Source organism: Weissella sagaensis, assembly GCF_010306265.1.
Taxonomy (GTDB): Bacteria; Bacillota; Bacilli; order Lactobacillales; family Lactobacillaceae; genus Weissella; species Weissella sagaensis.
This window is the reverse complement of sequence record NZ_BLKA01000003.1, coordinates 230,686-280,643: the sequence shown is the minus strand read 5'-3', so window position 1 is coordinate 280,643 and position 49,958 is coordinate 230,686. Positions and strand designations below refer to the sequence as shown.

Genomic DNA, 49,958 nt, shown 5'->3' with positions numbered 1-49,958 from the left:
GAGGGAACTACGTTCACTCAATCATAAACGTGTCGTGATGATGACACTGAGGTCACACCTGTTCCCATACCGAACACAGAAGTTAAGCTCAGTAGTGCCAAAAGTAGTTGGAGGATCGCCTCCTGCGAGGATAGGACGTCGCGATGCATATCATTCCGAATTAGCTCAGTTGGTAGAGCACACGACTGTTAATCGTGCTGTCGTCGGTTCGAGCCCGACATTCGGAGTAATTGCCGACTTAGCTCAGTTGGTAGAGCAACGGTATCGTAAACCGTAGGTCGAGGGTTCGAATCCCCCAGTCGGCATGCGATGACTCTTACAACCCTTGATATCAAGGGATTTGTAAGAGTATTTTTTTGTTTTGTAGCACTTTTGTAGCACTAAAGATTATTTAGTAGTGCCATTGACTTGTTTGTTTGGTCATTTCTTTGAGTTTGTAGCAAATGAGTGTAAACTGAAAGTGTAATATCTATGCTCGAATGACCAAGTCTTTCAGAAACATATTTTACATCAACACCTTGAGATAATAACCAACTAGCGTGTGTGTGACGAAGTCCATGAAATGTAATCATTTTATCAGAGTTAATTTCTTTTAGATTACGTGTCAGCTGTTTATTAGCTGCTTCATTTGTAGGAGGATAATTGTTAGATCCAGTAAATACGAATGTAGTATTTTGATGTAAGTTATACCATTCAGTTAAATCTTTAATTAACACGTCAGGAACATCAACTTTTCTAGTTGATGTTTTAGTTTTAGTTGGCTTAAATAATTTACGTGGACTATCCCATGTCTTATTAATTGAAATAATACTGTTATTAAAGTTAATATCGGACCATTCTAGCGCCGCAATTTCAGAGTAACGACATCCTGTGTGAAGGCCTGTTAAAATCATCATATCCGTAACTGGACGTTCTCCGACGGGACGAGAGACTATATTAGTAACCAATGACTTCATTGTATCTGCTTCTAGAAATTTTAAATTTCTGTCTTTTCCATCAAGCCCGGTTGTATTAGTACCTTTAGTACAATCTTTTATAATAACATCCTCTGCAATAGCTGAATTAACCATCTGATGAACATGCATTTTTATTTTTTTAGTTGTCTCTATTGCATATTTTTCTCCCATTTCATTTAAAAATTTTTGAAAACGAGCTCTAGTCATATTTTCAATTGTGACATTTTCAAATGCATTGTGTAGATGTTTGCTAGTTAATTTATACCACTTGACTGTAGAATATGTTACGAATGGTTTTTTATATATTTCAAACCATTTATCAAAATAAACGGGAAATGGTGTTTTTGTATTAAATGTAAGTGCATGTTTTTGTTTTGCTACCTCCATTTCGTTGGCCCATCCCTGTGCTGCTGATTTTGTTTTGAAACCGGATTTTGTTTTTCTACGGCGCTCACCATCTTTCAATACGAAAACGTTGGCAGTCCAACTTTTACCACGCTTATAAATACTTGCCATTAGTTTAAACCTAACCTTTCTTGTTTAAAATTAGACAGTTTATTGACTTGTCTGGGTCACAACACAATATTAATAGACTTTTTTATAAGAAATTTTCATTCGTTTATATGCTGCTCTAATTGAATTTTCAGAACCGTTATTGATGATAGCCACAATTTCTTTCATTGTATGATTTTCCCCTAAATTAACTAATTCATCATAAGTTTTTCCAAAATAAGAATGTGACTTGGCATGAATTTGTCCTTTTCTAACTCCTGTCGCTTTTTTTTGCGGGAATATGTAATTTTCCTAAAATAGCACGTATTGAGGTTATTTTGAGACCAGTAATATCAGACAATTCATAAACAGTATGTTGTGCAGCCATCTCTTGCCACCATTTAGAAGTCCGATTTGTTTTTGCACCAGTTCCTCGAGAAATAGGTATATTATTTTTTCCAATTAATTCAATCAAAAATGCTTTTGATACATGGTGTTTATCTGCAACTTTTTGTACTCCAAAGGAATTTATATCATCTATTAGTAATTCTTTTTTATCTAAAAGGGCTTGCTTTTTTCGATCAGAACTGTTTTTTATCAGAGCATGTTGATTTCTAATTTGTTGAACGCGTTGCCTACTAATATTTAATGTTTGTGAAATTTCTAAATCAGTAAATCCTAGAGAATATAGATATTTTGTCATATCAGTATTATTTTCAAAATTTTTTGAATTTATTTTAGTTAGTGATTTAAAAAACTTTTTGTTATTTTTTTTTGCAATTATATTGTTTTCTCGAAGAATAGCTTGAACTTGTTTTTGTGATACGTTAAACATTTTAGAAATTTCATATGTAGTGTGAGTAGGTGCTAATTTAATAGCTTCTTTATGCCAAGGGGTATCTCTTGTTTTCTTAGTAAGGCACTTGATATTATTTGTTTTGAAAAAATAACGTAAGTTAGCTATAGGAATATCTAGTATTTTTGCAATTTCTGTAGCAGTATGATCGGATGCTAGTGTTCGTGCCCTAGATTGCCACTTTAACTTCTCTGATTTATCAATAACAGGTTTTGGCTTTATATCATATCTAAAAAGATAAGATTGTATATTATTTTCTGACTGATCAACAATTTTTGATAATTCTGCTAATGTGTGTGTAGTAGCTAATTTCTTAACTGTTTCATGCCATTCTTTATGGACACCAGACTTAACATTTATGTTATTTTTTTTAACCCATTTAGCAACAGAACTATAAGTAATTCCTACTTCATTTGCAATTTCTGTCATGGTTAGTCCTTTATCGGCCAATAATTTGGCCTTATCTTTCCATGTATTAGTCATTTAAGTGTCTCCTTTCAAAATTTGAATTTTTTTGATTATTCTTATGTATGCCACCAGTAGGGTGGCTTTTTTATTAATCACTATTTTTTACGAACATATTATCTGTAAAATAAACATTTAAATATATACCAGATAACAGTATTATTTGTGGTAAGAATTGAATTAAATATCTACTTCTGCCACCTTCAAAGAGTAGAAGATACATTAATGAACCAATAATTGATAATTTTAATATCATTATGATAGATTCTAATTTTTGGGGTGATTTATATCCCAAGGTTAAAATTACGAGCAAGATGATCCATACAATCTGTGAAATAAAAAAATAATCAAGTAAATGTGAACCATTTGGGTAAACAAGCTGTTGTAACCTGTTAGTTGCAGGAGCAAGTATAAAATTACCTTCTTGTAACCAACCGAAAGCACCATTTGAAGTATTATTTGTATTTTTCTTAAGCAAAAATTGTAGGTAACCAAAAATACCATAACGGTGTAGGGTATCTTTGATTTGTTTTACTGCAAATGTCTTCTTCTCATGTTGTGTTTTCAATGAATTTACCGTGTTTGTTAGCATTGTGTTATAACCACCGTTACCAACCATACCCATAGCAAGAAATAATTCTGGTGGTTTTTTCATACTAGGATTGACTTTAATATATTGTTGGTCATGCAAGTAAGAATTATATATTTGTTTAACACCAAAAGCGGAACCAAAGCTAACTAACAAAATTGAAATAATATAGAACACTTTTACTTTTTTACTTTTGAATAATAAATAAAATATTTCAACCAAGATAATAGCGATAATGAAAATTACAGATGATGGCTTGAGTAAAAATGAAAGTGTTCCAAAAATTCCAATTAATAAGGAACCTAATGATTTTATATATAGATTATTGTTTTTCTTAGCAATTAAGTATCCTAAAAATGCCAGACTTACTAACGGCAAAACTAATACATCGGTATATGGGACGATTATGTAAGGAAAACAACCTAAAAGCAGTAAAGATAGTAACCAGGTTGTGTACATACTATTTTTGTTAATATATCTAGCTGTTAATATAGTGATTATAAATCCTAAATCAGTACTTAATAACGACATGATATTAAATGAAACCCAATTCGCCCCAAAGTGATTGCCCCAAAAATTTTCTAAGAATAAAAGTGGTAAATTGTTGGGATTATAACTAAAATAGTTAGGCATTGAAGTACCATAAATTACTTGACCAACTACACCACCAACGTCAAAGCCAATTGTAGTGGTTGTTTGGGCTATGAAAATTATTTGTCCAATTATTAATAAAAGTGACCAAATAGATAGCAAAGTTAACTTGTAACCCAACACTAGGGGTGTTACTTTATTTTTGATAAATGACTTAATGTTGTTTGATGCAAAATATATAACTATGCATATTGCAAATAGTGAAATAAGTGTAAACAGTTCTGGAGACACTTCGGCTATGTTTAAATGAGTGGATCTAATTGAACCGATAAAGATTAATATCATCCAAACTAGAAATACAATGTTAATTGCTTTTTTTAAAAAGTTGAATGTAGATACTTTTATTTTATTTTTTTCCATAATGATTATTCGATAATTCCTAATATTTATTTTTTATAAGCGCCCGTTTTTATTTCTTCTATAGTCTCATCAAATATTTTTTTCCACTGCTTCATCTTTTGATGTTCTTCATCAGTAAAATCACCATTATGAGGCTTTTCACTTAGTTCACGTAATATCTGCATGTTCGATTTACTATTGGACATTTTTAAATCCTCCGTAGCCATCTTCACGAGTGGTTTCTTTGTTTACTCATAAATCAAATCTTTAACCAGTGGCTCAAACCAACTAGGTAGGTTAAATTCGGTCATAAAATCTGACCAGTTGCGATATTCATTAGGTGTATCTATGTATACTAGCCTTGCAATTATGCGGATAGCTCGTTCATTAGTTTCTCGTTCCTCCTTATTCTTGATGTGAGGGGAGAACCTGTATAGGAATGACGGGTTAGAGAATTCAATGTGACTAATCTCATGAGCTAACCTAAATGCAACGCTAATACGTGAATTATAGTTACGATTTATGTTAATAATTCTATCGTTGCAAAAAGCAACGTCTGGGTCATTTGGCCCGCCTAAAATATCAGTTATTACAATGCCTGACTTTTCAGCCATAGCTAATAACTGCCTTAAAAGTTCTTCGTGCATAAGCTTACTTACCGTTATCTTTCATGGTATTAAGCATAGCAAGAAGGGCTCTTTTATATTCTTCTGATAATGGTTGGCCATCAAACATAGCCATGCCTTCTTCTGACAATGCTTTATCTAGATCTACTGGCTCATCGCTGGTAGATTTTTTATTTGTTTCTGTTTTATCTTCTACTAAGTCACTTTTAGTAATTCCGAAGTAGCCTGCTAGAAGTTCTATTTTGTCAATTCGGGGGAAAGTTTGTCCATTTAGCCAAGAATAGACAGTGGCTTTTTTAATATCTAAATCATCGATTAAATCCGTTGGAACTTTTCCATGAATATTCAATTGATTTTTTAAATTTAATGCAAAAATTTGTTTATTTTTTATATCAGCCATAGCATTCTCCTTTCTTATATATCAACTATTATACGTTCAAACATGAGTAAAATCTATTAAAAACAAACAAAAGTGTTGAAAGTCTATTAATAATAGACTATAATGAATATATCGAAACAAAGGAGGAGATATTCATGAGTGGTAAGTACACGCTGGCGCAACTAAGAGTAGGAATGCAATGGTCACAACAAGAAACTGCAAATGCGTTAAATGTTAGTACAAGCTCTTGGTATAAGTGGGAAAATGGTAAATCATTTCCGACCCAACCAAATGTTGATAAGATTTTGCAGGTATTCAACGTCAGATATGATGACGTTATTTTTTAACATTCAAGTCTATTTTTAATAGACTTGAAAATAGACAACAATTAACTGACGTAGGAAAGGAACATAAAAATGGGACAGGAATTAATTAAAGTTCATGAGAATGAACAAGGTGAGCAATTAGTTAGTGCTCGTGATTTGTATAAAGGTTTAGGGATTAAAGAAAGATTTAGTCTATGGTTTGCTCGATATAAAGATATGTATGTTGAAGACATTGATTTTACAAGTGTAGGTTTACCTACGGTTGTTAATAACGGAGCAGTAAGGACACTTCAAGACTATAAATTGATGGTCGACATGGCTAAACATATTGCAATGATGACTAAAACTGATAAAGGTAATCAAATTCGTGATTATTTCATTGCGGTTGAAAAAGAACATAAAGCGTTGATGGCTGACCCTAGAATGCAAATGGCAATGGGGTTGAAATCAGCTCAAATGATGTTGGACCACAAGGACAAGATTATTGAAGAGATGAAACCAAAAGCACTGTTTGCTGATGCAGTAAACACTAGCAAGCAATCAATTCTAGTTGGTGACTTAGCCAAGTTGATTTCACAAAACGGTGTGAAAGTCGGTCAGAACAGATTGTTCGCTTATCTACGTGAAAATGGTTATTTGCATAAGACAGGTAGTCAGTACAATCGGCCAACGCAACGATACATTGATCAAGGCTTGTTTGAAGTAAAAGAAAGCTCTCATACAAATCCTGATGGCTCAATTCGTTTGACGTTTACTACAAAGGTAACTGGTAAGGGACAACAATACTTTGTTAATAAGTTCCTCGGTGAATCACAAATAGCTTTGGGGGTATAGATAATGGCAGAAGGAGCAACAATACAATTGCCAATAGAAATGCTGACACATTTGAGTGAGTCAGTTATTGAACAAGCAGTGGCATTAGCTGAACAAAATATTCTACATCATGATGAATTTGTTCAATTAAATCGAACAAATAAAACACCAAAAGGCAAGCGAACTTTAGAAGATTACTTGGGTGGTATGAGTTTGAACGATTTCAATCTTTACTGGCGTAGGCGAGTTGAAGCAGAACCAGGATTAACTATCCCAAAAGGGGAGAGACAACTCTTATATCACGGTAGAAAGGTTCAACAATACATTGCAGAACATGCTGCGGAAGTTACTAATAAAAGAAGATAGGTAACTGGCAAGGTAATTTAGGAGGCAACAATAATATGTCAACAGGAACGAAAGATTTTTTATTAGCTTTACAAATCACATTTAATAATTTCATTGCTCCAATGATAGCAGTTCTTATGTTACTTGGATTGATTTACTTTTTCTGGGATGAATTGGCACTGGTTTTAAAAGTTATCAGTCGCATTATCAGCTTAGGATTTTTGATGGTAGCCTGGTTTATTTTTGTTTTAACTGATGGTAAAAAAGTTGCAAATAAGCGGATAAAAGGAATTATTGATGATGGAAATTCAAAATAAAATGATGTCTCGTATAGATTTTATAAGAGTCGTTGCAATAGCTGGAATTCTTGGCATGACTGATGAAGAGCTTGCATTAGAGTTTGGAACAGAAACGGATGCTATTCGAATGTTTCGGACATTGAGGACAGATATTTTGGTAGCTCCATGGCTGGCAAATAATATCGCACATTTTTTATACAAAAATAGCCATCTACTCATTGGAGTGAGTGATGGCTTGGGTAATTAGATTTCGACTTCAAATTACCCTTCAAGATTAACATAGGGAGGCACTGTATGCCAAATGACTGGATAGATCCACCAGATGATGAAGCACCTTGGGGCTATGACTTCGAGGGTGACGAAATCTATTTAGGGGACAGAATTGTGGAAATAGATGGTGAGTACATTCCACTAGAAAAGTCTGAAACATGGATAAAAAACAACGGTTACAAAGTTAATACGGAGGAAAGACAATGACAGAGACATTCAATATTTCAAAAACTGCATCACAACAATTAGTTGCCAACTCAGTAACTAAAGATTTTCAGGATCTAGTTGAAGCACAAGACTTTAAAGTACCTGACGGGTACCATGTCGCAAATGCACTACAAGAGGCGGTGGCAACATTGCCAACGGTAAAGGGTATTACCAGCGTATCGGCAGATTCAATCAAAAAGACATTGTTTGACATGGTTGTACAGGGGCTAAGCCCGGCAAAGACTCAAGTTTATTTCATTGCATACGGTAATCAACTACAAATGCAACGATCATATTTTGGAACACAACAAGTTCTAAAACGTTTGAAAGATATCAAGGATATTCAAGCATATGTTGTACGCAAAGATGAAGAATTTGATGTTGATTACGATGAGAATGGCGGCTTGATTGTCAAAGCACATCACACTGATTTCATGAAGCTAGACAACGAAATTGTCGGAGCCTATGCAGTAATTACTAAGGCTGATGGGGAAAAGCAATACGAGGTCATGACTAAGAAACAAATTGATACATCATGGGGACAAGCCCGTACTACAAACGTTCATAAAAAATTCCCTGAGGAAATGGCAAAGCGTACGGTTATTAATCGAGCAGCTAAGAATATTATCAACACATCCGGTGATGACGATAACTTGATTGCAGCGATTAATAGCACCACGGCCAATGAAAATAAGTATGACGACGAACCTAAAGATGTAACGCCAGCACCAAAGCAAAATGCCTTATCTCGAATGGCTAAGGTTGCTACAAAGGAACCAGAAAAGGTTGAACCAGAACCTACTGAGAAAGTTAGTGAACCTGAGCCAGAACCAGCACCAAAGCAAGACGTCATAAGCGACGCAGAATTGCCGTTTAACGACGAGACAGAATTACCCGAAGAACCAGTTAAAAGCGCACCTGACCAAGTAGATAGCGAAAATACGGTAGCAGAAATAAAATACTGGTTAGATCAACATCATATGTTGTATCAACAGAGCGCAACTAAAGCCCAATTGCTAGAACGAGTAGCAGATTACTTGAATGAGCAAGAGACGAACCCTGATGAAGAGATTGACATGGGTGACACGCCTTATCAACCAGATGAGTTTTGGGGATAAATCATGGCAGAAGAATTAGATTATTACGACCCAAGAGAAGCATATATTCACATGCACGCATCTACTTTCAAGAACTTCTTGTTCAACGGGGAAGTAGAAGCATTAGCAAATATGGCAGGCACTTATAACATCTTTGATGACGATAAAGCCTTGCTAGTAGGTAATTTCTTACATTCGTATTTTGAAAGCCCACAGGCTCATCAAGCGTTTATTTATGAACATCCTGAAATCATTTCACAACGTGGCAAAACAAAGGGTGATTTAAAAACTGAATTCAAGGTTGCACAGAAGATGATTAAGCGTATTGAAGCTGATCCAGTGATTATGGCATTAGTAAACGGTGCGCCTGATAAAGAGTATGTCATTGACGGTTCAATAAATGGTGTTGATTGGCGTGGCAAGTTAGATGCGGTGAACTTAGAAGAACAGTATTTTATCGATTTCAAAACAGTTAGATCACTGAAAGAATTTCACGGTTTGATTGGTGGTGAATGGTCTGACTACTACAACGAATACGAGAATTTTTTCATCAGTAGGGGCTACCACATTCAAATGGCAGCTTATCAAGAAATGTTACGCCAAATGACTGGCAAAGAATTTGAAGTCTACATTGTGGCAGTCAGTAAAGAAGATGAGCCATTAGCCGATATTTACAAGATTGAGCAGGAAACATTGGATCGTGGCATGCGTGAAATTTTAGCAAATCAAGACCATATTGTCAGGCTAATCAATGGCGAAGATAAACCGCTTCAAGCAAAAACATACAGTAGATTGTATCGGTCAACATATCGTGTTGATCCAGAAAATGTAGGAGTTTTGTAATGGATTTATGGGGGAAAATTACAGCGATAAAGGGTAATCAAGTAGTTATCACGCTTGAAAATCGTGAAGAGTTGGCTAATTTATCCCTATTCACAACTGCAGAGCAACCACAAGTAATTGTGGACGTACAAGATGAACGGCATTTAAGTAAACTGCAGCGCAAAAAAGCGTATGCAATCATTGCAGAAATTGCTAAATGGTCGGGAATGTTTCCCGAAGAGTGTAAAGAGTGGATGAAGTATTACTTCACTGCTGAAACAGGTAATCCATACTTTAGCTTTTCCGACACGGATATGACCACGGCTAGACGATTTATCACATTTCTATTGGACTTTGCGATTAGAAACAAAGTGCCGATGAAGCATAGCGGTATGACCTATCAAGACGATTTGGATATGTACATGTATATGTCACTGAAACATCGGTCATGCGTAATTTGTGGCAAAGATGCGCAGATACATCATATCGACACTGTTGGAATGGGTAATGACCGTAAATTGGTTGATCATCGATGCAGACATTTAATTGCTTTGTGTGAAGAACACCATGAAGAGACACATCGAATTGGCTGGCCAACGTTCAAATCTAAATATCATGTCAAAGGCATTTTATTAGATTCGCAAACGCTAAATCAGCTCGGAATTATGACCTATAAACGAATGAAGGAGATTGATGATGATAAGGCGCGAAAGATGGAAAAATAATTTTAGCCAGATTCCTAATGAAACATTACGAAATCACGAATTATCGAACAGTTCGTTCAGATTATTGATGTACATGCTGTCGATGTCAGATGGCTGGATATTTAGGAATAGCAAGATTGCAAAAGATTTAGGCAAGAGTGAACGGTGGGTTCGAGCTGGTCTTACAGAACTCGAAAAAGCCGGTTATATCAGGCGTAAAGCAATCAGAAACAAGCGGGGACAAATTACCGAATGGGAGCGTGTAATTTATGATTTACCAGTGGCAGAAAACACGTCAGTGGTAAATACCGATATATAGGCATTAGCCAGTGGCAGAAAAACCAGGGGGTGGTTTTTGTTCCCCCTAAGAATATCAATATTATAAGAATATCAATTATTAAGAATATCAAGGCGCTGGTGTTGGAGTAGCCGCTATCAAAGTATGAGAATAAAGTTAGCAATTAACACCAGCACCAACACACATAAAATGAGATATAAATTATGGATAAACAAGCAGATTCACAGGTAGAAAATGAGTGGAAGTTAGCAGACATTGAATACAATGGTTATTCAAACAATGACATTATTAAATTTTTATCTCAACTACAAAATCAAACTCATGACTATCTTGAAGCAAAAAAGATGTTAATTTCAGCTATTAGGCTAGTTAAGAAAAAAGGACTGACAACTAATAAAAAAATGACCGGTGGTTATGTTAAAGATTATGTTGATACATGGATTGCAAATGGATTAACTAGTGTTGATGAAATGGTCAAATTTGAAAATAACAGAAATGAAAGATCAACTGATAATCAACGAGAATCAAACGTTCTTATACCTACATCTGATCAAATTCAAAAGCAAAATGAGAAATTAGCTCAACAGCTAGGCTATAACACTGTTGAAGAAATGGGCAAGGCTTCATGGAACTTGTTAGTTGAGTTACGAAATACACGGCCTGAACGAATGGCTAATAAAGCTAAAACGGGATTAACAGCAACAGGCCACCAAGTTTTGAAGAGGTTTTAAATGGCAAAACTAGTAATACCACTGAATGTATTTATTTTGCCAATGAAAAAGCAAGGCAAGATGCGCTTAGTGAAGATGACATTGAATAATTGGATATTGATCCATGGTATGAAGGCTGGACGGATTGTTGCTAATAAACGCAAACATCAAATTCAAGCAAAAATCATGCCACTTGTTGACCAAGCTATGGTTGATGGCTTGCAACCGATTGAGAAGAACACTAAATTTAAATTTAGTTGGTATTTTCCTGACCACAGGACGGACTTAGATAACTGGACGTTCACACATAAGTTCATTTTTGATGCTTTTCAGGCCAGTTCAGTTCGTGGCCAAGTATTTATGCCAAACGACAATTTAAACTTCGTAGTGGCAACATATGACGATTTCAGGGGCATTGATAAAGACAACCCTCGAGTTGAAATAGATTGGAACGACTAAGAACAAACAGCCAAGGGTGAAACGACTGGAAGCCCGTCAAAAAATGTATGGCGTATATGACAAAGAAGGGTTGCCTTTCTTAGTTGATGACAAGCAAGAAGAAATGACATTTACAAATTTAACTGCTGGATCGTTTGCCAGTACGATTAGCCGTATGAAAAAAGGCAAGCGCAAACATACAAATAGTGGTTATTCAATTGTTGAATTAAAGGGTATGGGTTGATAAATGAGTGAAGGACTACTTGAAGCACAACTTGTGCTAGGCAAAGAAGCATTAGAAACAGCAATTGAGATGGATGGTGATAAGTGGTTACGCAAATGCACTATTCCATTCACATTACAAGATAACGGCACAAAATTCAAAATGACGATTGAAAAGGTTGACGATAATGAAAAATTTTAAATTTAGAGTTTGGAATGAAATGTATCACTGCTATTTCAGTAGTGACTATGGCGGTGAGTACGCCTTGGAAGAAGCAGGAACTTTGATTGAAAGTGATGATTACCATTACTTTGATGATGTTCCAGATAACCAGGGATGTGTTGTTGAACAGTGGACTGGCCTAAAGGATATGAACGACACTGCTATTTATGAGGGCGACATTGTCAAAATATTGCGTACAGGAACAAGGCGCAGCATTGGATTTGATGAAATTACATTCTTAGAAGCTCGCTTCTGTTTCAAGCATGAAAATGTACGAGATAATCTTCTGCCTTTCTTATCACATTCTGATATTTATAATTTAAAAGTCATAGGTAACAGACATGAAAATATGGAACTAGTCGAAGAAACAAGGGGAGCTGAGTTATGAAAAATATTAAGCCCGTCAAATTAGCAATGCTTCTAATAGCCTTAGTAACAATTGTTGGCGTGATATGCGAAACGGTGATTGAGGTGATGAATTAGAAAAATGGAAAAATTTATTACGTTTATATTCTTCTTAATGCTGTTGGCAATAGCTATATTAGGATATTTTGGAACACTGTAGCAGATGTAAAACCGTTTTATGCAAGAAATTGTGTAAGCCGGTTTTGTTTGGGTTAATGGATGCCAATAAATGAAATAAGATAAAAGTTTACGTGGAGGTTGTTCTAATGGGGTTGTTAGGATTATTAGGTGATTTTGAGTTAGATGAAAAAGCAACAATTGAGAATGTCCGTCGTTTCTTTGAACACGATTGGCCAATTATTCAGAATAGGGCGCATATCAGCTTTGTTGATGTAAAGTCCCCTGTTATTAGTGGCATGCCAAGTAGCGGGATGACAGGGAATGCAAATGATGATAAGTATTCTATCCATGCACAAGCATCAAAATGGGTAGATGATGTTATTCAAGCCTGTCAAGGGATGAAGCAGCCACATAGATCGTTCTTAGAATTACGTTATTTTAAAGGGTTAAAATGGCTAGAAGTTGAAGAACGTACAGGGTACTCATCAAAGCGTGGACAAGAAATTATTAATGAAGCATTCTTAGGATTTGCAGAAGCATTCGCAGATACATATGATTATCGAGGGTATAAATAATGAAAAAGTTCGCTATTAGTTCGCATAAAGCACGCATTTATCGCGCATTTGTCAGCCACATAGCGCGCACTAAACGTTGTATTATGATATTGTCGAATAATTGATAAAGCAGACAGCAATAGGCTGTGATTACCTGGAGGAATTGAATAGTGAAATTAATCAATGGTGAAACGTTGGCAGAAATGTCTAAGTTACCTGATGAATCAGTTGATATGATTTTGGCAGATTTGCCTTATGGCACAACAGCTAATGAATGGGATGTGTTAATTCCGTTTGATAAGTTGTGGGAACAATACAATCGGATCATCAAAGAACATGGTGCGATTGTGTTGTTTGGTCAAGGATTATTTGCTAATCATTTAATATCATCAAATGAAAAGATGTATCGCTACAAATGAATTTGGAAGAAAGCGCGAGCTGTTGGCTTTTTAAATGCCAAACGGATACCGTTACGAACTGTAGAAGAAATTCTTGTTTTCTATAAAAAGTTGCCTACCTACAACCCACAAATGCGACAAGGTAAACCGTATAAATCGGTTACTAAGCCACGTTTGGCTCGTAATTACCGGACAACTAAGAAAACTGTCGTAACGGAGAACAAAGGTGAGCGCTATCCAATCGATATATTGGAGTATGGTCAACCATCGGTGCATGGTAAAGGCGTACATCCAACCGAGAAGCCAGTTAATCTGTTGAGCTACTTGATTAAAACCTATACAAAACCAGGTGATTTGGTATTAGACAATACCATGGGTAGTGGTTCAACTGGTGTTGCTGCTAAGTTAACGGATCGTGACTTTATTGGTATTGAGCTGAACAAAGAATTCTATGATATTGCAGTTGAAAGAATTGAAACAATTAACGTCCTGTGATGAAACAACTGCGCACACGCCATCACGCAAACGACATGCATAAGCCTCTGATAGGGCGCATTTGTAAAGATGTTGAGTTAGGTTAGATACATCAAAAGTCGTACACGGGGCGCATTTTAGAATTGAAGCGAAGTTGGTTAGCAGACTGCTTTGAATACAGTTGCCGGTAAAACGGTTGCAGGTTCGAACCCTGTCAATTCTGTTATAATCTATCTAGGAATGAGGTGGGTTATGATTAATTTAAAAAAAAACATAAATATATAGTTTACATTATTATGATGATATTGGTTTTTATTGGTATTCCAGTTTTGATTCAACTTCATGTAGAAATTGTATACGATTTAGCCAAGAAGATGACACCAGGTAATCACAGTGATTGGATTCAATTTTGGGGTAGCTATTTAGGAATTATTCCTTCTGGACTAGTTGCATGGTTCGTAGCTAATAAACAAATTGAAAGTTCTAAAGAAAACGATAAGAAGAACTATTTGGAAAACATGTATCTTGATGATTTGAAAAAACTTAAAGATATAATGTTATTACATAAATTTTCTGGTCAATGGAATTTCCCGTATAATAATGGATTAATAGGGTGTTTAACTAGCGATGAAATAGATATGTTTAGAAAATATTTTTTAAATATAGTTAGTAAAGATGGAAAAGAGGAGGTAAGGACTGACCAATTATTTGAAGCCAAGAAAATTGTTCATGGTCTACCCATTTCTAAAAGAGAGTGTATTCGAGAAGACATTGATAAGCTTTGCGACGAAATATTAGAGTTAGCTATATATAAGCCATCTGAATTTAAGGAAATGGAAGACAATTACTATATTACGGGGAAAAATAAAAATAAAAGTCCAGTAGATATGCAAAAATTCGAAGATGCTGAAAATAATTGGTACGATCAAAGCGCTTTGTTTTGGAAACATATAGAAATTATTACTAATGAATTTAATATATTTGAAGAATTTGTAAATCACGAATTAGGAATATATTACACGCTATAGAAATTAAATAAAATAAAAAGACGGCAATTACCAAATCGCTGTCTTTTTATTTTGCACAAATTTAAGAGGAAACATGAAATGGAACCATGGTATCGAAACGTAGAAGCCTCCATTATTGGCAAATTGGATGCACAAGAACGAAAAGAATTAAAAAAACAAGATCAAATTAAACAACGTAGGTCAGTTAATAAGGAACGAGGTGGTGATATGTAATGGATCTAAAAGAACAGGCTAAGCAAGATTACTTAGCTGGTATGAAGATTAAGGATATTGCACAAAATATTGGTAAATCTGCCTCAACGATTCGTTCGTGGAAATCACGTTATAAATGGGATGATGTTTCAGATAGAGTTGCTAAAGCTGCAACAAAAAGTGTTGCAACAAAACGCAACAAAAATGCAACGCAACACAAAAACGTTGCAACGTCTCAAAAGGCGGACCAAGTGATTGATGAGTTAGCTAATAGCGACTTAACTGATAAGCAAAAAGCCTTTGTTATCGAGTATGTAAGACTTTTCAACGCAACGCAGGCATATATAAATGTGTATGATGTGGATTACACAACGGCTAAAACCGCTGGCCCAAGGATGTTGGAAAATGTTGGAGTAAAATCTGCTGTTGAACAACTTAGAAAAGCACGTCTACATGACCTAGGCGCCAATAAAGAAGATGTGTTAGCTGACCTAATGAAGCAATCATTTTCAGACATTGGAAGTTACTTAGATTTTGGTGAACATGACGAATTTGCGCAAGATGCTATGGGTGAACCAATAATCGATACTGATGGTAATCGAGTGATTAAACATATGTCGTGGGTGCAACTCAAAGACAAGTCGAAAGTTGATACAAGTCTAATCAAAAAGGTATCAATTGGTCGTGATGGCGTTGTCCTTGATTTATACGATAAACAAGCTGCACAAGCACGATTGTTGGCTGAATTGAATAAGCAACAACCAAATGCATTAAGTGATGCCCAAGTTCGACGGGCTAAAGCTGAAGCAATATTGGCAGAAGCGAAGGCAGCTCGTGTTGATGATGATCAATCGAGTGAAGAAGTGATGTTGGCCAAGATTATGGATGCACTACAAGCAGGTGAACAAAATGATGAAGCAGAAACTAACACTTAAAAAGGCGTACACACGTAAGCAACGTCAGGTATTGAACATTGCCATGTCAGACGACTTCAGAACGTTAATATTAGACGGTGCTGTTCGTACTGGTAAGACGGTGGTTAATAATGATATATTTCTGCATGACGTGTTACGGGTCAGTCGTATTGCTAAAAGTAATGGCGATTACAGCCCACAATACATCTTGGCTGGTTACTCAAGTAAAACGTTAGATAACAACGTCATTAATGAGTTGACTAAGAAATATGGTTGGGAACCTAAATACGATAAGCACGGTAGCTTTAAGTTATTTGGAGTGAAAATTGTCGTTGCATTTACCAATTCTGAACGTGGTGTTGGTGCTGTTCGTGGTATGACTGCGTATGGTGCTTATATCAATGAGGCATCCCTTGCTAATCGTGCCGTTTTTGATGAAATACTATCTCGTGCATCAATGCCTCATTCACACATTTTGTTAGATACCAACCCTGATTCGCCAACACATTGGCTGAAAAAGGAGTATATCGACAACAAGAACCCTGAAGCAGGTATTAAGCGAGTGCATTTTGTCCTTGACGACAATACTTTCCTATCTCCTGATTACGTAAAGCATTTAAAGGCTGAAACACCAACGGGGATGTACTATGACCGTAAGATATTAGGTTTATGGGTAAATGGAGAAGGTGCCGTTTATCGAGACTTTGACGAGAAAAAGCATTTCATTACCAAAGATGAAGTGCCACCATTAACCAATTACTTCGCTGGTGTTGACTGGGGATATGAACATTCAGGCGTTATCCAAGTATGGGGTGAAACCGATGATCATAAATATTACTTAGTTGAAGAACATGCAGCACAACATGAAGAGATTGATTATTGGGTCGATATTGCCTTAGATGTTAAGAAACGCTACGGTGACATCCCCTTTTGGTGTGATTCAGCGAGACCCGAACATGTCGCTAGATTCATTAACGAGGACTTAGATGCACGCAATGCTGACAAAAAAATCATGAAGGGTGTGGAAGATGTCGCTAAGATGATTAAAGCCAATCGTTTATTCGTGGTTCGAACAGCAGCTAAAGAGTTTGAAAATGAAATCTTTGACTATGTTTGGGATGAGAAAAAGGGCGTGCCTGTTAAGGAAAATGACCACGCAATGGATACCACACGTTACGCAATACATAACCATATCAGCGAAGATAATGAAGTTGAAATTTTTGGAGGAATTTTCTAATGACGATAAATTTTAATAGTGATCGGTTGTCGTCTGACGAAAACCATGTCTTTTATTCTGAAAGCATTGGGGATGACTTGCCAGTTGAAACCGATGTGAATGAGCTGATTAGTATTCATACTAATCGACTGAACAACCGATACAACCGATTAATGAATTATTATTTAGGTAAGCACAGTATCATCCGTAAACTAGCCAAGGCAAAGGGCAAACCAGATAACCGATTGGTCATTAACTTTGCAAAAGAGTTAGTCGACAATGAAGTTGGGTTCTTTGCTGGAACACCAGTGAAGTTTGATTATGACGACAACGGCAATGAAAATAACGAACTTGATCAGCGAATTGCTGATTTTGTGGCGATTAATGATTTAACCGACACGATTGCAGAGTTGGCCAAGCAAGTTGATATTTTTGGTCGGTCATATACGTTGCTTTATCAGGATGAAGATAGCAACACCAGAGTGGCACCAATCGACCCACGCAATGCTTTTGCGGTTTATGGTACACAAATTGGTGCACCCATTGAATATGCCGTGTATTACACGCAACGACAACACAATGGCACAATCAGTGGTACGCTGTACACAAAACATTCAGTAGTAACGTTCCATGGTAGTGCATCAGCTGGTATACAGTACGACGAAGTAACTGATAACCTATTCACTAACGTACCGTTGGTTGAATTCTTTGCCTCGATTGAGCGACAAGGACTATTCGAGCAAGTAATTAGCTTGATTGATGCCGTTGATATGGCAATGAGCAACAAAGGCAACGACATTGACTACTTTAGCAACACGATTATGAAAGTAGTCAATGCTAAAATCAAAAAAGAAACGGTTGATGAGATGATTGATAAACGATTAATCAATGTGCCGTCTGTTGATGCAGATAGACCAGTTGATATTGATTTTCTCAACAAACCCGATGCTGATTTAATTCAGGAACATTTTTTAGACCGTGCTATTGATGCCATTTATACCAAGTCAAACGTTGCTAATTTCAATGATGATGTGTTTGGTAATGCATCCGGTACAGCATTAGAGTTTAAGCTGCAGTCGATGAGCAATGCAGCAAATATGAAAGAGCGGAAGTTCAAACTATCAATCAGGCAGCTATTTAAGTTAGCCTTTGCGATTGGTGCCACGTTGCCGCTTGATATGACTGGTGAGTTAGCTAAAAACGTCAAAGCAACGTTCAAACGGACAGTTCCCCATAACGTCCAAGATGAAGCAACAACTGCTAAGACATTGCTTGATGTGGTTGACCGTAAGACAGCTATTTCTGCTATTTCAACAGTTGATGATCCTGATGCCGTTATTAAGGCACGGGATGAGGAGCAACGCAACAATGCTAACAATGCCTTAGCAAGTCTAGAGAATGTCAGCGAGAATGATTTCAAAGGTGGTGACAAGTAATGCGAGACATTGACGAAAAGCACCACATGCTAGAAACCATGAAGCAAGATTATGACATCAACGTTGGTCTTGAACGGGCAGCAGACAAGTATATCAAACGAATTAGCGCTGAATTAAGCGCTTTTTTTGTTGCTCATGAAAAAGACGATCATATCGACACGTCTATCTTACGTAAATCGCCCACAATTCACGATTTAACGCAGTTAAAAACGTTGGCTAAGGAATTATCCAAGATTAACGAAATCAACGTTAAAAAGCGAAAAATGATGTATTTAAGCATGGGTACAACAGACATGGAAATGTACCTGCAATCATTAATGGGTTTGATGATGCTGCCAATGGCTAATAATGCTTTTCAGCTCATGGAAAAGACGTTGTTAAATGAGTTTCGTGACGAATATCAACGTCAATCAGACGATTTGGGTATTGATAAGCCATTAACTACCGCAAAAATGCAGAAATTATCACACCAAGCGTTTGATAATAAAAAGCCTGTGAATGCGTTCTGGCAGTCGTTTGATAAGATACTGGCTAACTTATCGGTTGAGTTAATTAAAGCCGTTCAGCAAGGTGTCAATGCGAAAGACTGGACAGAGATTGTCGGGGGTAGGTAGTAATGAGTAAAGATAAATACGATAATTACACTGATGATGATTTTCTAGCTGATCTAAATGCTTATGCGGACAAACGAGATGCTGAACAAGCAGAAGATAATGCTGAATTAAAGCAACATTTGGGTGAAATGGTCGGTGGTTTCCTTGGCGTTTGGTGGTATTTACGAGCATTTAGCGCTGCTTCATCTCGTAATATTCGAACTTATGCTGCAGTTGCTGATAAAAAGGCTAAACTAACAGCTTGGGAAACGGCTGATGACCAGATTAACCAGGAGCATCCCCATTTTCAGAGCAAAGTCACGATCATGAATGAATTTGGCGCTTGTAGTAAGTGCCTGCCATATCTCGGTAATGAATATACTCTGGCAGAGGCTAAGAGTTTAGTGCCATTTCATTATAATTGTCGTTGCACTATTGTTAGGGTTAAAGATACATTAAGTGATGATTTACCCATTGCAACAGGAATTGCGGTTGCCAGCAAGAATCGCAAAGATGAGGATGAAGATGGTATAATTGATTTAACAGATTATGTGCCAGAAGATGAACCAACAACGTATTCCGAACACAAACCAATGCTTAAATCAAAGCCAGGAACGGCTATAAAGACTTATGCTACAAAGTCAGGACTGTTACAACGAATTAGAATATATGGGCCTGATGGTAATGTGTTAAAAGATATTGATTTTACTAATCATGGTATTAGCGAACCAGAGGTACACGACTGGATAATTAATCCGGATACAGGAAAACGTAAGCGGACCAACGGACGTAAAATGACAAGTAAGGAGGCAAACTACATTGAAGGAATTGAATGATGGATATTTTTCACTGACCAAAGATGAGATTGCCGAGTCTTTAGGCTATCATGGTGAAGCAACTTTCTATATAAACGGTCAGTTAGCGACATACAATAACCCTAATCGTCCTGAATTAATGGATAATGTCAATGGTGAAAGGTCATTGTGGCAATTCAATGATGGTCAAAACACGGTTGTTTTTGACACAGTTCAAGACGTATTTAAATTCAAATTACAGAATGGTCAAACTATTGGGGATGCGATTGAAACATTTAAATTTGAAGATTTCGTTTAAGTAATAACTATTAATAAACGCTTAGTCAAAAATGGCTAGGCGTTTTTATTATGCCCAAAACGTGCTTATGGCTTAAAACTGTGCAAGGAAATATAGGCGACGGCCTTAAAACGGAGGTGAAAACATGGCTGAAGAACAAGGACAAGCACAAGGACAACAAGGTTCTGCTGCAGATGGCAATGACGTAACTTTTACAGAGGAGCAACAGGCACATGTTAATTCAATGATTGCTGATCGTCTATCTCGTGCTGACAAGGCAAATGAATCAAAGCTGCAAAAAGCGCTTACTGATGCTCGTGTTAAGTGGGATGAAGAACAACAAGAGGCAGCTAACATTGCATCAATGTCTGATAAGCAACGTCAAGAACATGAGCAAGAAAAGGCTAATGAAGCATTGACTCAAGCACAAGCTGTGGCGGATAAATTACGTGCTGAATTAAATCATACCAATATGGTGAATGAGGCAAGTAAGATGTTGGCTGATAAGGGCTTTACGGCTGATGAAGAAACATTAAACTTTGTTGTTCGTGACACAGCAGAGGATACGACTCAAGCAGTGACGGCATTTGCAAAACTTATTGATGACAAAGTGGAAGCTAAGCGACAAGAAGCTTTGCACGGCCAAACACCCAACAATGCGAGTGCCAGTCAAGGACAGGGTAAGTCCTTTGGTGCACAAATGGCTGAAAAGTCTAACAGTCGTTCTCTCAGCGGTGTTGCTGATGATTTCTTTGGCACAAAAGCCAAGTAAAAGGAGGATATACGCATGAAGTATACGAAAACTACTGCTGATCAAATTAATTGGTTAGCATCGACACATTTGCAATCATTTAATGAATCAGCTGATGCTGAATACGTAAGTGGTGCGGTGTTTAAGAAAGAAAACGTGGCGATCGGATTGGTTCTAAACGATGTTAAGGGCTCAACTGATGATCCAATGCCTGCTGCAGTAATGGTTGAAGGTTGGGTACTAGAAGATCGTTTGCCTGCTGCATTGTCTGCTGACGACAAAACAGCCTTGAAAGCTGTCGGAATTAAATTCCGTGGGGATGTTCCTGCAGCTGCAACAGCACCATCGGAAGGATAAGGTAATTTAAATTATGGCAAGTATTTTTGATTTATTTCCACACCAAGATATCTTGGACTATACCAAGGCGGTGGCAACACCTAATTTGCTAGGAGCGGAGCTATTTCCAGCACGTAAGGTGCAATCAAATGATATTAAGATTTTAACATCGGGAACTAAGACACCAGTCATTGCTCATGTTCATGCATTCGATACTGAGGCAGAGCTTGGTGATCGTACAGCGCAAGTATCAGAAACTGAACCATTCTTCCTAAAGAAGAAGTTTGCGCTTAAAGAAGATGATTTGGTTAAGTTACGCAAACCACGTACACCTGAAGAACAAGCTTATATTCAAGGCACTGTTTATGACGACATGGGCAACTTGATTAAGTCACTGGATGCCGCTACTGAATTAATGCGTATGCAAGCTTTGATGTCAGGTAAGATTACTGTTAAAGATGCTCAAGGTGGTTCATATAAGGTTGATTATGGTATCGGTTCCAATCAAAAAGGTTCTACTAACTTTGCTGATGAATCAGTGGACCCAATCGAAACAATCTTGGCATGGGCTGACAAGGTTGATATCACACCAACTCGTGCAATTATGTCTACTAAGGCATTAATGTCATTGCGTAAGAACCCACATGTTGTGGCTAATATCTTTGGTTCAAACAATGGTCGTACAGTGTTGCAATCTGACTTGGATGCATTTATGCAAGCGAATGGGTTGCCAGTATTACGTGCTTATCGTGGTAAGTATGCTGATACTGATGCAAAGGGTAAGCGTACAGTTTCAAATTATGTGGCTGATAATCAATTTGCCATGTTTGCTGACGGGACTGTTGGTGAAACTGTTTACGGTATTACTCCTGAAGAGTCTCGTGCCATTGCTGATGGTGCTGTTCAAGCTTCACAAGTAGGGAATATCTTTACTGAAATGTTTGACGAAACTAATGACCCAATTCGTACGATCATTAAGGCATCAACTATGGTTGTGCCAACGCTTGCGCAAGCTGATAATATTTTCCAAGCCACTGTTTTATAAGGAGGTGGGCTAAATGGATACAGTAACTGATCAAAATACAGTTGCAGAAATTAAGGCGTATCTAGATGCACACAATATCGCTTACTCTTCTAGCGCAACTAAAGCTGATTTGTTGGCATTAGTACCTGCACAAGAAGATGGCGCAGAACCAACTGATACAACTAGCGAAGCGCCAAGTGATGATACAGATTCTGGGGATGAACCAACTGAACCAGAGCAACCAGCAGAACCAATTAAGGTATCATCGTTTGACCTCGATAAAACGTCATTATCTGGCGAAGCTGGTAGTACTGAAGTCGTGACTTTGTCAAATATCCAACCAACCAATGCTACCGATAAGACGGTTGAGGCAATTTTGGATGACGGTTCAATTGTTAGCGTGCAGGACAACGGTGATAGCACATATACTGTTAGTTTCTTAGCTGCTGGATCAACAACCATTCATTGGAACTCTCGTGACGATGGCACCACTCTGGCAGTCCCAGTAACTGTCACTGAACCAGTGCCAACTGCCCCTGAGTTGCAACCATGGGAGATTATGCTAATCAATCATGAGAGTGCACCTTATCCAGTACCTACAACTGATACCTACACGGTTCAAGCTGGTGAAACGTTAGCAGATATTGCAACAGCACATATGATGAGTTTGGCACGATTGAAAAAGTTAAATGGCTTAACTGTTAATGTATTGCCAGCTGGTCGTGTGATTCGTCTATCTTAGAAAGCGTGGTCATATGGTCGATGTTCAAAATGTGATTAAGCGTATTAAACGCAATACAAAGCTTGATGATGAAGAATTGCTTGCTGAAATTGCACAAGATGCCATTGATAATGCAACGGCTGATGGTTTTACTGGACCAAAGTTAGAAATAGCTGCAGGTTGGTTGGGTTCTCATTTTGCTTCACTGATTAGTGGAGCAAATAGCAATATTAAAAAGCAAACATTGGCTGTTATGTCTATCGAATATCAAAGCTCTGACGGTTCCTCAACTTATTTAGTTGAATATGAACGTATGCGGGACTTGTTAAATGGTGGATCTAATCAAGTGGAATTCATTTAGGATGTGAGCTTATGGATATTAGTTTTAGTACAGAGGTTGAATCGAATGTTGATGAGCTAGATGAGGCAATCGCCCGTTTAGAGCAACTTGACGGCAAGACAGCTGAGGCAGGACTATTTGGTGGCTTTGCTGCTAAAAAAGCAACATGGCAAGAATATGGGACGAGTAGGGGCATACCTGCACGTCCTTTTTTGCGCAACACACAATACGAGAATGAAAATCAGTGGGGTCAGAAAATTGGCCAAGATATTATTCAAGTATTTGAAGGTGGGTTATCAAGCAGTGCTGTCTTATCAAAACTTGGGTTACTCATGGTTCAGGATATTCGTAAAACAATTGATGCTGGTAATTTTGCACCGCTTAGTCCAGTCACAATTGCTAAAAAGGGCAGCAGTAAGCCGTTGGTTGATACTGGAGACATGTACGGTGCAATCACGCATAGGGAGATTTAAATATGGCTTTTTATTTAGATATGAGTGCGCTAATCGATATGTTTGGCACCAAATTAACAGTATTGGCCAATAGTGATGATGGTGAATGGATAGAAGGTATTTGGCATCAAACAGAAAGCAAGGAAATTGATTTGTATGAGCCATTCTTAACGTTCAACATCAACTCAACACTATTGTCCGGTCAATTGATGCCTGCTGAGACGGGTGAATTTGATACAGATAAGGCTTATTGGTTTTCTGAAAATGATTATGTCATCGGGACCAGGGTAAAACACAAGGATGAGTTTTATCGGGTTACCGGCAAGCAAAATTATAGTGATTATTCAAACGTCCTGGAATATGAGTTAAAGAAAGAGAGTCCAAACAATGAGCAAACTTGATGAAATCAATAGTTTTGATTATTCAAAATTAAATAAAGTTTTTTCGTCAATTGCCATGGATCACTTAGGTTTAGTTTTAACTGAAGTCAATGGTGGAGGTAAGCAACCAGAAGGAACGTTTATCTCATTTGACATAATCAGTCCGTATATTCCCATTGATGAATTCTTTGATGTGACACAGGAAGAAGCATTTGAAACTGTTGTTAGTTTTACGCTGTTTGATATTAGTAAAACTAACGCTTTGTTTGCTGCACAAGCATTGCGTAAAACACTAACTCAGTTTGATGTGGATATTCAGTTGCGACAACAAGGCATCATCATTGCGGAAATAATGCCTACTAATATCCGTTCTATTCCAGAACAAGTTTTTGACAAACACATGGTTGGCTTTGACGTTCGGCTACGCTTACAAGAAACATATACAGATGGCACCATTGATTCAATCAGTGATGTAGAAATTGAAAAGAGAGGTAACCTAAATGGTTAATGAAAACTTAGACGTTCAAGTTATTTTGGACGTTGTTAATCCTGCATCCCCAGTTAATTTGGGGAACTTGGCAGTTTACGTCGTCTCAGATGAGTCAAATTCTGAAGAAACCTTACCAGACGTACAACTACATGCAGCTGCTGATATTGCTAATTTAGGATTGGCAGTTAATACAGCAACTGAAGAAATTGTGAAGTCATTTTTTGCGCAACCTAATCATGGTGACACGATTTATCTATACGGTATTGAATCTTCTGTTGATCAATCAACTACCAAGGAAAAGGTTGAATCTACTCTAACGGATGGTTGGGAATTTGCAACGATGATTTCAGCAACATCATTAGACACAGTAGTGTTAACTAATGCTATCGAGCAATATGGACGTAAGTTAGCCGTATTGGGGATGGATGTTAATTTATCAACGGCAAAGGTAAGTGATATTGAATCAATTACTGATGCACCATTTTACGGCAATGAACGCACTGTTGTATTCCTTGGCAATCGTGAAGCAGGTGCTAATGAAAAGTTTAAGGGTGTTGGTGCATTAGTTGGTGCGCTAGGAAACCTACAACCTGGCTCAATTACTTGGAAGTTTAAGAAGTTAAAGGGCATTACCGCTACCCAAGTAAATGGTACTGTCGTTTCTAAAGCAACAGAACTTGGTGCAGTGATGTATGTTTACAAGGCTGGTATGCCTCAAACATCAGAAGGCTTAACAACAGGGCTTGAGTACATTGATAATTTGCATTCAGATGACTGGGTACGCGCTGAAATTGAATCGTCAATCCAAAATCTATTGCAAACAACTGATAAGTTACCGTATGGTGCACAAGGTATCGCCCAATTAGAAGCGGCTGTCACAACTGTCTTGCGTACAGCAACTGAAAACGGCGTCATCTTAATTGACCCTGAAACAAATTCGGGAAAGTTTACGGTAACTGCTGGTTCACGAGAGGAACAAGCAGCTACTGATATTGCTGGTCGTTCTTACAAGGGCTTGTCATTTGATTACACACGAGCTGGTGCAATTCATGATGTCACTGTTCATGGAACTATTTCAAACGTTTAATAAGTGAGGTGATAAATAATGGCAGATATTCCAGTTTATAATGCAAAAGACGTTGTTCTAACAATTAACAGTGTTGTTGTCCAAGGTTTCCAAGATGGTGATATGATTTCATATACGATTAAGGAAGATCGTGTGCAAACAGAAGTTGATGCGCAAGGTGTGCCATCAATTGCCGTTAATAACAATCGATTAGGTCAAATTACGATTAACTTATCGGGAAATTCAGCATCACATAAGTATCTTAATGGTTTGGCAAACTCTAACAAGGTAGTACCAATTGTCATTAAGACACCTAGTGAAAAAATATCAGGTAATCAAGCAATTATTGCTAAGCCTGCTGATGGACAATTTGGTAAGCAAACACCAAAGCGTACTTACACCATTGAAGTTTTGGATATGGATGTTCAAGTAACTGCATAATTTTTCAGGCGTTTAAGGTTCGATTCCTTAAGCGCTTTTAGTTTGCAATCGCAAACATTAACTTACACAGGGCTGGTGCCCATTTTTGGAGGAATTAAATCATGGCAGAAGAATTACAAGCACAACAAGCAGTTTCAGCACAAGCACAACAACCGGTACAAATTCCAGAGGTTGCTAAGCCAGTTTCAAAGTTTGGTCAACAAAAAAAGATTGAAATCAAGCGTGCAGATGGTGGAATGGATGAGTATTTGTTGCAATATCCTGGCATTCGTAAGTCTATGGAAATTATTGATAATTCAACTATGCCAAATGGTCAAATGGCACGTTCAATTTTTGCGGATCAATTACTAGAGCATGTTGTTGTTCAACCAGCTAACTTAACGCTTGATGACTTTGATGAGCGTGAGGGAATCAATCAATTGATTGATGAAGCTGATGAATTTCTTGGCGAATTCTGGCAGTAAAAAATATTTAAATGATCAATTATTAGAATCTGACTTAGATGAAGAATGGGCTTTTGTATGGCCTGTTTATCAGGGCGTTGCTACTGCTGAAGAAGTTGATCAAGCAACGCTTAAAAAATTACAGTTTTTAAACGGATTAGCAGATAGGAAGCAAGAATCATTAGCTAATGCAATTGCAAACGCAATGGCTAACGTTATGTTTCCTAAAGATTAAACACATATTGGAAAGGGTGGTGGAATTAATGGGATATACCACGACAATTAAAGCACAAGCTGAAGTAAGTGGATTAGGAGAACTGAAGAAAGCTAGTTCTGCTATTAAAGAACTTAACGAAGCCACCCGTGCACTGAGCTCAGTTCGTGCTTCAAACATGGCATCAGGCTTTACTAAGGTAATAGCAGAAGCCAACAAGACAGCCGAAGCGTACAAAAGAGTATCAAGTGCAGCAAAAACAGCAACAGAAGCGCAAAGAAAAGCTTCTGTTGCTGATACATACGGTAAGCAAGTTAATAATATTAACAAGGTTACTGAAGCATATAAAAGACAATCTAATGCTACTAAACAAAGTGATTCAGCTTCAGCGAAAAACGCAATAAATGCTGAAAAATTAGCACAAGCACAATCAAAAACAGCAGAAATGGCCGCTAAAGCTACAACTGCTCAATCACGCCAAGCAGAAATGGCGGCAAAAGCTGCATCTGCCCAATCACGCCAAGCTGAAGGACTTGCTAAAGTGGCATCTGCTCAATCAAAGGCTAAAGAATATGCAATTAGAGCTGCGTCTGCCCAAGAAAAGGAAACAGCAGCTATTGCTAAGTCGGTTGCTCAAGCTGACAAATTGGCATCAGCAAGACAAAAAGATTTAGCTTTAACTCAAAAATATGCTGCTCAAACTGATCAGATTAATAAACAAGCTGCTATGTATGGTGCTGGTGGCTCAAATGGTGCAATGATTGCTGGCCGAGCAGGTGCTAAGAAACCTGGTCGCATTCGAGAAGCATTAGGCACTGGATTATCAATGTTTGCACCTTCAATGTTGTTGGCTGGTGGAATCATGTCAGCCGCAGGTGGTGTAAAACAATTAGTTACCGGTAGTTTTGACATGCTGAAAGAGCGCCAAAACGGTCAAGCAATGTGGGCAACATCAATTCAAGATGCGCATAGTAGTATTTCTGGTAAGCGATTAACTCAACAGTCAGTATCAGCAAATAATGCGATTATGAAAACCAGTTTAAAAGCTGGTAATAGTTTTGAAGAGGGTAATGCAATTGCCAAGCAAATCTATTCATCAGATGCTGGCGAATATTCTGGTAACACTAAGAAAACTAACTCAATGTTGAGAGGAATGTTCAACATTCAAGATGCAAATGCCTTAACTGAAGGAGAAATGCAACGTTTCCGTACAGCAGTTGGAAATATTGGTGATACTGGTAAGATGTCTGGTATGCAGGCCAAGTCTTTGCGTTTATTGGATGGTAAAATACTACGAAAAATTCGTAAGCAGTATAAGAAAGAAACTGGGCATGAATTAGGTAAAAACAGAACAGGAAGTGACTATGATTGGGGTGCTGTTAAAGCGCAAACAGCCTTCCGTGGTATTGATAACTACGGTAATTCTGGTGGTGTTGGTAAAGCATCCGAAAGGTATAACGCTACTTTACCTGGTATGTTACGCTCTGGTAAGTTTGCAGCACAATTTGCTGGTTCAGAGATTATGGATCAGTTTGGTAAAAAAGTCGGTAAGAGTGGTGGCTTTAGTAACTTAATTGGTAATCTATCTAAAGAGTTTACGGATTTTAATAAGATAAAAGGTTTTTCAGATAAAGCATCTTCTGTATTAAGTTCTGCTGCTAATGAATTAGGTACTGGCATTTCTGCGATTACAAAAGTTGTCCAATCAGCATGGAAAGGTTCAAGTTCATTTAGAAAAGGCTTTGGGAAAGGCTTTACTGATGAAGTTGGCAAAATTAAAGATACGTTAAGTAGTGTTGGTTCTTTTGCTAGCGATACGATATCTAAAATTAAAGGCGTGCTACCTGAAGGCAGCGGCACAATGATGGGTGAAATCGGTCAAGGAACAGGTAAAGTATCTGCCTTGTTACTAGCTCTAAAAGGTGCTTCTAAATTACCCGTGGTCGGTAACTTATTCAAGGGTGTCGTTGGTCAAGCGGGTAAATTGTTAGGTAAAGTACCTGTAATTGGTGGCCTATTATCTAAGATATTTGGAAATGGTACAAAAAGTACTGCAGCTGGAACAATGATGACTGCAGCAGATACGATGATGGCAGCTGCTAACAAAATGAATGGCACTGGTACTGGTTCAGGCGCTGGTGGCGATTATGTCACTAGATCCGCAGTATCAGGAAAAGGTAAGTTTACACTTGGCCAGAAGTTAGCTAATTCAAAGTTTGGTTCAATTATTGATAAGACTTTCTTAAAAGGTGCATCACTTGCAGGTAAAGGTGGTTTTAAAGGCGGTCTCGGGAAATTACTAATGGGTGGTGCTTCAGGATTAGGTAAGTTATCACTTGGTGGCGCTGGGTTACTTTCAAAATTTGGTAAGACAGGATTTGGTAAATTTTTGGGTGGTTCAGGGAAATTACTTGGCGCTATCGGTAAACGTGGTGCTGGTGGTTTAAATGCCCTATTTGCCGGTTTTGATGTTTTCAGTGCTCTAAAGAATAACAAAGCAGGTACTACAGGACGATACAAAGGTGTTGGTTCAGGTATTGGTGGCGGTGTTGGTGGAACATTGGGTGCTGCATTAGGTTCTTTCTTGGGACCAGTTGGAACTATAGCTGGTGGTGCTTTAGGATCATGGGCAGGCGGTAAGGCTGGCTCTTGGGTTGGCAGTAAGTGGACAGGTATTAAAGAGGGCACTGGTCGTTTATGGGATAAAACCAAGATGGGTGCCTCTGATTTATTTGGAAAGGCAAGCATCAAGTTTTGGAATATTAAAGACCAGCTAAGTGGTGCATTAAAAGGGTTAAAGCTAAGTAATCCATTTAAAGATTTTAAGATGCCGGATATAACTAAGGGACTAAAGATGCCAGCCTTTGGCAAGCTGCTCAAAGGCTTCAAAATGCCAAATCTTGGCAAACTGTTCAAAGATTTCAAGATTCCGGATATTTCGAAGAGCTTAAAGAGTTTAACAATCAAAAATCCATTTAAGGGTTGGAAGATGCCGGATATTACCAAGGGACTAAAACTTCCTAATCTAAGTAAGATGTTTAAGAATTTCAAATTACCAAACTTAGCTAAAGGCTTGAAAGGTCTGAACATTAAGAACCCATTCAAGGGTTGGAAGATGCCAAATATAAGCAAAAGTTTGAAGAGTTTAAAATTAAAGATTAAAAATCCATTTAAGAACTTTAAATTACCAAAATTTATGAAGAGCAACCCGTTTAAGAAGTTTAAAATGCCTAAAATTAAGTTTCCGAAAGCGCCAAATTGGTTAAAGAAAATCACTGGCTGGTCTAAAGGTGCTAATAAAGCGAAGAAGGAAACTGATGGTGCTAACAAGTCGACCAAGGCATCTTCTAAGCATCTAAAAAATGCAGGTAAAAATGGTAAAAATTCTGGTAAATCAATTGGTAGTTCATTTAAAAAGGCATTTGATAAGGCTGGCAAATCAACAAGTAAGTTTAGTAAGTCAGTTGGTAAAGCATTTAAGGGTGTTGGAAAATCTGGTAAAAGCTCAATGAGTAAAATTGCTTCAAGCATTAAATCAGGTATGAACAAAGCCAAGCGTGCTGCCAAATCAGGTGCAAAGGGCATTACTAGTGCGTTGAAGTTTAAGAATATTGGAAAATCAGCTAAATCGGCTTTCAATAAGCTAAGTTCATCTGTTAAAAGTGGTATGAATAAGGCTAAACGAGCAGCTAGAAGTGGGTCTAAGGGAATTACTAGATCAATTAAGTCAGGTTTACGTGGTGTAAGTCGTGCAGGTAAGAGTTCATTCAATAAACTTTCATCAAGTGTTAAGTCAGGAATGAACAAAGCTAAACGAGCGGCACGTTCTGGATCTAAAGGTATAGCGCGTTCTGTGAAATCTGGTTTAAGAAGTGTTGGAAATGCTGGCAAGAGTAGCTTTAATAAATTGGCAAGTTCAGTAAGAAGTGGCATGAATAAAGCTAAGCGCTCAGCTCGTTCAGGAGCAAGAGGTATAGCTAATTCTGTAAAGTCAGGTCTACGAGGTGTTGGAAATGCAGGAAGAAGTAGTTTCAATAGATTAGCAAGTTCAGTAAGAAGTGGCATGAACCGAGCCAAGCGAGCAGCACGTTCTGGTGCAAATGGTATTGTTAGTTCAATTAGATCAGGAATGAATAAAGCTTCATCTGCTGGCCGTAGCTCTATGAGTAAGTTTAGTAGTTCTATTACGAGTGGAATGAGCAAAGCTAAGAGTGCAGCACGTTCTGGTGCTAATCAAATATCATCTGCAATTAAAAGTGGATTATCAAAGGCTTCTACTGCTGGTACTAGTGCTATGAACAAGTTAACTAACACGATTACTAGTGGTATGAATAAAGCAGCTAGTTCGGCAAAGTCTGGTGCTAATAAAATTAGTACAGCACTCAAATCAGGGTTTGACCGTGCCGTATCGGCAGCTCAGTCAGCAACTTCAAGAATTGCATCATCAATGAGCAAAATTGGTTCAAGTGCTAGCTCGGCAGCATCACAGGTTCGTTCATTAGCCTCAGCAATTAATTCATTGCACTCAAAAACTGTTACAATCACAGCTAATGTAAAAGGAAAGGGAGCAAGTAAATTAGCCAAAGGTACAACTGGTGCCAAAAGTGCATTTGCTTCATTAACACCGCATTATGCTAAAGGAACTAATAAGAGTGGTGCTCATCCAGGTGGATTAGCTTTGGTTAACGATTCTAAGACATCTAATTGGCGTGAAGCCTTTATGTTACCTGACGGACTAGTAGGTATCTTCCCTAAGAAACGTAACTTAACAGTGCCATTGCCAACTGGTACACAAGTATTAAATGGGGATGACACAAAGAAGATGTTCCCACATTATGCAAAGGGTACTGGTGGTTCAAAGCCTTTTAAACAAGGTGGCACGATTAACGTGACTGTCAATATTAATGGTAATGCCTCGGCAAATGATGTCAACATGATTGCTAATACTATTGGTGAAAAGTTACTGACAATTATGCCAGCACAAACGATTTAGGAGGTGTAGTTATGGCAAAATTAACTGATGCAAAAGGTAAAACCGTTGTATTGTCTGTTGAAACCGAAAATGAGCAATTAGAAAATACGGTTGCTACGCATCCTGTTGAAAATGGGTCGCCAATAACAGATCATGCGCAAATGGAAAGTAAAACTTTTGAATTTAGCGGTAAAATTATCGGTAAAAATCAATCAGAGGTTGATGATAAATATATGCAGTTATTAACCTGGTTCCACCAAAGTACGTTATTACAATTTCGAGGTGCGATTCGTCATAATAATATGTTAATTAGTCATTTGGAAAAGACCTACGATGAAGGTGGCTATAAGAATGCTGTTAAATTCAACATCTCCTTGATTGCGATTTACACCGTCAATGTTTATTGGAAAAAGGCTAAAAATTCAGGGAAAAAGCAAGCTAAGCCAAGTGGTGCTGTATATGTCACTGTTCGACCTGGTAACACTTATTGGGGGTGGTGGGTGAAATATGGCACACCAATTCAAACGCTTAGAAACTGGAACCACTGGCCTGATAGACGTATTCCGATTGGTGTTAGAGCGAGGGTTAAATAATGGAAGAACGTTCATATATTGACGTAGATGTTGATAATCTACCTGAAGAATTTGAAATCGAATTAGCTGGTGATAATGTTTATTTACGTTTTGACTTTAATGATGAAGGTCAGTTTTATACTGTTGATCTATTCAACAATGCGTATGAACCAATCATTACTGGTGAACGCTTAGTATATGGTCAGCGCTTATGGCGAGATTTTACCAAGCCAGAGATACCACAAGTTGATATTGTACCGTTTGACATTTCACACAAAGAAAATACCGTCACGTCTGATAATTTTGGACGGACGGTATTTTTGTACCTGATGACTTTTGAAGATGATGAGGTGATGTAATGGCTGTGACAATGCAATATTTGTTTGAAGTGTATGTTGAAATATACACAAATGGTGGCACGTTAAAATATGTGCATAACAACAATTCAAGCCAATCAATGGATATTGAATTTAGTTTACCGTTTGATAATACAAGTGATCGAAGCGTTGGGGAAGTAACCATTTGGAACATGAGCAAAATTAGTTTTAATCGCATTGCTCAGGGGGATCGAATTGTTATTAAAGCTGGTTATCATGGTGATGTGGGTGTTATTTTTGACGGCGAAATATTCAGGCCAACCGTACCAAGTCGTGAAGGTGGTGATTTAAATTACACTTTGCGAGTAGTGGAAGGCAAAGAATATCGCAAACTAAAGCATGTTTCGTTAACGTTTGGTGAAGGAACCACTGCTAAGACAATCATCAATAAAATCGTGCAAACAACAGGTATCAACCTGAATTTTGTTTCTTTGGGTAGAAATTATGTATTCAAGGAAGGATATACCGTTGATGGTTCACCTTTTGATGCACTTAGTGACGTAGCTGAACAAGCACGAGCAGCATTATTTTATCGACGTGGTCAATTAACTATGCGTTGGCTATACGACGATAAAGTGACGGGTAATTTTTGCCTGGCGAATAATACTGGCCTTATCTCATCTCCAACAATGGAAAGACGTGATGATGATTGGGTGGAAGATGATGACAACGATGGGCTAGGTCGATACAGTTATTCAGCGGATTCAATCTTGAATTATCGCATCACAACTGGTGAACATATTCATTTAAAGAGTGAATTTGTAGATGTTTGGGCAGCAGTACTGAGTGGTGAACATACATTTGATGGTGAAAGTCCCACTACATCATTAGAGTTAGGGGTGAAGTAAATGGCAGATACTGGACAAAGGCCAAAAATGCGTGACAATGATGTCGCTTTTTTCTTAAAAGTTTTACCAGACACTATTAAAGCAACGCTAAACGTTGCGCAATTAGGTAAGGTAACTCGTTTATATGATGATAAAAAGAAGGCAGAAGTTCAACCATTGGCACTTACGTCTGAAGGTAAAAAGCGTGCCCAATTAATTGGTGTTCATGTAGGTAAAACAAAGCGAGATTTTATAGAAATTGGGGATGTGGTAGTGGTGCTTTTCATGGACAGATCAATCGCTAATTTTGACGGTTCTAGTAACACATTTAAATTGTCTGCAAAGCGACTGCATGATTTGAATGATTCATTTATTGTGGAGGTTTATTAATGCGAGATATTTATTTAGACAAAAATGGTGGTCTAGATTTTAAAACGATTATTGATAGATCAGATGAAGTATTGCAATCGATACGAATAATTCTAGAGACAAAATTAGGCGAGTTTATTGGTGATCCAGAATTAGGGTTGGATCGAACTGATTTGTTAGAGAAAAATTTTAATGCGAGATATGCAACGCAGGCTATTCACGATGCATTAGAACAAGATAATCGTATCGGAGTACTAAACGTTGAGGTAGTGCCTGATTTCTATAAACGCACAGCTTTGGCCAAACTAACGTTAACTGTTGATGGGGAAGCGAAAAAAACGGAGGTAGCGCTAAATGTTGGATGATAATGGTTTTACTCGGCCCACATATGAAGAGCTGATAAGCGATTTAACGGCAAAATGGTTAGAACTATTTGGTAGTGATTCTGATACAAGTTCACATTCAGTTGCTGGTGTCTTTATTAGATTGATTGCTTATTTTATGAATATACTCTATCAACTTGCAGAAAAAGTTTATAATGCCCAATTTCTAAGCACAGCAACAGGTGTTTCCTTGGATAAGTTAGCAGCTAACTATGGGATTTATCGTAATCCAGCAGCACAAGCCATAACTGAATTAACATTCACTGGAACTCCAGGTTATCTTTTGCCGGCTAATACATTATTCAAAACAGCAGAAGGCATTGAGTTTCAAACAGCTGACGATTTGATATTTTCAGTTGACGGAAGAGGTAATGGCACTGCTTATGCCGTTGATGTTGGTTCGGTCTATAACGTCCCAGCTAATACGATTATTCACCAAGTTGAGCCAACCTCAGATATTATTTCTGTTACCAATGTAGAACCTGTCGAATCTGGTGCAGATTCTGAGACAGATTTAGAGTTGGCCAATCGAATTAGAATTGCGAATGACACACGGCCATCAAGTCCAGCAAACGGTATTATTTCAGCCGTTATGGCAGTAACCGGTGTCAAAACAGTTCAGGTGGTTCAAAACAACACTTTATCAGAAGATGAATTTGGTAATCCGCCAAAGACAATTCACGTTTATGTTGACGGTGGAGATGAAGAGAAGATTGCTGATGCTTTATTTAATTCTGTATCGGCAGGTATTCAAACAGTTGGATCTAAACAAAAAGCAATGACGGATAATGCTGGCTTTAGCGATAACGTCATTGCTTTTGATTATGCACAACAAACCGCAATATATGTGTCGATTAATGCGCAAACTAATCTAGATTTTGAAACAGACGGTATTCAGCAAATTAAAAATGCAGTTAATGATTATCTGACCAAAGTACCAATGGGTGGCATTGTTAGATTTTCATATTTGTATAAATACGTTTATGACAAAGTGCCTGGTATTGATGTTATTGAAGTAAAAATTGGTTCAAGTAAGGATAGCTTGTCAATGGCTGATGTTCAATTACAGCAATTTGCAATTCCAGTGACGACAGCAGACAGTTTGGTGGTGACTGAAAATGCATGATTTTAAAGAATTGTTTCTGTCTAAATTGCCTAGTCCCATTAATAGATTTGCGGAAGATACGATTACTTTTGCGGAATGGCTAAATGCGACATTTCAAAAATTAATTGGTTTGTATCAAACAATTGAAGCGTTTCGAGACAGTAATAAAGCAAATGGTAAGGCGCTAGATAGAATTGGCGATCAATTCAATCAGCAACGTGGGTCGGCGGATGATGATTTTTACCGCATCATGATTAGGTCTAAGCAAGCCACCAATATGGGTAATTCAACAGTCAATGGCTTAATCAATATGATTGCACGTTCATTAGACATTCAGCCAAATAAAATTCGAATTGAATCATTGCGACAATATGAAAACGGCACGCTGAATGGCGGTGAGCCATTAGCAATTAGAATTAGTAACATTTCACTAGAATGGGCCCGCTCTGATTTTGAACAAAATTATATTTTGGAACGAATTAAAAATGGTGTTGCTGCTGGTGTCCGAGTAGATGAAGTGAGTTTTGTTGATAATTCTAATGCTGTGTTATCTGTTCGTGGCTTAACATCTGCTACTGTCACATACGAGGTCAAAGGAGAGGAGTAATAGATGGCAAATAAATTTACGAATTTTAAATTCACCACTGAAGGTAAAGATACCTTAACTGAAGTACTTGCTGCAAAAGGCAGTATTGCTATAACACAGGTTTATACTTTTGAGACAAAGTTAACGGATACTTTGGTATTCACGCAACTTTCATCACTAGGTCCTAAGCAAATTAAGTCAGTTGGAACTGTATCAGCACAAAGCAACACGGTTGAAACTCGGTTGCAGATTGATAATGCTGATTTAACATCTGATTACAATCTACAAGGAATCGCTCTTGTAGGGACGTTTAATAAGACTAATTTCGTGTTAGGTTATATTAACACCAATGAAGCTACTAATGTGCCAGCATTCCGTGGAAATCAGGTTCAAACAATTGCCTTAGATGTTTCTTTTGCAATTTCTGATACATCTGTTATCACGATCAACACACAAACTGCTGGAATGTTGACGGTTGCTGATTACAATGCTTTGGTTGCTTATATTAAAGACCAAGTGGCACCATTATCAGTAGATAAAAAGGTTGTTCACTTAACTAACAATGAAATCATTGATGGTATTAAGACATTTAAGCAAAAAATTACTGGTTCGATATCTGGCAATGCCAATACGGTTGACTATATTAATATTCACCAAATTACTGCAAACATTGATTTGAATACGCTGACAACAAATGGTAACTATTTATCGACTTTAGAGACGAAGACTACCAGCAATAAGCCAGGTGGAACATCAGAACAGTACACGCTTATTTCCAACGGTAATATTCAAGTATTTAACGATATAAAGACGGATAAAACATATATACGTAATTACATTAAATCTGATACATTTACATCTTGGAAGGTTGTTATTGAAGACATTGATCAAACATTAAATGCACAATTTAATTTCACTAAAGTGCCAACTGTTAATAGTAAGCCAGTGGCAATTCAGGCTGATTTACAAACTGAAACCACTAATCGTACTAATGCAGATAAGACTATTAACAATTCTCTAACAACAGAAGTTTCTGACCGTAAAAGTGGGGACACTATAAATGCAAATGCTATTCAAGCTGAAGCTACCGCACGTTCGCAAGCGGATAGTTCAGCCACTGTTGCCCTTAATACTGAAAAAACAACACGTTCATCTGCAGATGCGACATTAACAAAAGCAGTTAGTGATACGCAAGCAGATTTACAAACAGAGGTCGCTAATAGAACTAGTGCTGATAAAAATATTGCTAATTCTGCAGTTCATAAAACTGGAAACGAGTCTATTACCGGAAATAAAACATTTAGCAACGATGTAAATGTTAACCATATCATGCAAGCCGATTGGTTTTACAAACATGTTCGAGCAGGGGCTACATCTAGTCCAATTATGGAAGTTATGGACGATAACCTTAACGATGGTAGCCCTCATCCTGTTGGTAAGTACTATTCAGGATATACGCACGGTAATGGTGTTTCTATTTCTGGTTACGGATTGACTGGAATTGGTGGTGGTGAGTCAATTAATAGTATCTTTGATTTAATAGTTTCAGGAGGAAATGACGGAACTGCCCTGCCTATTGCAACAATGGGAGACAAAAGTCTTATTCTTGCTTCTGACCAAGCAATTTATTTCTTACAAGGTCAGCAAAACGCACCAAATTACACCAATATCTGGCGATTAAATACCGGTGGATATTGGGATCGTTATGATGGAACATCTCAAAAATGGATTAATGTTATTCCCAATGTATCTAATTTATTAGCGCAAGATGATTCTGTAGTTCATAATTCAGGTAATGAGAATATATCAGGTACAAAATCGTTTGGTTCAACAATTAACGGTGATATTTTAGGTAATGCAGGGTCCGCAAATAAATTGCTGACTGCACGAACTATCGGTGGCGTAAAATTTGATGGAACTGCAAATATCAATTTACCAGGAGTAAACACTCAAGGTAATCAAGATACGACTGGAAACGCAAGCACGGCTGATAAACTGCATACTGCTAGGACAATTGGTGGTGTTAGTTTCGATGGTGGCAGTAACATTAATCTACCGGGAGTTAATACTGCTGGAAATCAAAACACCACAGGAAATGCAGCAACTGCAACCAAGTTACAAACCGCTCGTAAAATAAATGGAACTGCATTTGATGGAACAAAAGACATCAATGTTAACGCAGCAAATGATAGCAATTTAGTACATCAATCAGGAAATGAAACAGTTGCAGGTTATAAGACGTTTAATAATCGGCTTACTGTTAAAGGGGTTTCTCAGGCAGACTATTTTTACAAAACGGTAACTTCTAAAGATGAGGTTCCTATTTTAGAATTTGATGATTCAAGCGACGAAACACCATTTAGAAAAAGGTTGGGTTCATATTATTCTCAAGATAGTTATGGTGGAGGTATTGCTCTAAGTGCTGGTGGTCTAACAGTTATTGGTGGTGGAGAATCTCCATTTAGTGTCATTAATAAGATTAAAGATGGTACTGTAGATTCTACAGCAATACCAGCTTCAAATCCTGGAAGTGAAGATATGATTGTTGCATCTGATCAATCTATTTATTTTTTACCTAACTTTCAAAATGCTAATAGTTACACGGCAATGTGGCGTATGACACAGGGTGGATATTTACAAAACTATAATGGGAAAAGTTGGGTAAATGTATTACCTAGCAATAGTGGCCTTGTTGCGCAAGATTCAGCTGTAGTTCATAACTCGGGTAATGAGAATATAACAGGCACTAAAACATTTAGTTCAACTATTAGTGGTAGCGTGTCAGGAAATGCCGGGTCTGCAAATAAATTGACTACAGCACGTAAAATAAATGGTGTTAACTTTAATGGAACGGGAGATATCAACGTCAAAGCCTCAAATGATTCAGATATCGTCCACAAATCTAGTAACGAGACTATTGGCGGTAACAATACATTTTCTGGAAGCACAACATTTAAAAATAATGTCGTCTTGCAAGGCAATGTATCAAGTCGTAGTAATGCTACATCTGCTAGTATTAAATATCAATCCGTCATTGTTGAATTCTATGAAACAGCTGTTGGCGTACAGGTATCGATACATGGTGCGTTTGACAATTTAACTGCAAAAGGTCGAGCTACATACCTTAAAATTGGTAACATTCCTAGCAATATTACTAATCCAGGTATTATAACTTATGCTTCATCTGCATCATCTTCTGGTGTAGATAAAGTGACAAACAACACTGGAGTACATGTTGATTTCGTGTTCGATACAAATGGTGAAGTCGGCATTTACGCCGGTCATACATTAACTAATAAGACTGATGCATTTAACAATTTATGGACCGAGCCAAGGGCTTCGACGTATTGGATCAAGTAACATGAAAGGAACATTTAATTTGATGATTAAACATATTATAAAAAATAGATTCTGGATAATAACCGGTGCTGAGCTGATAACCGTTGCGTTTATGTTTAGTATCGGTTTTTCTGTATTGAATGTCCATATTCCAGCATCATTTCAATTGGTGGCGCAACCTAGCTTTCGTTTAATAGTTATAGCAATTGGTGTAGCAATGATTGTGCAATCAATTTGGGACATCACTTGGTACTATATTCGGGAAATAACACGATTAGCTGCAGCAGGCGTCGTGGGTATGATGATGAGTGCATTTTTGTTGAGTGATCTGAACACACTTCACATTACATTGGTTCCGCTTGGTTTGATGTTTCTATTAGTCAGAATACTGATTGATTTGTTGACTGACAATACATTGTTTAAAGTACGGAGGTAGGTTAATGAGTCAAGCTACTTGGACAGCTTTATTGGGCTTTCTTTCCGCCTCAGTTGCTGGAGTGTTGGGTATTTGGAAAATGAATGTCGCTAAAACTGTCTCAGCTGATAAAGATTTTATTACGATGTATAACGAATTGATGAAATCAAACAATAAGCTGATTGAACAAAATGCTGAACTAACAGCAGAATTGCAAAAAGCACATGCATCTATTGAAAAATTGACGCAACGCATTAAAGAATTGGAGGATAAGTTAGAAAATGAACATTAATCATATTAGTGAATGGGTGTTAGCTCTTTGGAGCACGGGAGTATTAACGGCAGTTGCACACGCAGCAAGCCGTTTTTTTGTTGCCCATACGAAAAATAAAAATTTGTTACTATTGAACGAGTGGGCAATGCAGGCGGTGCAATATGCAGAAACACATTTACAAGGATCAGCAGAAAAGAAACAATCTGCTTTGAATTTCTTAACTAACAAACTGAATACTAATAAGCTAGGATTAAAATTTGATAGTAAGCAATTGGATGCAGTAATTGAATTGGCAGTTTCAACATTACATGGAGGTAAGACTAATGACTAAATTTGAATTTAATGATGTGGCAAATTATCAACCCGATACATTGTCTTACTTCCAAGGATTGAAAGCTAAGGGCTCTGGTGCAGCAATTGTCAAAATTACACAGGGGACAGGCTACATTAACCCTAAAGCAACTAGCCAAGTTAATCACGCTGATCAAGCAGGACTAAAAACTGCCGGTTATCATTATGCTATGTTCGGTGGCAATGTAGCTAACGCTCATGCTGAAGCTAAGTATTTCCTTACACAAGCAAAGGCACGACTAGCTAAGGGCTCAATCTTAGCATTAGATTATGAAGATGCTGCCACAACCGGTACCAATAAGAATGCCAATGCCAATGCAATTATTGCTTTTATGCAAGACGTTAAGAATGCTGGCTTTATTCCATGGTTCTACACTGGTAAGTACTTCATTAATGAACATGTTAACCATGCTGCCGTTAATAAAGCATTTCCTAATGTAACTTGGATAGCTGGTTATCCTGGAACGTCATATCCAGATTTTAACTACTTCCCATCAGTAGACGGGGTGATTGCTTGGCAATACACTAACAATTGGAAGTCATTAGGACTGGACGGTTCAACATTGCTTCTTGATTGGTCAGAAAAAACTGTTCAGGCGCAAGCGACTACAAAACCAGGTGCTAAGCCAACTGTGAACCAGCCCGATCAGGTCTTACATGTTGGTGAGCATTTCAAGGGTCGTCCTGCATATCGAGTAGATGCCATGAAATATGTCAATGGTATGTGGCAGGTTGTTAACTATGAACTTGCTGGCGGTAAGGATATCAATTGGATCACTAATGGACTAGGCGTTGCATCAGTCGATAAGGTCGACAAGAATGGTAAGAAAACTGCTAGTCAAAAATTGGCAGTTGGCGATTACTTCCGACTACATTCTGATCGGATTGAAGTACTTGGTGTTGATAAGAACGGAATTGCATTTGGAACACGTTATGGCAACGTGTGGGAGGATGCAGAAACACTAACTGAAGTTAAATAAAATCAAGCCCACTAGGTTATTCTGAAAGAATGACTTAGTGGGCTTTTTTTTATAAGAAGATATTAAATATCAGTATTTTTAGAAGAAATCAGATAAGCATTTTAAATAATTATAAGAACGGTTTGTTACAAAGTTGATATTGACGATTATGTCGTGTACGATATAACTATCAGAAAGGAGATCATATATGTCTAATAAAGATACACTGTATGATGAATTATGTTTGTCTGTATATACTACAAATCGTTATTTTCATCATTTATATGGAGAGGTTCTAGGAGATTATGACTTGTCTTACTTGCAGTATATGTCATTGCTTATCGTCTATAAAAATAAATCTGCTAAGTTAATGGATGTCGGTAAAGCATTAGATCTATCAAGTAATACACTTACACCAGTAATTGATAGATTGGTTAGTAAAAAATGGCTTATCAAGGTACCTAGTGAAGTGGATCGACGTGTAAAATATTTAAAAATATCAGAATCAAAGCGTTTAGTTTTTGAACAAATATTATTGAATATTGCAATTATACGAGATGAATTGATTGCAACTAGTACCAAACCAGTATCTACAATTATTTCTGAAAATAAAGTTTTAAACGAGACATTACAGAAAATGATTTTAGCTCGTAAACGGGAGGATCAATTAAATGGATAACTATGATGTAATATTTATTGGGAGTGGTCATGCAGCATGGCACGGAGCACAAACCTTATCAAGAGCTGGTAAAAGAGTTGCCTTGGTAGAAGAAAATAAAGTTGCTGGTACTTGTACCAACTTTGGATGTAACGCTAAAATCTTGCTAGATGGTCCAGCAGAATTAATCCATCATTTGCATCACTATCATGGAATAGGAATTGATGAAACACCAAATATTATTTGGCCAGAATTAATGGCATACAAACATAAGGTAATTGATCCGTTGTCCGAAGGCCTTGCACATATGCTTTCAGTAGATGGTATTGATATTATTTCAGGACATGCCAAATTTACGGATGTAAAAACATTGATGGTAAATGATATAACATACCAAGCAGATAAATTTGTTATTGCTACAGGACAAAAACCTGCAAAATTACCTATTCCTGGTAATGAATTATTACATGATAGTACTGATTTTTTGGAATTATCAGAAATGCCACATTCAATTGTGTTTATCGGTGCAGGGTATATTGCAATGGAATTTGCATCAATTGCTCGTGCTGCCGGTAGTGAGGTGACTATAGTTGAATATAGTGATCATGCACTTTCTGGTTTTGATAGTGAATATTCGCAAGAAGTTGTGAGAGATATGATTAATAGGGGTATTAAATTTGACTTTAATCAACGTGTTTCTCAAGTAATTTCGACAGAAAATAATCAGTACATTCTTGAAACAGCTCAAGGAAAAAAGTACACGACTGAATACGTGATGGATACAACTGGACGTATACCTAATATTGAAAATCTTGGATTAGATGCTGCTAACGTTGAATATAACAATCATGGTGTCGTTGTTAACGACTATCTACAAACGTCTAATGTAAATATTTATGCTAGTGGCGACGTTATAGATAAATTAATACCGCGCCTTACACCAACTGCAACGTTTGAATCAAACTACATTGCTAGAATTTTATTAGGAGATTCTAATCCTATAAAATATCCTGTTGTGCCATCGGTTGCGTTTACCCTGCCGCGATTAGCTCAAGTTGGTGTCACAGTTGGTATGGCAAAAAATGACCAACAATTAAAGATATACGAAATACCATATGGTAAACTTATGCGTTTTCAGACTTTGAATGATGAAAATGCCAAGATAAAAATTATTCTCAATAAAGACAAAAGATTAGTAGGTGCTTCGATAATTGGCGATTTCGCGCCAGAGATCATTAATGATCTTGTTCAGGTAATAAATCATCAATACACTTCTGAAGATATTCAAAATCAAATTTTTGCCTTTCCGACACATTCTGGTATCTTGTTGCCTATGATTGCCCAGTATTTAGCTTAGGAGAATAATAATGAAAGCAGCTATTATTAAAGAATATGGTGATGTAACTCAACTTGAGGTTACTGATATAGATAAGCCTATCCTAAAAGAAGATGAGGTGTTAGTAAAAAATTTTGCTAGTAGTATAAATCCGATTGATTATAAAGCTCGTCAAGGTTTACTTCAATCAATGTTTAAATGGCAATTTCCAGTAGTATTAGGTTGGGACTTAGCTGGAAAAATTGTTGCTTTGGGAGATAAAGTACAAGGCTTTAAAATTGGAGATGAGGTATTTGCTCGGCCAGATATAGATCCTATTGGTACGAACGGATCTTATGCAGAATATACGGCTGTAAAAGAGGATAAACTAGCGTTGAAGCCTGAAAATATTAGTTTCGAAGAATCAGCTGCAGTTCCTCTGGCAGGCTTAACAGCTTTACAAATGTTAAGACAACTCAATTTAGAAGCTGGTCAAAAAATACTTATCCAGGGTGGTGCAGGTGGCGTAGGTATCTTTGCAATCCAATTAGCAAAAATATTTGGCGCTTTTGTTGCTACTACTGCTAGTGAAAATAACACTGAATTTGTGAAGTCGTTAGGTGCGGATTTAGTAATAGACTATCATGAAAATACAATCACTGAAGTACTATCTGATTATGATGCTGTTTTAGACACGGTTAATGATATAGAGGGTGGTATTAGTATTCTTAAAACTGGTGGAAGTTTTGTAACGATTTCCGGTGCGTTGACTGAAGAACAAAAAGAGATGTCAGATAAGCATATAATGACTGGCTGGTTACAGCCAAATGGTGAAGACCTTAGTTTCTTAGGCAAACAAATTAGAAATAATAATTTGAAAATTGTGATTGATAGCACATATCCGCTTACAACTGAGGGAATACAATCTGCCCAAAAGCGTAGTGAAACACATCATGCTCGTGGAAAAGTTATTGTTAAGATAAAATGATGCATGTAATTTCTGTCACAGGAGAAAAAATTTATGATTGAAACTATTTTGATAGCTATTGTGAGCATTGAGGCAATAGGTATTATGATTTTAGAAATGTTTGGATCGCCTAAACAACAAGCAAATGCATTTGAATTAGATGAATCTTTTGTTAAAATGCCTGAAGTTAAAACTTTATTAGCCAATCAAGGAATATATAATGGCCTTTTTGGTGCATTAATTATTGGTACACTCGTATTTTTGAAAGGGTCGCAGCAAACAACAATGTTGGAATTAGAAATGTTGTTTGTGGTTCTAGTAGCGATTTATGGTAGTCTAACAGCTGCTAAAAAAATACTCATCATACAAGGATTACCTGCTTTTTTAGCTTTTATGGTTTTAATCTTCTAATCTGAATTAGATAAAATTAAAGCTAGTGCAACTAGTATCATGAAATTCAGCACTAGTTATGAAACGTGGCAAAGTGTAACAGTTATTAACTGAAGTTAAATAAAATCAAGCCCACTGAGCTATGCTAAATTGCATAACTTGGTGGGCTTTTTTGTGTTGTGAATGAATCTTTAAATTTGTAGCATTTTTTGTAGCACTGATAAAAACAATTAATAGTAATTATTATCTATTTATATAGTAGAAAACTGTTAAAAAAAGAAAAATATAGTGTACTATTTTTTACAATTTATTATATTTTGCCCCCAGTCGGCATGCGATGACTCTTACAACCTCTTGATATCAAAGGTTGTAAGAGTATTTTTTTGTTTTGTAGCACATATATTATTAATATATGTTAAAAATAATAATAAATCATATAAAGCGTCACCTGACAAATAACGGTCAGATGGCGCTTTTTTAATGTACTTTCAAACGGGTTAAAAAGCGGTTTATCATAAAAATGATAACAAGAACACATCTCTATTATTCATTTTGATTTCATAATTAATAATAGTAGTAAATAAGTTTTGATAGATTTAAGTAGGAAAATTAAGGTATACTAACTATGAAAATGAAAGAATAATGATAAATTGGGGAGATTTTTATATGACTCAAAAATACTTTGGGGTGATGACGGTTAACATTACAGGGGTGGAATTAGTGATTGTTAACTTAAAAACGCATAAATCTCTAGAAAAAGTAGATAAAGAAATTAATTTGGGTGATGATGTTTATCGTAATCGTCCAGTACAATTTACGTCAGTAAATAAAATAGTTGAAGCATTAACAGGCTTTATTCAAATATTACGAGATTATGATATCGAAAATTATCAATTATGGGGTAGTCAAGGACTATCACAGGCAATCAATGCTGACTTTATTGCAGATCAATTTTATCTACATACAGGTCTTGAGATTAATTGGTTATCAATAAGTGATGAGGCTTATTATCGTAATCAAAATATTGCATTAGAATTTGCAAAAAAGCAATCAAGTGCGACTGGTATTGTATACCTTATAGGTATTACATCTGGTAATACGTCAATTACACGTTTTGATAATGGTAACTTTATAACATCGACTAATTTTTCGTTAGGACCAGTTAAAATTGCGGAAGATCTAGATAGTTTAAGACGTTCAGCACCGAATTCTATTGGTGTTTTGAGTGATTATATTGATAGTAAGCTAAAGGATTTTGATCGTGATGGACAAATAACGTTATTACCAGATAATCAAGAAACCCAAGTTATGTTATTAGGCACGTCGTCACTAAAAAAAATAGTTGCAGAATATACAAAGAATAGTAATGACGGTTCATTAGACATTGATACTTTTCGTGATTTATTAGACACGCTTGTTGATGCGTCAGATCAATATTTAATGGAACAACTCATGATTAATGAATCTGTTATACCATTAGTATTACCCGAATTATTATTAATCGACCGAATTGTACAACTAACTAATGCAAAGACATTACGCTTCTCAGATTCTAGCGTTATTGATGGGGTTGTTAATAATGAAGAAGTAGCATTAGGCTTTTCTAAACATGATTTCAGTAACCAGACGATTAAAATGTCAATGAATCTTGCTAATCATTATAATGTTGAGCCAATCCATCGGGATATTGTGACAAAATTTGCACTGCATTTATTTAATCAATTAAAACCATTACACAGGTTGGGAAAACGGGAAGCTGTCTTATTAGAAGTGGCATCGATTTTGCATGATGTTGGCAATTATATTAGTGTACATTCGCATTATATTCATTCTGAGTATATTATTCGCCATTCTGATATTATTGGGCTATCACAGGAAGAAAAAGAAATTGTGGCTGCTATTGCTAAATATCATAGTGTGACAACGCCTAGCGCGGATTTAAGTCATTTTAATCAAATTTCAACTGAAAATCGGCGTTTAATTTCAAAATTAGCAGCTATTTTACGATTAGCAGATGCATTAGATGATGATCGGCAACAAAAAATTAAAAAGATTTCAGTGTCAATTAAAAATCATCATGTTATTATTTCCGCCTATAGTAATGATAGTTTAGCTTATGAAAATTGGATTTTTAATTCAAAAAGTCAGTTTTTTCAAGAGACATACGGACTAAAACCAATACTTAAGCAAAAGGGGGTTAAGCCATGACAAAAATAGATTATACAGATTCGAGTCTTTATACTAATCGTGAATTAAGTTGGTTAGATTTTAATGATCGCGTGCTTGAAGAGGCACGACAAAAGAATAATCCCTTATTGGAACGGTTAAAATTTTTGGGTATTACACAAAGTAATATGGATGAATTTGTTATGGTACGGGTGGCATCGTTAGCTAAATTGATTGCTGTTGAGTGGAATGGACACGATGCATCTGGTTTAACGCCAACACAGCAATTAAAGGCGGTAAACGATAAAGCGCATGAACAATTGACTAAGCAGTATGTCACACTTAACCGCATTTTATTACCAGCAATTAAACAAGTGGGCATTAATTTATTACGTGTGCCAAATTTAACACATGAGCAATTTCAATTTATTAAAGACTACTTTCATGATGAATTATACCCGGTGCTAACACCAATGGCTGATGATAGTTCACGGCCGTTTCCGTTTATTAGTAATGATACGATTAACTTTTCCCTACGATTGACTAAAAAAGGCTCAGATAAGTCATTATATGCCACATTGCAGGTCCCTAAAATTTTCTCACGTGTTATTAAACTACCCGGTGGCGAAAATGACTTTATATTGCTAGAAGACATTATTGAACGATTTGTGTCGCAATTGTTTATTAATTATGAAATTCAAGAGGTTGCAGTTTTTAGAGTTATTCGTGATATGGATCTAGATGTTGCAGAAGAAGATACGTCAGATTTATTAAAAGAAGTTCAACAGCAATTGAAATTACGTGCTCATGGTAAAGTTATTCGCTTAGAAGTTACCTCAACTATTAGTAAAAAATTACGTAAACGTTTAGTTCGTGAACTCAAAACAGAAGAAGATTCGGTTTATGAAGTTAATGGTCCAATTGATTTAAATTTCTTGGGACAATTAGCTAGTCGCGTAACGGGGCATGACGAATTAAAATATGAACCATTCCAACCCTACCAGAATGAGGCATTAACAGCGAACTATAATATTTTTGATACAATTAAGCAACATGACCAATTAATGCATCACCCGTATGATAAGTTTGATTCAGTTGTAGAATTTATTCGGCAAGCCTCTATTGATGAGGGTGTTTTGGCAATTAAAATGACATTATATCGGGTATCAGGACACTCGCCAATTATTAAATACTTGGGGAGAGCTGCCCAAAATGGTAAACAAGTTACTGTGTTAGTTGAAGTGAAGGCACGATTTGATGAAGAGAATAATGTTCATTGGGCACGTGAACTTGAACAAATGGGGTGTCATGTTATTTATGGGCTAGTTGGACTTAAGACACATTCGAAATTATCGTTAGTGGTGCGGCGCGAAGAGAGTGGTATTCGTCGCTATATTCATTTAGGAACAGGGAATTACAACGATAGTACTGCTCATTTTTATACTGATATCGGCTTGTTAACGGCAAATAATAATATTGGAATTGATGTAACAAATATCTTTAATATGCTATCAGGATATTCTAAACCACCTTATTTCCATAAATTACACATTTCGCCCAACGGTATTCGTGAGTTTATGATTAACCGACTAGATCAAGCAATTAATTATGCAAAAGAGAATCGGCCTGTTCGAGTACGGATGAAGATGAATTCTTTATCTGATCAAGAGATGATTGCTAAAATGTATGAAGCATCACATGCAGGGGTAACAATTGATTTGATTATTCGTGGTATTTGTTGTTTAAAGCCTGGTATTGAAGGGATTAGTGATAATATCACAGTGCATTCAATTGTTGGCCGCTTTTTAGAGCATAGTCGTATATATATTTTTGATTTTGATGGTGAACAACAAGTTTATCTAGCCTCAGCCGATTTAATGACAAGAAATTTAAATCGTCGAGTTGAACAAATGTTTCCCATTGAAAAGCCGACGCTATTAAAGCGCGTATTAGATATTTATCAAATCATGTGGGATGATAACGTAAAAACTAGAGTCTTAGGTGCAGATGGTATATATCAACGTGTAGATCGTCGAGGTCGTGCGTCATTAGATGCTCAAGATTTTTTTGCAACACAAGCAACGCAATTAACCATTGCAAATAAAGAAAAAATGCAGCAAAATAATCCAAATCAGTTTCAACTAATGATGAGTCCGGAAAATCAACATGAACCATTTAGTGACTAAGTAAAGAAAGTAGAGAAAAACATTATGGAAAATTTTGTTGTGATTGATTTAGGGTCAAATTCGGTCAGAATGACGGTTACCAAGATTAATGATGATGGTACTTATGAAACCGTGACACAGATGAAAGAATTTGTGCGACTTTCTGAAAATATGGGGCCTGATAAAATCCTACAACCTGAAGCGATTAAGCGGACTTTTGCAGCGTTAGAGTCATTTAAAGAGGTTTATGAGAAATTAGAGAATGTTGTCATTAAAGCAGTGGCAACTGCTGCCGTGCGACAAGCATCGAATCAAAAATCCTTTTTAAAAAAGGTGAAAATGGCATTTGGCATTGATTTAGAAGTTATTTCAGGGACCCAAGAAGCCTATTATGACTATATTGGGGTTACTGAGACGTTGCCAGTAACGAATGCAATATTGATTGACACTGGTGGTGCAAGTATTGAAATTGTACTTGTTCAAAATGGGAAGCTTGCTAATTTAATTAGTATACCGATTGGTTCAGTGACAATTTCTTCTGAATTTGATTTAAGTAACCAT

The 49,958-nt window shown here is 36.9% G+C and carries 64 protein-coding genes, 3 tRNA genes, 1 rRNA gene and 1 pseudogene (1 of these 69 running past the window's edge); 63 read left to right on the top strand and 6 right to left on the bottom strand.

The features are described 5' to 3' along the window. Nucleotides 1-30: 30 nt before the first annotated feature. The 3 genes from rrf (at nucleotide 31) to G7Y65_RS05435 (ending at nucleotide 305) form a co-directional block, all read left to right on the top strand. Nucleotides 31-147, top strand: a 5S ribosomal RNA gene (gene rrf, locus G7Y65_RS05445). Between the two features lie 7 nt (nucleotides 148-154). After that, nucleotides 155-227 (top strand) — tRNA-Asn (locus G7Y65_RS05440). Between the two features lie 5 nt (nucleotides 228-232). Beyond that, nucleotides 233-305, top strand: a tRNA-Thr gene (locus tag G7Y65_RS05435). Nucleotides 306-380: 75 nt separating this feature from the next. On the opposite strand, the gene G7Y65_RS05430 is transcribed toward G7Y65_RS05435, so the two are convergent. From G7Y65_RS05430 to G7Y65_RS05405, 6 genes are all read right to left on the bottom strand, one after another. Further along, nucleotides 381-1,472 carry a site-specific integrase gene (locus G7Y65_RS05430; protein WP_165314720.1) on the bottom strand — a complete coding sequence of 364 codons (1,092 nt, stop codon included), beginning with the start codon at nucleotides 1,470-1,472 and terminating at the stop codon, nucleotides 381-383. Between the two features lie 247 nt (nucleotides 1,473-1,719). Continuing rightward, a complete protein-coding gene (locus G7Y65_RS05425) occupies nucleotides 1,720-2,787 on the bottom strand; it encodes a helix-turn-helix domain-containing protein (RefSeq protein ID WP_165314719.1) in 1,068 nt (355 codons plus the stop codon). 73 nt (nucleotides 2,788-2,860) lie between these two features. Further along, nucleotides 2,861-4,369 carry a glycosyltransferase-like membrane protein gene (locus G7Y65_RS05420; protein WP_165314718.1) on the bottom strand — a complete coding sequence of 503 codons (1,509 nt, stop codon included), beginning with the start codon at nucleotides 4,367-4,369 and terminating at the stop codon, nucleotides 2,861-2,863. A 26-nt stretch (nucleotides 4,370-4,395) separates the two neighbouring features. Beyond that, nucleotides 4,396-4,554, bottom strand: a complete 159-nt coding sequence (locus G7Y65_RS05415) for a hypothetical protein (RefSeq protein ID WP_165314717.1) — start codon at nucleotides 4,552-4,554, stop codon at nucleotides 4,396-4,398. 42 nt (nucleotides 4,555-4,596) lie between these two features. Continuing rightward, a complete protein-coding gene (locus G7Y65_RS05410; protein ID WP_165314716.1) occupies nucleotides 4,597-4,995 on the bottom strand; it encodes a hypothetical protein in 399 nt (132 codons plus the stop codon). A 4-nt stretch (nucleotides 4,996-4,999) separates the two neighbouring features. Then, nucleotides 5,000-5,374: a helix-turn-helix domain-containing protein gene (locus G7Y65_RS05405; RefSeq protein ID WP_165314715.1), complete on the bottom strand. Its 375-nt coding sequence runs from the start codon at nucleotides 5,372-5,374 to the stop codon at nucleotides 5,000-5,002. 134 nt (nucleotides 5,375-5,508) lie between these two features. On the opposite strand from G7Y65_RS05405, the gene G7Y65_RS05400 reads away from it, so the two are divergent. The 60 genes and pseudogenes from G7Y65_RS05400 to G7Y65_RS05120 form a co-directional block, all read left to right on the top strand. Then, entirely contained in the window at nucleotides 5,509-5,700 is a 192-nt protein-coding gene (locus G7Y65_RS05400) for a helix-turn-helix transcriptional regulator (protein WP_165314714.1), read from the top strand. Nucleotides 5,701-5,769: 69 nt separating this feature from the next. Further along, nucleotides 5,770-6,513, top strand: coding sequence for a phage antirepressor KilAC domain-containing protein (locus G7Y65_RS05395; protein ID WP_165314713.1), 744 nt, complete (start codon nucleotides 5,770-5,772; stop codon nucleotides 6,511-6,513). 3 nt (nucleotides 6,514-6,516) lie between these two features. Continuing rightward, nucleotides 6,517-6,858 (top strand): hypothetical protein, encoded by a 342-nt coding sequence (locus G7Y65_RS05390; RefSeq protein WP_042493173.1) that lies wholly within the window; start codon nucleotides 6,517-6,519, stop codon nucleotides 6,856-6,858. Between the two features lie 35 nt (nucleotides 6,859-6,893). Further along, entirely contained in the window at nucleotides 6,894-7,154 is a 261-nt protein-coding gene (locus G7Y65_RS05385; RefSeq protein ID WP_165314712.1) for a hypothetical protein, read from the top strand. Next, on the top strand, nucleotides 7,135-7,383 hold the full coding sequence (locus tag G7Y65_RS05380) for a hypothetical protein (protein WP_042493170.1): 249 nt from the start codon (nucleotides 7,135-7,137) through the stop codon (nucleotides 7,381-7,383). Before G7Y65_RS05385 ends, G7Y65_RS05380 begins: the two co-directional genes overlap by 20 nt. A 47-nt stretch (nucleotides 7,384-7,430) precedes the next feature. Further along, nucleotides 7,431-7,613, top strand: a complete 183-nt coding sequence (locus G7Y65_RS05375; protein WP_042493169.1) for a YqaI family protein — start codon at nucleotides 7,431-7,433, stop codon at nucleotides 7,611-7,613. Beyond that, entirely contained in the window at nucleotides 7,610-8,731 is a 1,122-nt protein-coding gene (locus G7Y65_RS05370) for a recombinase RecT (RefSeq protein WP_052348420.1), read from the top strand. The genes G7Y65_RS05375 and G7Y65_RS05370 overlap by 4 nt, the downstream gene beginning before the upstream one ends. Before the next feature lie 3 nt (nucleotides 8,732-8,734). After that, nucleotides 8,735-9,553: a PD-(D/E)XK nuclease-like domain-containing protein gene (locus G7Y65_RS05365; RefSeq protein WP_042493168.1), complete on the top strand. Its 819-nt coding sequence runs from the start codon at nucleotides 8,735-8,737 to the stop codon at nucleotides 9,551-9,553. Beyond that, on the top strand, nucleotides 9,553-10,257 hold the full coding sequence (locus tag G7Y65_RS05360; RefSeq protein ID WP_042493167.1) for a putative HNHc nuclease: 705 nt from the start codon (nucleotides 9,553-9,555) through the stop codon (nucleotides 10,255-10,257). The genes G7Y65_RS05365 and G7Y65_RS05360 overlap by 1 nt, the downstream gene beginning before the upstream one ends. After that, nucleotides 10,229-10,555 carry a helix-turn-helix domain-containing protein gene (locus tag G7Y65_RS05355; RefSeq protein WP_165314711.1) on the top strand — a complete coding sequence of 109 codons (327 nt, stop codon included), beginning with the start codon at nucleotides 10,229-10,231 and terminating at the stop codon, nucleotides 10,553-10,555. The genes G7Y65_RS05360 and G7Y65_RS05355 overlap by 29 nt, the downstream gene beginning before the upstream one ends. 182 nt (nucleotides 10,556-10,737) lie before the next feature. Next, nucleotides 10,738-11,265 carry a hypothetical protein gene (locus tag G7Y65_RS05350; RefSeq protein WP_042493165.1) on the top strand — a complete coding sequence of 176 codons (528 nt, stop codon included), beginning with the start codon at nucleotides 10,738-10,740 and terminating at the stop codon, nucleotides 11,263-11,265. Next, nucleotides 11,266-11,703, top strand: coding sequence for a hypothetical protein (locus G7Y65_RS05345; protein WP_092463965.1), 438 nt, complete (start codon nucleotides 11,266-11,268; stop codon nucleotides 11,701-11,703). A 16-nt stretch (nucleotides 11,704-11,719) separates the two neighbouring features. After that, nucleotides 11,720-11,926, top strand: coding sequence for a hypothetical protein (locus tag G7Y65_RS05340; RefSeq protein WP_165314710.1), 207 nt, complete (start codon nucleotides 11,720-11,722; stop codon nucleotides 11,924-11,926). A 3-nt stretch (nucleotides 11,927-11,929) separates the two neighbouring features. Further along, entirely contained in the window at nucleotides 11,930-12,106 is a 177-nt protein-coding gene (locus G7Y65_RS05335) for a hypothetical protein (protein WP_159426671.1), read from the top strand. Then, nucleotides 12,093-12,515, top strand: a complete 423-nt coding sequence (locus G7Y65_RS05330) for a YopX family protein (protein ID WP_165314709.1) — start codon at nucleotides 12,093-12,095, stop codon at nucleotides 12,513-12,515. The genes G7Y65_RS05335 and G7Y65_RS05330 overlap by 14 nt, the downstream gene beginning before the upstream one ends. 283 nt (nucleotides 12,516-12,798) lie before the next feature. Further along, complete coding sequence (locus G7Y65_RS05325; RefSeq protein ID WP_165314708.1) at nucleotides 12,799-13,227, top strand: ArpU family phage packaging/lysis transcriptional regulator; 429 nt, start codon at nucleotides 12,799-12,801, stop codon at nucleotides 13,225-13,227. A 149-nt stretch (nucleotides 13,228-13,376) separates the two neighbouring features. Further along, a complete protein-coding gene (locus G7Y65_RS09335; RefSeq protein ID WP_240006080.1) occupies nucleotides 13,377-13,625 on the top strand; it encodes a class I SAM-dependent methyltransferase in 249 nt (82 codons plus the stop codon). Beyond that, nucleotides 13,626-14,099 carry a DNA-methyltransferase gene (locus G7Y65_RS09330; protein ID WP_275669045.1) on the top strand — a complete coding sequence of 158 codons (474 nt, stop codon included), beginning with the start codon at nucleotides 13,626-13,628 and terminating at the stop codon, nucleotides 14,097-14,099. Between the two features lie 118 nt (nucleotides 14,100-14,217). Beyond that, nucleotides 14,218-14,301: transfer RNA gene (locus tag G7Y65_RS05315), tRNA-Ser, on the top strand. Nucleotides 14,302-14,374: 73 nt separating this feature from the next. Further along, nucleotides 14,375-15,106 (top strand): hypothetical protein, encoded by a 732-nt coding sequence (locus tag G7Y65_RS05310; RefSeq protein WP_165314707.1) that lies wholly within the window; start codon nucleotides 14,375-14,377, stop codon nucleotides 15,104-15,106. Nucleotides 15,107-15,184: 78 nt separating this feature from the next. Then, a complete protein-coding gene (locus tag G7Y65_RS09440) occupies nucleotides 15,185-15,319 on the top strand; it encodes a hypothetical protein (protein WP_275669042.1) in 135 nt (44 codons plus the stop codon). Next, nucleotides 15,319-16,233, top strand: a complete 915-nt coding sequence (locus G7Y65_RS05305; RefSeq protein WP_165314706.1) for a terminase small subunit — start codon at nucleotides 15,319-15,321, stop codon at nucleotides 16,231-16,233. The genes G7Y65_RS09440 and G7Y65_RS05305 overlap by 1 nt, the downstream gene beginning before the upstream one ends. Continuing rightward, nucleotides 16,208-17,449: a PBSX family phage terminase large subunit gene (locus G7Y65_RS05300; protein WP_240006079.1), complete on the top strand. Its 1,242-nt coding sequence runs from the start codon at nucleotides 16,208-16,210 to the stop codon at nucleotides 17,447-17,449. Before G7Y65_RS05305 ends, G7Y65_RS05300 begins: the two co-directional genes overlap by 26 nt. Next, complete coding sequence (locus tag G7Y65_RS05295; RefSeq protein ID WP_165314705.1) at nucleotides 17,449-18,864, top strand: phage portal protein; 1,416 nt, start codon at nucleotides 17,449-17,451, stop codon at nucleotides 18,862-18,864. Before G7Y65_RS05300 ends, G7Y65_RS05295 begins: the two co-directional genes overlap by 1 nt. Then, nucleotides 18,864-19,478 carry a hypothetical protein gene (locus tag G7Y65_RS05290; protein WP_165314704.1) on the top strand — a complete coding sequence of 205 codons (615 nt, stop codon included), beginning with the start codon at nucleotides 18,864-18,866 and terminating at the stop codon, nucleotides 19,476-19,478. The genes G7Y65_RS05295 and G7Y65_RS05290 overlap by 1 nt, the downstream gene beginning before the upstream one ends. 2 nt (nucleotides 19,479-19,480) lie before the next feature. Continuing rightward, nucleotides 19,481-20,293 (top strand): hypothetical protein, encoded by an 813-nt coding sequence (locus G7Y65_RS05285; protein ID WP_165314703.1) that lies wholly within the window; start codon nucleotides 19,481-19,483, stop codon nucleotides 20,291-20,293. Then, a complete protein-coding gene (locus G7Y65_RS05280) occupies nucleotides 20,277-20,570 on the top strand; it encodes a hypothetical protein (RefSeq protein ID WP_165314702.1) in 294 nt (97 codons plus the stop codon). The genes G7Y65_RS05285 and G7Y65_RS05280 overlap by 17 nt, the downstream gene beginning before the upstream one ends. Before the next feature lie 124 nt (nucleotides 20,571-20,694). Continuing rightward, a complete protein-coding gene (locus G7Y65_RS05275) occupies nucleotides 20,695-21,321 on the top strand; it encodes a DUF4355 domain-containing protein (RefSeq protein ID WP_165314701.1) in 627 nt (208 codons plus the stop codon). A 15-nt stretch (nucleotides 21,322-21,336) separates the two neighbouring features. Continuing rightward, on the top strand, nucleotides 21,337-21,657 hold the full coding sequence (locus G7Y65_RS05270) for a hypothetical protein (protein WP_165314700.1): 321 nt from the start codon (nucleotides 21,337-21,339) through the stop codon (nucleotides 21,655-21,657). Between the two features lie 13 nt (nucleotides 21,658-21,670). Continuing rightward, nucleotides 21,671-22,681 carry a major capsid protein gene (locus G7Y65_RS05265; protein WP_042493152.1) on the top strand — a complete coding sequence of 337 codons (1,011 nt, stop codon included), beginning with the start codon at nucleotides 21,671-21,673 and terminating at the stop codon, nucleotides 22,679-22,681. 25 nt (nucleotides 22,682-22,706) lie between these two features. Further along, nucleotides 22,707-22,805, top strand: a pseudogene (locus G7Y65_RS05260) (HeH/LEM domain-containing protein); the annotation flags it as partial. After that, entirely contained in the window at nucleotides 22,791-23,402 is a 612-nt protein-coding gene (locus G7Y65_RS09545; protein WP_371862386.1) for a LysM peptidoglycan-binding domain-containing protein, read from the top strand. The pseudogene G7Y65_RS05260 and the gene G7Y65_RS09545, both read left to right, overlap by 15 nt. Nucleotides 23,403-23,415: 13 nt before the next feature. Beyond that, complete coding sequence (locus G7Y65_RS05255) at nucleotides 23,416-23,742, top strand: hypothetical protein (protein ID WP_137600949.1); 327 nt, start codon at nucleotides 23,416-23,418, stop codon at nucleotides 23,740-23,742. An 11-nt stretch (nucleotides 23,743-23,753) separates the two neighbouring features. Then, nucleotides 23,754-24,194, top strand: coding sequence for a phage virion morphogenesis protein (locus G7Y65_RS05250; RefSeq protein WP_141926460.1), 441 nt, complete (start codon nucleotides 23,754-23,756; stop codon nucleotides 24,192-24,194). Nucleotides 24,195-24,196: 2 nt separating this feature from the next. Continuing rightward, nucleotides 24,197-24,574: a hypothetical protein gene (locus tag G7Y65_RS05245; protein ID WP_147161664.1), complete on the top strand. Its 378-nt coding sequence runs from the start codon at nucleotides 24,197-24,199 to the stop codon at nucleotides 24,572-24,574. Beyond that, entirely contained in the window at nucleotides 24,561-25,061 is a 501-nt protein-coding gene (locus G7Y65_RS05240) for a phage neck terminator protein (protein WP_147161665.1), read from the top strand. Before G7Y65_RS05245 ends, G7Y65_RS05240 begins: the two co-directional genes overlap by 14 nt. Continuing rightward, nucleotides 25,054-26,130 (top strand): DUF3383 family protein, encoded by a 1,077-nt coding sequence (locus G7Y65_RS05235; RefSeq protein ID WP_165314699.1) that lies wholly within the window; start codon nucleotides 25,054-25,056, stop codon nucleotides 26,128-26,130. Before G7Y65_RS05240 ends, G7Y65_RS05235 begins: the two co-directional genes overlap by 8 nt. Before the next feature lie 18 nt (nucleotides 26,131-26,148). Then, on the top strand, nucleotides 26,149-26,550 hold the full coding sequence (locus tag G7Y65_RS05230) for a phage structural protein (RefSeq protein WP_042493138.1): 402 nt from the start codon (nucleotides 26,149-26,151) through the stop codon (nucleotides 26,548-26,550). Nucleotides 26,551-26,651: 101 nt separating this feature from the next. Continuing rightward, a complete protein-coding gene (locus tag G7Y65_RS05225) occupies nucleotides 26,652-27,014 on the top strand; it encodes a hypothetical protein (protein ID WP_165314698.1) in 363 nt (120 codons plus the stop codon). Continuing rightward, nucleotides 26,986-27,228: a hypothetical protein gene (locus G7Y65_RS05220; RefSeq protein WP_042493136.1), complete on the top strand. Its 243-nt coding sequence runs from the start codon at nucleotides 26,986-26,988 to the stop codon at nucleotides 27,226-27,228. The genes G7Y65_RS05225 and G7Y65_RS05220 overlap by 29 nt, the downstream gene beginning before the upstream one ends. A gap of 28 nt (nucleotides 27,229-27,256) precedes the next feature. Beyond that, nucleotides 27,257-32,200 (top strand): hypothetical protein, encoded by a 4,944-nt coding sequence (locus G7Y65_RS09320; protein WP_240006078.1) that lies wholly within the window; start codon nucleotides 27,257-27,259, stop codon nucleotides 32,198-32,200. Between the two features lie 11 nt (nucleotides 32,201-32,211). Continuing rightward, nucleotides 32,212-32,772, top strand: coding sequence for a LysM peptidoglycan-binding domain-containing protein (locus tag G7Y65_RS05210; protein ID WP_042493133.1), 561 nt, complete (start codon nucleotides 32,212-32,214; stop codon nucleotides 32,770-32,772). Then, complete coding sequence (locus G7Y65_RS05205; protein WP_147161669.1) at nucleotides 32,772-33,110, top strand: phage baseplate plug family protein; 339 nt, start codon at nucleotides 32,772-32,774, stop codon at nucleotides 33,108-33,110. The genes G7Y65_RS05210 and G7Y65_RS05205 overlap by 1 nt, the downstream gene beginning before the upstream one ends. Then, nucleotides 33,110-33,976: a phage protein gene (locus G7Y65_RS05200; protein WP_165314697.1), complete on the top strand. Its 867-nt coding sequence runs from the start codon at nucleotides 33,110-33,112 to the stop codon at nucleotides 33,974-33,976. Before G7Y65_RS05205 ends, G7Y65_RS05200 begins: the two co-directional genes overlap by 1 nt. Continuing rightward, complete coding sequence (locus G7Y65_RS05195) at nucleotides 33,977-34,345, top strand: hypothetical protein (protein WP_042493131.1); 369 nt, start codon at nucleotides 33,977-33,979, stop codon at nucleotides 34,343-34,345. Beyond that, a complete protein-coding gene (locus G7Y65_RS05190; RefSeq protein WP_147161671.1) occupies nucleotides 34,345-34,689 on the top strand; it encodes a GPW/gp25 family protein in 345 nt (114 codons plus the stop codon). Before G7Y65_RS05195 ends, G7Y65_RS05190 begins: the two co-directional genes overlap by 1 nt. Then, nucleotides 34,679-35,833, top strand: coding sequence for a baseplate J/gp47 family protein (locus G7Y65_RS05185; RefSeq protein ID WP_165206704.1), 1,155 nt, complete (start codon nucleotides 34,679-34,681; stop codon nucleotides 35,831-35,833). The genes G7Y65_RS05190 and G7Y65_RS05185 overlap by 11 nt, the downstream gene beginning before the upstream one ends. Beyond that, nucleotides 35,826-36,419 carry a hypothetical protein gene (locus G7Y65_RS05180; RefSeq protein ID WP_165314696.1) on the top strand — a complete coding sequence of 198 codons (594 nt, stop codon included), beginning with the start codon at nucleotides 35,826-35,828 and terminating at the stop codon, nucleotides 36,417-36,419. The genes G7Y65_RS05185 and G7Y65_RS05180 overlap by 8 nt, the downstream gene beginning before the upstream one ends. 3 nt (nucleotides 36,420-36,422) lie before the next feature. Next, a complete protein-coding gene (locus tag G7Y65_RS05175) occupies nucleotides 36,423-39,758 on the top strand; it encodes a pyocin knob domain-containing protein (RefSeq protein ID WP_165314695.1) in 3,336 nt (1,111 codons plus the stop codon). A 1-nt stretch (nucleotide 39,759) separates the two neighbouring features. Further along, nucleotides 39,760-40,173, top strand: a complete 414-nt coding sequence (locus tag G7Y65_RS05170; RefSeq protein ID WP_147161672.1) for a hypothetical protein — start codon at nucleotides 39,760-39,762, stop codon at nucleotides 40,171-40,173. A gap of 4 nt (nucleotides 40,174-40,177) precedes the next feature. Next, nucleotides 40,178-40,444 carry a hypothetical protein gene (locus G7Y65_RS05165; protein WP_141926467.1) on the top strand — a complete coding sequence of 89 codons (267 nt, stop codon included), beginning with the start codon at nucleotides 40,178-40,180 and terminating at the stop codon, nucleotides 40,442-40,444. Continuing rightward, the gene (locus tag G7Y65_RS05160) at nucleotides 40,434-40,757 is read left to right on the top strand and encodes a phage holin, LLH family (RefSeq protein ID WP_147161673.1); all 324 of its coding nucleotides are present in this window, start codon (nucleotides 40,434-40,436) and stop codon (nucleotides 40,755-40,757) included. Before G7Y65_RS05165 ends, G7Y65_RS05160 begins: the two co-directional genes overlap by 11 nt. Beyond that, nucleotides 40,750-41,757 carry a GH25 family lysozyme gene (locus G7Y65_RS05155; protein ID WP_165314694.1) on the top strand — a complete coding sequence of 336 codons (1,008 nt, stop codon included), beginning with the start codon at nucleotides 40,750-40,752 and terminating at the stop codon, nucleotides 41,755-41,757. The genes G7Y65_RS05160 and G7Y65_RS05155 overlap by 8 nt, the downstream gene beginning before the upstream one ends. A gap of 187 nt (nucleotides 41,758-41,944) precedes the next feature. Then, a complete protein-coding gene (locus tag G7Y65_RS05150; protein ID WP_042493123.1) occupies nucleotides 41,945-42,415 on the top strand; it encodes a transcriptional regulator, SarA/Rot family in 471 nt (156 codons plus the stop codon). Then, nucleotides 42,408-43,751 (top strand): dihydrolipoyl dehydrogenase family protein, encoded by a 1,344-nt coding sequence (locus G7Y65_RS05145; RefSeq protein WP_147161675.1) that lies wholly within the window; start codon nucleotides 42,408-42,410, stop codon nucleotides 43,749-43,751. The genes G7Y65_RS05150 and G7Y65_RS05145 overlap by 8 nt, the downstream gene beginning before the upstream one ends. A 10-nt stretch (nucleotides 43,752-43,761) precedes the next feature. Next, on the top strand, nucleotides 43,762-44,697 hold the full coding sequence (locus G7Y65_RS05140) for an NADP-dependent oxidoreductase (RefSeq protein WP_147161676.1): 936 nt from the start codon (nucleotides 43,762-43,764) through the stop codon (nucleotides 44,695-44,697). 33 nt (nucleotides 44,698-44,730) lie between these two features. Next, nucleotides 44,731-45,087, top strand: a complete 357-nt coding sequence (locus G7Y65_RS05135) for a DUF1304 domain-containing protein (RefSeq protein WP_147161677.1) — start codon at nucleotides 44,731-44,733, stop codon at nucleotides 45,085-45,087. Nucleotides 45,088-45,732: 645 nt separating this feature from the next. Next, entirely contained in the window at nucleotides 45,733-47,274 is a 1,542-nt protein-coding gene (locus G7Y65_RS05130) for a Ppx/GppA phosphatase family protein (protein ID WP_137600514.1), read from the top strand. Then, complete coding sequence (locus G7Y65_RS05125) at nucleotides 47,271-49,418, top strand: RNA degradosome polyphosphate kinase (RefSeq protein ID WP_042493113.1); 2,148 nt, start codon at nucleotides 47,271-47,273, stop codon at nucleotides 49,416-49,418. The genes G7Y65_RS05130 and G7Y65_RS05125 overlap by 4 nt, the downstream gene beginning before the upstream one ends. Before the next feature lie 24 nt (nucleotides 49,419-49,442). Next, a protein-coding gene (locus G7Y65_RS05120; protein ID WP_150189949.1) for a Ppx/GppA family phosphatase crosses the window boundary here: on the top strand, nucleotides 49,443-49,958 show its 5' portion. 429 nt of this gene lie beyond the right edge of the window; 516 of the gene's 945 nt are visible here — the first part of the coding sequence; the start codon lies at nucleotides 49,443-49,445; its stop codon lies off the right edge, out of view.

Bases quoted from the DNA above. Each gene is read 5' to 3' on its own strand.
- G7Y65_RS05190 (WP_147161671.1), top strand. From the start codon at position 34,345: ATGCGAGATATTTATTTAGACAAAAATGGTGGTCTAGATTTTAAAACG.
- G7Y65_RS05210 (WP_042493133.1), top strand. From the start codon at position 32,212: ATGGCAAAATTAACTGATGCAAAAGGTAAAACCGTTGTATTGTCTGTT.
- G7Y65_RS05365 (WP_042493168.1), top strand. From the start codon at position 8,735: ATGGCAGAAGAATTAGATTATTACGACCCAAGAGAAGCATATATTCAC.
- G7Y65_RS05160 (WP_147161673.1), top strand. From the start codon at position 40,434: ATGAACATTAATCATATTAGTGAATGGGTGTTAGCTCTTTGGAGCACG.
- G7Y65_RS05395 (WP_165314713.1), top strand. From the start codon at position 5,770: ATGGGACAGGAATTAATTAAAGTTCATGAGAATGAACAAGGTGAGCAA.
- G7Y65_RS05265 (WP_042493152.1), top strand. From the start codon at position 21,671: ATGGCAAGTATTTTTGATTTATTTCCACACCAAGATATCTTGGACTAT.
- G7Y65_RS05255 (WP_137600949.1), top strand. From the start codon at position 23,416: ATGGTCGATGTTCAAAATGTGATTAAGCGTATTAAACGCAATACAAAG.
- G7Y65_RS05165 (WP_141926467.1), top strand. From the start codon at position 40,178: ATGAGTCAAGCTACTTGGACAGCTTTATTGGGCTTTCTTTCCGCCTCA.
- G7Y65_RS05360 (WP_042493167.1), top strand. From the start codon at position 9,553: ATGGATTTATGGGGGAAAATTACAGCGATAAAGGGTAATCAAGTAGTT.
- G7Y65_RS05390 (WP_042493173.1), top strand. From the start codon at position 6,517: ATGGCAGAAGGAGCAACAATACAATTGCCAATAGAAATGCTGACACAT.
- G7Y65_RS05310 (WP_165314707.1), top strand. From the start codon at position 14,375: ATGATGATATTGGTTTTTATTGGTATTCCAGTTTTGATTCAACTTCAT.
- G7Y65_RS05285 (WP_165314703.1), top strand. From the start codon at position 19,481: ATGAGTAAAGATAAATACGATAATTACACTGATGATGATTTTCTAGCT.
- G7Y65_RS05195 (WP_042493131.1), top strand. From the start codon at position 33,977: ATGGCAGATACTGGACAAAGGCCAAAAATGCGTGACAATGATGTCGCT.
- G7Y65_RS05370 (WP_052348420.1), top strand. From the start codon at position 7,610: ATGACAGAGACATTCAATATTTCAAAAACTGCATCACAACAATTAGTT.
- G7Y65_RS05405 (WP_165314715.1), bottom strand. From the start codon at position 5,374: ATGGCTGATATAAAAAATAAACAAATTTTTGCATTAAATTTAAAAAAT.
- G7Y65_RS05145 (WP_147161675.1), top strand. From the start codon at position 42,408: ATGGATAACTATGATGTAATATTTATTGGGAGTGGTCATGCAGCATGG.
- G7Y65_RS05420 (WP_165314718.1), bottom strand. From the start codon at position 4,369: ATGGAAAAAAATAAAATAAAAGTATCTACATTCAACTTTTTAAAAAAA.
- G7Y65_RS05235 (WP_165314699.1), top strand. From the start codon at position 25,054: ATGGTTAATGAAAACTTAGACGTTCAAGTTATTTTGGACGTTGTTAAT.
- G7Y65_RS05385 (WP_165314712.1), top strand. From the start codon at position 6,894: ATGTCAACAGGAACGAAAGATTTTTTATTAGCTTTACAAATCACATTT.
- G7Y65_RS05375 (WP_042493169.1), top strand. From the start codon at position 7,431: ATGCCAAATGACTGGATAGATCCACCAGATGATGAAGCACCTTGGGGC.
- G7Y65_RS05245 (WP_147161664.1), top strand. From the start codon at position 24,197: ATGGCTTTTTATTTAGATATGAGTGCGCTAATCGATATGTTTGGCACC.
- G7Y65_RS05300 (WP_240006079.1), top strand. From the start codon at position 16,208: ATGATGAAGCAGAAACTAACACTTAAAAAGGCGTACACACGTAAGCAA.
- G7Y65_RS05205 (WP_147161669.1), top strand. From the start codon at position 32,772: ATGGAAGAACGTTCATATATTGACGTAGATGTTGATAATCTACCTGAA.
- G7Y65_RS05180 (WP_165314696.1), top strand. From the start codon at position 35,826: ATGCATGATTTTAAAGAATTGTTTCTGTCTAAATTGCCTAGTCCCATT.
- G7Y65_RS05380 (WP_042493170.1), top strand. From the start codon at position 7,135: ATGATGGAAATTCAAAATAAAATGATGTCTCGTATAGATTTTATAAGA.
- G7Y65_RS05220 (WP_042493136.1), top strand. From the start codon at position 26,986: ATGAATTTCTTGGCGAATTCTGGCAGTAAAAAATATTTAAATGATCAA.
- G7Y65_RS05185 (WP_165206704.1), top strand. From the start codon at position 34,679: ATGTTGGATGATAATGGTTTTACTCGGCCCACATATGAAGAGCTGATA.
- G7Y65_RS05335 (WP_159426671.1), top strand. From the start codon at position 11,930: ATGAGTGAAGGACTACTTGAAGCACAACTTGTGCTAGGCAAAGAAGCA.
- G7Y65_RS05400 (WP_165314714.1), top strand. From the start codon at position 5,509: ATGAGTGGTAAGTACACGCTGGCGCAACTAAGAGTAGGAATGCAATGG.
- G7Y65_RS05325 (WP_165314708.1), top strand. From the start codon at position 12,799: ATGGGGTTGTTAGGATTATTAGGTGATTTTGAGTTAGATGAAAAAGCA.
- G7Y65_RS05135 (WP_147161677.1), top strand. From the start codon at position 44,731: ATGATTGAAACTATTTTGATAGCTATTGTGAGCATTGAGGCAATAGGT.
- G7Y65_RS05225 (WP_165314698.1), top strand. From the start codon at position 26,652: ATGGCAGAAGAATTACAAGCACAACAAGCAGTTTCAGCACAAGCACAA.
- G7Y65_RS05290 (WP_165314704.1), top strand. From the start codon at position 18,864: ATGCGAGACATTGACGAAAAGCACCACATGCTAGAAACCATGAAGCAA.
- G7Y65_RS05270 (WP_165314700.1), top strand. From the start codon at position 21,337: ATGAAGTATACGAAAACTACTGCTGATCAAATTAATTGGTTAGCATCG.
- G7Y65_RS05425 (WP_165314719.1), bottom strand. From the start codon at position 2,787: ATGACTAATACATGGAAAGATAAGGCCAAATTATTGGCCGATAAAGGA.
- G7Y65_RS05155 (WP_165314694.1), top strand. From the start codon at position 40,750: ATGACTAAATTTGAATTTAATGATGTGGCAAATTATCAACCCGATACA.
- G7Y65_RS05350 (WP_042493165.1), top strand. From the start codon at position 10,738: ATGGATAAACAAGCAGATTCACAGGTAGAAAATGAGTGGAAGTTAGCA.
- G7Y65_RS05355 (WP_165314711.1), top strand. From the start codon at position 10,229: ATGATAAGGCGCGAAAGATGGAAAAATAATTTTAGCCAGATTCCTAAT.
- G7Y65_RS05410 (WP_165314716.1), bottom strand. From the start codon at position 4,995: ATGCACGAAGAACTTTTAAGGCAGTTATTAGCTATGGCTGAAAAGTCA.
- G7Y65_RS05330 (WP_165314709.1), top strand. From the start codon at position 12,093: ATGAAAAATTTTAAATTTAGAGTTTGGAATGAAATGTATCACTGCTAT.
- G7Y65_RS05130 (WP_137600514.1), top strand. From the start codon at position 45,733: ATGACTCAAAAATACTTTGGGGTGATGACGGTTAACATTACAGGGGTG.
- G7Y65_RS05250 (WP_141926460.1), top strand. From the start codon at position 23,754: ATGGATATTAGTTTTAGTACAGAGGTTGAATCGAATGTTGATGAGCTA.
- G7Y65_RS05305 (WP_165314706.1), top strand. From the start codon at position 15,319: ATGGATCTAAAAGAACAGGCTAAGCAAGATTACTTAGCTGGTATGAAG.
- G7Y65_RS05415 (WP_165314717.1), bottom strand. From the start codon at position 4,554: ATGTCCAATAGTAAATCGAACATGCAGATATTACGTGAACTAAGTGAA.
- G7Y65_RS05200 (WP_165314697.1), top strand. From the start codon at position 33,110: ATGGCTGTGACAATGCAATATTTGTTTGAAGTGTATGTTGAAATATAC.
- G7Y65_RS05140 (WP_147161676.1), top strand. From the start codon at position 43,762: ATGAAAGCAGCTATTATTAAAGAATATGGTGATGTAACTCAACTTGAG.
- G7Y65_RS05275 (WP_165314701.1), top strand. From the start codon at position 20,695: ATGGCTGAAGAACAAGGACAAGCACAAGGACAACAAGGTTCTGCTGCA.
- G7Y65_RS05295 (WP_165314705.1), top strand. From the start codon at position 17,449: ATGACGATAAATTTTAATAGTGATCGGTTGTCGTCTGACGAAAACCAT.
- G7Y65_RS09320 (WP_240006078.1), top strand. From the start codon at position 27,257: ATGGGATATACCACGACAATTAAAGCACAAGCTGAAGTAAGTGGATTA.
- G7Y65_RS09440 (WP_275669042.1), top strand. From the start codon at position 15,185: ATGGAACCATGGTATCGAAACGTAGAAGCCTCCATTATTGGCAAATTG.
- G7Y65_RS05150 (WP_042493123.1), top strand. From the start codon at position 41,945: ATGTCTAATAAAGATACACTGTATGATGAATTATGTTTGTCTGTATAT.
- G7Y65_RS05240 (WP_147161665.1), top strand. From the start codon at position 24,561: ATGAGCAAACTTGATGAAATCAATAGTTTTGATTATTCAAAATTAAAT.
- G7Y65_RS05230 (WP_042493138.1), top strand. From the start codon at position 26,149: ATGGCAGATATTCCAGTTTATAATGCAAAAGACGTTGTTCTAACAATT.
- G7Y65_RS05430 (WP_165314720.1), bottom strand. From the start codon at position 1,472: ATGGCAAGTATTTATAAGCGTGGTAAAAGTTGGACTGCCAACGTTTTC.
- G7Y65_RS05170 (WP_147161672.1), top strand. From the start codon at position 39,760: ATGAAAGGAACATTTAATTTGATGATTAAACATATTATAAAAAATAGA.
- G7Y65_RS05345 (WP_092463965.1), top strand. From the start codon at position 11,266: ATGGCAAAACTAGTAATACCACTGAATGTATTTATTTTGCCAATGAAA.
- G7Y65_RS05125 (WP_042493113.1), top strand. From the start codon at position 47,271: ATGACAAAAATAGATTATACAGATTCGAGTCTTTATACTAATCGTGAA.
- G7Y65_RS05175 (WP_165314695.1), top strand. From the start codon at position 36,423: ATGGCAAATAAATTTACGAATTTTAAATTCACCACTGAAGGTAAAGAT.